The following is a 52,463-nucleotide window of genomic DNA, read 5'->3' as shown; positions in this document are numbered from 1 at the left end:
TTCCCCATGTGAGAGTAGGTCATCGTCAAGATTAAATTCCGAAACCCCTATCTGCGTATGCAGGTAGGGGTTTTGTTTTGTCCGCAGGAAAATCTGGCTCTCCGGGTTTCTATGCAACGGCCCGGGGCATGGCTATCATGCGGGCCTCATTGTGAGGCGAGACTTGCATGCTGACGTTGTTAAAGCTTCTTAAGGATGGCAAGTTCCATTCGGGTCAGGCCCTGGGCGTCGCCTTGGGCATCAGTCGTAGTGCGGTATGGAAGCAGCTACAGCATTTAGAAGCTGAGCTTGGCTTGTCTATCCACAAGGTGCGCGGACGTGGCTATCAATTGGCTACGCCACTGACGCTGCTTGATCCTGCCCGCATAAAAGAACAGGCGCCCTCGTGCGACTGGCCTATTCTGCTCTTCGACTCAATTGACTCCACTAATGCTGAAGCGTTGCGCGCAATACACCGAGGCCAGGCTGCACCATTTTTGGTGCTCTCCGAACGGCAGACTGCGGGTCGCGGCCGACGTGGGCGAAATTGGGCCAGTCCTTTCGCAGAAAACATCTATTACAGCCTCGTATTGCGCATCGAAGGTGGAATGCGTCAGCTCGAAGGGTTGAGTCTTGTGGTCGGGCTTGCTGTCATGCAAACGTTGAGAGATCTCGGTATCCCGGGCGCGGGCTTGAAGTGGCCCAACGATGTTCTGGTTGGTCAGAAAAAGATCGCCGGGATATTGCTCGAGTTGGTGGGTGATCCTGCTGATGTGTGTCACGTGGTGCTGGGTGTTGGAATTAATGTGAACATGCAGGCAACCGATGAGATTGATCAGCAATGGACATCCGTGCGGCTGGAGTCGGGCGGGGTGCTTGATCGCAATCACCTTGTCGCGCAATTAGGGTTGATGCTTCAGAAATATCTGACCCGTCATCAGATTGATGGGTTTTCCGCCATTCAGCGGGAATGGGAGCAGAACCATCTTTGGCAAGGGCGGGCAGTCTCGTTGATTGCTGGTGTCAACCAGATTGATGGTGAGGTGTTGGGTATCGACAGCCAGGGTGCCTTACGCTTGAAGGTAAATGGTGTGGAAAAAGTCTTTAGTGGTGGTGAGCTCAGCCTGAGGTTGCGTGATGATTCTTGAGCTCGACTGCGGAAACAGTTTTATAAAGTGGCGCGTTCTCTATGCGGATGCCAAGCAGGTGTTTGGAGAGGGGGTGGTGGATTCGGATCTCGCGTTGCTGGAAAGCCTGAATCGACTTGAGGGGCTGTCCCTCAAACATTGTCGGTTGGTCAGCGTGAGAACGACCGAAGAGACTGCTGCATTGACTTCTCTACTGGCACAAACGTTCTCAGTGTCCGCGATATGTGCCGCGCCGGCGCGCGAGATGGCTGGCGTTCGAAATGGATACGAAGAGTTCGAGCGGTTGGGACTTGATCGATGGCTTGCGATGCTTGGTGGATTTCATCTTTCCCCAGGAGCCTGTCTGGTGCTCGATTTCGGTACGGCAGTGACTGCAGATTTTATTGCGGGGGACGGAGAGCATCTTGGCGGGTTTATTTGCCCTGGAATGCCTCTGATGCGCAACCAGTTGCGAACTCATACCCGTAAGATTCGCTATGGCGATATCGCAGCCGAGCGTGCGCTGGAAAGCCTCGTGCCTGGTCGCACAACTGTTGAGGCGGTTGAGCGTGGATGTTCGCTGATGTTGAGGGGGTTTGTCCTGACTCAGCTGGAAATGGCGCGTAGTTATTGGGGGGAGGATTTTGCGGTATTCCTCACGGGAGGCGATGCGACGCTCGTCTCTGAAATCGTACCGGATGCCAGGCTGGTTCCAGACCTGGTGTTTGTAGGTCTGGCGATGGCATGCCCTTTGTCTTGAGGTTCTTATGCGTTGGTTGTTCCTGCTGTTGCTGGTTCTTAATGTCTTCTATTACATCTGGCATCAACAAGAGGCCCCGCTGCGTGCGAAAGATGTAACGCCTTTGAGTTTGTATCGAGGATCGCACCAGGATATCCGTTTGCTAAGCGAGGCAGCTGATGCGGGGCGTGAGAAGGTAAAGTTGGCGTCGACCGATAGTGGCTGCCTTTATTTGGGTGGTTTCACCCGTCAGGAGGTCGCCCTGGCAGCTGAGCGCCGACTGGGTAGGATGGATATCAAAGTTCAAGCCTTGCCAAAAGACTCCTCTGATCCGTCTGGCTACTGGCTCCGTGTAGCACCTGAAAGCCGGCGTTTAGTGGATGATCTTCAGATGCTAAACCTTTCCAAAGAATTCAATGAGTTAAAACATAAAATAATGCCGTGCGAGGGGGTTGCGCCTTCGGAATAGTTTGCATAGAATGGCGCCCGCTTCGCAGTGAAGACCTTTAACGGTCAGCGGTACGAAGCGGTGTCAACGCAGCTAACCTCAGGTTTTTAATGAGAAAATGCTTGACAGAAGGTCGGCATGATATAGAATGCCGGCTCGCTTAGGAGGGGTTCCCGAGCGGCCAAAGGGATCAGACTGTAAATCTGACGTCTACGACTTCGAAGGTTCGAATCCTTCCCCCTCCACCATTTTTAGCGAGAGCTGCAAGCTCCGCGGGTATAGTTTAGTGGTAGAACCTCAGCCTTCCAAGCTGATGATGCGGGTTCGATTCCCGCTACCCGCTCCAAGTTTGCAGGTCCTGCAAAGGTGTTACGCTCTTGTAGCTCAGTTGGTAGAGCACACCCTTGGTAAGGGTGAGGTCAGCGGTTCAAATCCGCTCAAGAGCTCCATATAACAAGGCAGATATGAAAATATCTGCCTTTGTTTTAATGGCTGGTATTACTGTTTAAATCTTCTGCTGGGGGTTGCTTCGATGGCTAAGGAAAAGTTCGAACGTAATAAGCCGCACGTCAACGTAGGCACCATTGGTCACGTAGACCACGGCAAAACTACCCTGACCGCTGCGCTGACCCGTGTCTGCTCCGAGGTTTTCGGTTCGGCAAAGGTTGACTTCGACAAGATCGATAGCGCCCCAGAAGAAAAAGCGCGTGGTATCACCATTAACACAGCTCACGTTGAGTACGATTCGGCTGTGCGTCACTACGCACACGTTGACTGTCCAGGTCATGCCGACTACGTAAAGAACATGATTACCGGTGCTGCTCAGATGGATGGCGCTATTCTGGTTTGCTCGGCCGCTGATGGTCCGATGCCGCAAACCCGTGAGCACATCCTGTTGTCCCGTCAGGTTGGCGTTCCGTACATCGTTGTCTTCCTGAACAAGGCTGACATGGTTGACGATGCTGAGCTGTTGGAGCTGGTTGAGATGGAAGTGCGCGATCTGTTGAGCACTTACGATTTCCCAGGCGACGACACTCCTATCATCATTGGTTCGGCGCTGATGGCGTTGAACGGTCAAGACGACAACGAGATGGGTACCACTGCCGTCAAGAAGTTGGTCGAGACGCTGGATACATATATTCCGCAGCCTGAGCGTGCTATTGATAAGCCGTTCTTGATGCCGATCGAGGATGTGTTCTCGATCTCCGGTCGCGGCACTGTTGTGACTGGTCGTGTTGAGCGTGGCATTGTCCGCATTCAGGAAGAAGTTGAGATTGTTGGTCTTCGTGACACTGTCAAAACTACTTGTACTGGTGTTGAGATGTTCCGCAAGCTGCTCGACGAAGGTCGTGCTGGCGAGAACTGCGGCGTTCTGCTGCGCGGTACCAAGCGTGATGATGTCGAGCGTGGCCAGGTACTGGTCAAGCCGGGCACAGTCAAGCCGCATACCAAGTTCACTGCTGAGGTTTACGTTCTGAGCAAGGAAGAAGGAGGGCGTCATACTCCGTTCTTCAAGGGTTATCGTCCGCAGTTCTACTTCCGTACAACTGATGTGACTGGTAACTGCGAATTGCCAGAAGGCGTTGAAATGGTGATGCCAGGTGACAACATTCAAATGACTGTCACTCTGATCAAAACCATCGCGATGGAAGATGGCTTGCGTTTCGCTATCCGTGAAGGCGGTCGTACCGTCGGCGCTGGTGTCGTAGCCAAAGTTATCGAGTAAATTGTTGTAATGTCTTTTTCGGGCCGGCATAATGGTCGGCCTGATTTTGTTTTAGGTCAGTAGCTCAATTGGCAGAGCGACGGTCTCCAAAACCGTAGGTTGGGGGTTCGATTCCCTCCTGACCTGCCAGATTCACTTGGTGTGTCTGGCTTTCTTTTCACAGGATCTTCATAGATGACTCCTAAAGCTGAAGCTCAAGGCTCTCGCTTCGATCTGCTCAAGTGGCTTGTAGTAGTCGCCTTGGTGGTTGTTGGCGTTGTTGGCAATCAGTATTACTCTGCTTCGCCGATCCTGTACCGCGTACTTGCATTGCTCGCCATTGCTGCCGTAGCTGCCTTTGTAGGCCTGCAGACAGTCAAGGGCAAGTCTTTCTTTGTACTGGTTAAGGAAGCTCGCACCGAAATTCGTAAAGTCGTGTGGCCAACTCGCCAAGAAACCACGCAGACCACGCTGATTGTTGTGGCTGTTGTTCTGGTTATGGCGTTGCTGTTGTGGGGGCTTGATTCCCTGCTCGGCTGGCTTGTTTCCTTGATTGTCGGCTAAGGGTGTCCCGTGGCTAAGCGTTGGTACGTTGTGCATGCTTACTCCGGTTACGAGAAGCATGTCATGCGCTCGTTGGTAGAGCGCGTAAAGCTGGCTGGCATGGAAGATGGCTTTGGCGAGATTCTGGTTCCCACTGAAGAAGTGGTTGAAATGCGTAATGGCCAGAAACGCAAAAGCGAGCGCAAATTCTTCCCAGGTTATGTGCTGGTTCAGATGGACATGAATGAGGGTACTTGGCACTTGGTCAAGGATACTCCTCGGGTGATGGGTTTCATCGGTGGTACAGCTGATAAACCTGCGCCGATCACTGATAAAGAGGCAGAAGCGATTCTGCGTCGTGTTGCTGATGGTAGCGACAAGCCGAAGCCGAAGACGTTGTTCGAGCCGGGCGAGTCGGTACGTGTCAATGACGGGCCGTTTGCTGATTTCACTGGAACGGTCGAAGAAGTTAACTACGAAAAGAGCCGGATCCAAGTGGCAGTGCTCATTTTCGGTCGCTCTACTCCGGTAGAGTTAGAGTTCAGTCAGGTCGAAAAGGTCTAGCTGAGCAAGCATCCCAACCCCGCAGCCCTAGGCTGTGGGGTTTTGTCGTCACTGGGATAAACGCGCAAGTAACCGGGGAGCCTTTCGAGGCGTTCGAACCCGTAATTGGAGTGCCTCATGGCCAAGAAGATTACCGCTTACATCAAGCTGCAAGTGAAGGCCGCTCAGGCTAACCCAAGCCCACCTGTTGGTCCTGCTTTGGGTCAGCACGGCGTGAACATCATGGAATTCTGCAAGGCTTTCAACGCCCGTACTCAGGGTATTGAACCAGGTCTGCCGACTCCAGTGATCATCACTGTCTACAGCGACCGTAGCTTCACTTTCGAAACCAAGTCCACCCCTGCTTCGGTTCTGCTGAAGAAGGCTGCTGGTCTGACTAGCGGTTCCGCTCGTCCGAACACCGTTAAGGTTGGCACCGTGACCCGTGCTCAGCTGGAAGAAATCGCGAAAACCAAAAACGCGGATCTGACTGCAGCTGATATGGACGCAGCCGTGCGTACTATCGCCGGTTCTGCTCGTAGCATGGGCCTTAACGTGGAGGGTGTGTAATGGCTAAGTTGACCAAGCGTCAAAAGGCTATCGCCGGCAAAATCGAAGCGGGCAAGTCCTACAACTTTGTAGATGCTGCCGCCCTGCTGGCTGAGCTGTCGACTGTCAAGTTCAGCGAGTCGTTCGACGTTGCTGTAAACCTGGGTGTTGACCCGCGTAAATCTGACCAGGTTGTTCGTAGCGCTACTGTGCTGCCACACGGCACTGGCAAGACCGTTCGCGTAGCTGTGTTCACCCAGGGTCCAGCTGCTGAGGCCGCTCTGGCTGCCGGCGCTGACCGTGTAGGTATGGACGACCTGGCTGCCGAAATGAAAGGCGGCGACCTGAACTATGACGTAGTTATCGCATCCCCGGATGCCATGCGCGTTGTTGGTCAGTTGGGTCAGATCCTGGGCCCGCGCGGCCTGATGCCTAACCCTAAAGTCGGCACCGTAACGCCAGACGTAGCTACCGCGGTTAAAAACGCCAAGGCTGGTCAGGTTCGTTATCGCACCGACAAAAACGGCATCATTCACACCTCCGTTGGCAAAGTCGGCTTTGATGCCGTCAAGCTGAAGGAAAACGTTGAAGCCCTGATCGCTGATCTGAAGCGTATCAAGCCAGCTTCCTCGAAAGGTATTTACGTCAAGCGCGTTACCCTGAGCACCACCATGGGTCCAGGTCTGGTCATCGACCAAGGCTCGCTCGACGCGTAAGACACAGATTGGCGCAAGCAATTGCGCCAATTGAAAGATTGGGGTCCCTGCCTGGCGGGGGCTATCCAAGACCGTAGGCGACGCAAGTCTTAAACCTCAAGCCTACGCAGATGGTGCTCCCGGTTCCTTACCGAATCAGACACCAAAACGACATCTGGCCTCGGTTGGATGAAACGGTAACAAGCAGGAGTTTTTCCCGTGGCAATTAAACTTGAAGACAAGAAGGCCATCGTCGCTGAAGTCAACAAGGCTGCCCAAGTTGCTCTGTCCGCTGTCGTGGCTGATGCCCGTGGCGTAACAGTAGGCGCTATGACCGGACTCCGTAAAGAGGCTCGTGAAGCTGGCGTTTACGTACGTGTTGTACGTAACACCCTGCTCAAGCGCGCCGTTGCTGGCACTCAATATGACGTGCTCAACGACGTGTTCACTGGCCCGACCTTGATTGCATTCTCCAAAGAACATCCGGGCGCTGCTGCTCGTATCTTCAAAGAGTTCGCAAAAGGTCAGGATAAGTTCGAGATCAAGGCAGCTGCGTTTGAGGGCAAGTTCCTCGCGGCTAATCAGATCGACGTACTGGCAAGCCTGCCGACCCGTGACGAAGCAATTTCTCAGCTGATGAGCGTGATTCAAGGCGCAACCAGCAAATTGGCTCGTACTCTGGCGGCTCTTCGCGACCAGAAAGAAGCCGCTGCAGCCTAAGGCTGAGCGACACCTTTCAGCGTTTATTGTTTATTTCGACGGCCGCGTAGGCTGTCACCCCAATACAGGAATTTATAGTCATGTCTCTGACTAACGACCAAATCATCGAAGCAATCGGCGAAAAATCCGTTCTGGAAATCGTTGAGCTGATCAAGGCCATGGAAGAGAAGTTCGGCGTTTCTGCTGCCGCTGCTTCCGCTGGTCCAGCTGCTGTCGCTGCTGTTGTTGAAGAACAAACTGAATTCAACGTCATGCTGCTGGAAGCTGGCGAGAAGAAAGTTAACGTGATCAAGGCAGTACGTGAACTGACCGGTCTGGGCCTGAAAGAAGCCAAGGCTGTAGTTGACGGCGCTCCTGGCATCGTTCTGGAAGCTGTTTCGAAAGACGCAGCTGACAAAGCCAAAGCCACTCTGGAAGAAGCAGGCGCTAAAGTCGAGCTGAAGTAAGCATCGACTTTGCTCCTCCAGCCCGAGCGTTAAGCGAAAGGCTGATGGCTGGTGGCTCTTGCCACCGGCCTTTTTCCGTTATTGGCAGCCGACTGGGTCGGTGCTGGTAACGAGCTGTAACCACCCGATGCGGTGGCGCAAACCATGGGGTTTGCACGATTTTCTGGCTGCTCCCGTCGGGAGGGGCCAAACAAGCAGGTGACCAAGCTGGGGAACGCTGATGGCTTACTCATATACTGAGAAAAAACGTATCCGCAAGGACTTTAGCAAGTTGCCGGACGTCATGGATGTGCCGTACCTCCTGGCCATCCAGCTGGATTCGTATCGTGAATTCTTGCAAGCGGGAGCGACTAAAGATCAGTTCCGCGACGTGGGCCTGCATGCGGCCTTCAAATCCGTTTTCCCGATCATCAGCTACTCCGGCAATGCTGCGCTGGAGTACGTCGGTTATCGCCTGGGCGAACCGGCATTTGATGTCAAAGAATGCGTATTGCGCGGTGTGACTTACGCCGTACCTTTGCGGGTAAAAGTGCGCCTGATCATTTTCGACAAAGAATCGTCGAACAAAGCGATCAAGGACATTAAAGAGCAAGAAGTCTACATGGGTGAAATCCCCCTGATGACTGAGAACGGTACCTTCGTAATCAACGGTACCGAGCGTGTAATCGTTTCCCAGCTGCACCGTTCCCCGGGCGTGTTCTTCGACCACGACCGTGGCAAGACGCACAGCTCCGGCAAACTGCTGTACTCCGCGCGCATCATTCCTTACCGCGGTTCGTGGCTGGACTTCGAGTTCGACCCGAAAGACTGCGTGTTCGTGCGTATCGACCGTCGTCGCAAGCTGCCTGCATCGGTACTGCTGCGCGCGCTCGGCTATACCACTGAAGAAGTGCTCGACGCGTTCTACACCACCAACGTTTTCCACCTGAGCGGCGAAACCCTCAGTCTGGAACTGATTGCTTCGCGTCTGCGTGGTGAAATCGCTGTTCTTGATATTCAGGATGAGAAGGGCAAGGTCATCGTTGAGGCTGGTCGCCGTATTACTGCGCGCCACATCAACCAGATCGAAAAAGCCGGTCTCAAGACCCTGGAAGTGCCTCTGGACTACGTCCTGGGCCGCACTACCGCCAAGGCCATCGTGCATCCGGCAACCGGCGAAATCCTGGCAGAGTGCAACACCGAGCTGAACACCGAGATCCTGGCGAAAATCGCCAAGGCCCAGGTTGTTCGCATCGAAACTCTGTACACCAACGATATCGACTGCGGTCCGTTCGTTTCCGACACCCTGAAGATCGACTCCACCAGCAACCAATTGGAAGCGCTGGTCGAGATCTATCGCATGATGCGTCCAGGCGAGCCGCCAACCAAAGACGCTGCCGAGACTCTGTTCAACAACCTGTTCTTCAGCCCTGAGCGCTATGACCTGTCTGCGGTCGGCCGGATGAAGTTCAACCGTCGTATCGGTCGTACCGAGATCGAAGGTTCGGGCGTGTTGTGCAAAGAAGACATCGTCGCGGTACTGAAGACTCTGGTCGACATCCGTAACGGTAAAGGCATCGTCGATGACATCGACCACCTGGGTAACCGTCGTGTTCGCTGCGTAGGCGAAATGGCCGAGAACCAGTTCCGCGTTGGCCTGGTACGTGTTGAGCGTGCGGTCAAAGAGCGTCTGTCGATGGCTGAAAGCGAAGGCCTGATGCCGCAAGACCTGATCAACGCCAAGCCAGTGGCTGCGGCGGTGAAAGAGTTCTTCGGTTCCAGCCAGCTTTCCCAGTTCATGGACCAGAACAACCCGCTGTCCGAGATCACCCACAAGCGTCGTGTGTCTGCACTCGGCCCTGGCGGTTTGACTCGTGAGCGTGCTGGCTTTGAAGTTCGTGACGTACACCCGACTCACTATGGTCGTGTATGCCCGATTGAAACGCCGGAAGGTCCGAACATCGGTCTGATCAACTCCCTGGCAGCCTATGCGCGCACCAACCAGTACGGCTTCCTCGAGAGCCCGTACCGTGTGGTGAAAGACGCTCTGGTCACCGACGAGATCGTGTTCCTGTCCGCCATCGAAGAAGCTGATCACGTGATCGCTCAGGCTTCGGCCACGATGAACGACAAGAAAGTCCTGATCGACGAGCTGGTAGCTGTTCGTCACTTGAACGAATTCACCGTCAAGGCGCCGGAAGACGTCACCTTGATGGACGTATCGCCGAAGCAGGTAGTTTCGGTTGCTGCGTCGCTGATCCCGTTCCTTGAGCACGACGACGCCAACCGTGCGTTGATGGGTTCGAACATGCAGCGTCAAGCTGTACCAACTCTGCGCGCTGACAAGCCGCTGGTCGGTACCGGCATGGAGCGTAACGTAGCCCGTGACTCCGGCGTTTGCGTCGTGGCTCGTCGTGGTGGCGTTATCGATTCCGTCGACGCCAGCCGTATCGTGGTTCGAGTTGCTGATGACGAAGTTGAAACCGGCGAAGCTGGTGTCGACATCTACAACCTGACCAAGTACACCCGCTCCAACCAGAACACCTGCATCAACCAGCGTCCGCTGGTGCGTAAAGGTGATCGGGTTCAGCGTAGCGACATCATGGCCGACGGTCCGTCCACCGATATGGGTGAGCTGGCTCTGGGTCAGAACATGCGCATCGCGTTCATGGCATGGAACGGCTTCAACTTCGAAGACTCCATCTGCCTGTCCGAGCGTGTGGTTCAGGAAGATCGCTTCACCACGATCCACATTCAGGAACTGACCTGTGTGGCGCGTGACACCAAGCTTGGGCCAGAGGAAATCACTGCAGACATCCCGAACGTGGGTGAAGCTGCACTGAACAAGCTGGACGAAGCCGGTATCGTTTACGTAGGTGCTGAAGTAGGCGCAGGCGACATCCTGGTTGGTAAGGTCACTCCGAAAGGCGAGACCCAGCTGACTCCGGAAGAAAAACTGCTGCGTGCCATCTTCGGTGAAAAAGCCAGCGACGTTAAAGACACCTCCCTGCGCGTGCCTACCGGCACCAAGGGTACCGTCATCGACGTACAGGTCTTCACCCGCGACGGCGTTGAGCGTGATGCTCGTGCACTGTCGATCGAGAAGACTCAACTCGACGAGATCCGCAAGGACCTGAACGAAGAGTTCCGTATCGTTGAAGGCGCCACTTTCGAACGTCTGCGTTCCGCTCTGGTCGGCCACAAAGCCGAAGGCGGCGCCGGCCTGAAGAAAGGTCAGGACATCACCGACGAAGTTCTCGACGGTCTTGAGCATGGTCAGTGGTTCAAACTGCGCATGGCTGAAGATGCTCTGAACGAGCAGCTTGAGAAGGCTCAGGCCTACATCGTTGATCGCCGCCGTCTGCTGGACGACAAGTTCGAAGACAAGAAGCGCAAACTGCAGCAGGGCGATGACCTGGCTCCAGGCGTGCTGAAAATCGTCAAGGTTTACCTGGCAATCCGTCGCCGCATCCAGCCGGGCGACAAGATGGCCGGTCGTCACGGTAACAAGGGTGTGGTCTCCGTGATCATGCCGGTTGAAGACATGCCGCACGATGCCAATGGCACTCCGGTCGACGTCGTCCTCAACCCGTTGGGCGTACCTTCGCGTATGAACGTTGGTCAGATCCTTGAAACCCACCTGGGCCTCGCGGCCAAAGGTCTGGGCGAGAAGATTAACCGGATGATCGAAGAGCAGCGCAAAGTCGCTGAGCTTCGTAAATTCCTCGACGAGATCTACAACCAGATCGGCGGTCGTAACGAAGATCTGGATAGCTTCTCCGACCAGGAAATCCTGGATCTGGCGAAGAACCTGCGTGGCGGCGTTCCAATGGCCACTCCAGTGTTCGACGGCGCCAAGGAAAGCGAAATCAAGGCCATGCTGAAACTGGCAGACCTGCCAGAAAGCGGCCAGATGCAGCTGACCGACGGCCGTACCGGCAACAAGTTCGAGCGCCCGGTTACTGTTGGCTACATGTACATGCTGAAGCTGAACCACTTGGTAGACGACAAGATGCACGCTCGTTCTACCGGTTCGTACAGCCTGGTTACCCAGCAGCCGCTGGGTGGTAAGGCGCAGTTCGGTGGTCAGCGTTTCGGGGAGATGGAGGTCTGGGCACTGGAAGCATACGGTGCTGCTTACACTCTGCAAGAAATGCTCACAGTGAAGTCGGACGATGTGAACGGCCGTACCAAGATGTACAAAAACATCGTGGATGGCGATCACCGTATGGAGCCGGGCATGCCCGAGTCTTTCAACGTGTTGATCAAGGAAATTCGTTCCCTCGGCATCGATATCGATCTGGAAACCGAATAACACGTGACGCGAATCGAGAGCGGGGCAGGATTGCCCGCTCTCTGCTCCGCCAGGAGGAAAGGCCTTGAAAGATCTACTGAATTTGCTGAAAAACCAGGGTCAAGTCGAAGAGTTCGACGCCATCCGTATTGGATTGGCATCGCCTGAGATGATCCGTTCGTGGTCGTTCGGTGAAGTTAAAAAGCCGGAAACCATCAACTACCGTACGTTCAAACCTGAACGTGACGGCCTGTTCTGCGCCAAGATCTTTGGCCCGGTAAAGGATTACGAGTGCCTGTGCGGTAAGTACAAGCGCTTGAAGCACCGTGGCGTAATCTGCGAGAAGTGCGGCGTTGAAGTCGCGCTGGCTAAAGTTCGTCGTGAGCGCATGGCGCACATCGAACTGGCCTCGCCAGTTGCCCACATCTGGTTCTTGAAATCGCTGCCGTCGCGTATCGGCTTGCTGATGGACATGACCCTGCGTGATATCGAACGCGTTCTCTATTTCGAGAGCTATGTCGTTATCGATCCAGGCATGACCACCCTTGAAAAAGGTCAGCTGCTCAACGACGAGCAGTACTTCGAAGCGCTGGAAGAGTTCGGCGACGATTTCGATGCCCGCATGGGTGCCGAAGCTGTCCGTGAACTGCTGCACGCTATCGACCTGGAACACGAGATTGGCCGTCTGCGCGAAGAAATTCCGCAAACCAACTCCGAAACCAAAATCAAAAAGCTGTCCAAGCGTCTGAAGTTGATGGAAGCCTTCCAGGGTTCCGGCAACCTTCCGGAATGGATGGTGCTGACCGTTCTGCCGGTTCTGCCGCCAGATCTGCGTCCACTGGTCCCGCTGGATGGCGGTCGCTTCGCGACTTCCGACCTCAACGATCTGTATCGTCGAGTGATCAACCGTAACAACCGCTTGAAGCGTCTGCTCGATCTGTCCGCTCCGGACATCATCGTGCGCAACGAAAAGCGTATGTTGCAGGAAGCTGTCGATGCACTGCTCGACAACGGTCGTCGTGGCCGCGCTATCACCGGTTCGAACAAGCGTCCTCTGAAATCCCTGGCTGACATGATCAAGGGTAAGCAAGGTCGTTTCCGTCAGAACTTGCTCGGTAAGCGTGTTGACTACTCCGGTCGTTCGGTAATTACCGTAGGTCCGACCCTGCGTCTGCACCAGTGCGGTCTGCCGAAGAAAATGGCCCTCGAGCTGTTCAAGCCGTTCATCTTCGGCAAGCTGGAAATGCGTGGTCTCGCTACCACCATCAAAGCTGCCAAGAAGATGGTCGAGCGCGAGCTGCCAGAGGTTTGGGACGTTCTCGCTGAAGTGATCCGTGAACACCCGGTTCTCCTCAACCGTGCACCGACCCTTCACCGTCTGGGTATCCAGGCGTTTGAGCCGGTACTGATCGAAGGTAAGGCTATCCAGCTGCACCCTCTGGTCTGTGCTGCGTACAACGCCGACTTCGACGGCGACCAAATGGCCGTGCACGTACCGCTGACACTGGAAGCCCAGCTGGAAGCGCGTGCGTTGATGATGTCGACCAACAACATTCTGTCGCCAGCCAACGGTGAGCCAATCATCGTTCCGTCGCAGGACGTTGTATTGGGTCTGTACTACATGACTCGTGAAGCGATCAACGCCAAAGGCGAAGGTCGTGTGTTCGCGGATCTGCAAGAAGTTGACCGTGTGTTCCGTGCCGGCGAAGCCGCGCTGCACGCCAAGGTCAAAGTGCGGATCAACGAAACCGTCAACGATCGTGATGGTGGCAGCGTCAAGAACACCCGTATCGTCGACACCACTGTCGGCCGTGCGCTGTTGTTCCAGGTTGTTCCACCTGGCCTGTCATACGACGTCGTCAACCAGCCGATGAAGAAAAAGGCGATCTCCAAGCTGATCAACCAGTGCTACCGCGTGGTTGGTTTGAAAGAGACCGTGATCTTCGCTGACCAGTTGATGTACACCGGTTTTGCTTATTCGACCATCTCCGGCGTTTCCATCGGTGTTAACGACTTCGTTATCCCGGATGAAAAAGCCCGCATCATCGGTGCTGCTACCGACGAAGTGAAAGAGATCGAAAGTCAGTACGCCTCCGGCCTGGTAACCCAGGGCGAGAAGTACAACAAAGTGATCGACCTTTGGTCCAAGGCGAACGACGAAGTTTCCAAGGCGATGATGGCCAACCTCTCGAAAGAGAAAGTCATCGACCGTCATGGCGTCGAAGTCGACCAAGAGTCCTTCAACTCGATGTACATGATGGCCGACTCGGGCGCACGGGGTTCTGCTGCGCAGATCCGTCAGCTCGCCGGTATGCGTGGCCTGATGGCCAAGCCGGACGGTTCCATCATCGAAACGCCGATTACTGCGAACTTCCGTGAAGGTTTGAGCGTACTTCAGTACTTCATCTCCACTCACGGTGCTCGTAAAGGTTTGGCGGATACCGCGTTGAAAACTGCGAACTCCGGTTACCTGACTCGTCGTCTGGTAGACGTGGCGCAGGATCTGGTTGTGACCGAGATCGATTGCGGCACCGAACATGGCCTGGTAATGACTCCGCACATTGAAGGCGGTGACGTTGTCGAGCCGTTGGGTGAGCGCGTATTGGGTCGTGTCATTGCTCGTGACGTGTTCAAGCCAGGTACCGAAGAAATCATCGTTCCTGCCGGCACGCTGGTAGACGAGAAGTGGGTCGAGTTCATCGAGCTGAACAGCATCGACGAAGTGATCGTGCGTTCGCCGATCAGCTGCGAAACCCGCTATGGCATTTGCGCCAAGTGCTACGGCCGTGACTTGGCTCGTGGTCACCAGGTGAACATCGGTGAAGCGGTCGGCGTTATCGCTGCCCAGTCCATCGGTGAGCCGGGTACCCAGCTGACCATGCGTACGTTCCACATCGGTGGTGCGGCAAGCCGGACCTCCGCAGCTGATAGCGTTCAGGTGAAGAATGGCGGTACCGTCCGTCTGCATAACCTGAAACACGTTGAGCGAGTGGATGGTTGCCTGGTTGCTGTGTCCCGTTCCGGTGAGCTGGCGATCGCTGATGACTTCGGTCGTGAGCGCGAGCGTTACAAGCTGCCGTACGGTGCTGTGATTTCGGTTAAAGAAGGTGACAAGGTCGACGCTGGCGCAATCGTGGCCAAGTGGGATCCGCACACTCACCCAATCGTTACCGAAATGAAAGGTACCGTGACCTACGTGGGCATGGAAGAAGGCATCACGATCAAGCGTCAGACTGACGAATTGACCGGTATGACCAACATTGAAGTACTCGACGCCAAAGACCGTCCAGCTGCCGGTAAAGATATCCGTCCTGCTGTGAAGATGGTTGATGACAATGGCAAGGATCTCTTGCTGCCGGGTACCGACGTAATTGCTCAGTACTTCCTGCCTGCTAACGCCCTGGTCGGTGTAGCGGACGGCGCGAAAATCGCGATCGGTGATGTTATCGCTCGTATTCCGCAAGAGACTTCGAAAACCCGTGACATCACCGGTGGTCTGCCGCGTGTTGCCGACTTGTTCGAAGCCCGTCGTCCGAAAGAAGCCTCGATTCTGGCTGAAGTCAGCGGCACCATCGCGTTCGGTAAAGAGACCAAAGGCAAGCGCCGTCTGGTCATTACCCCGAACGACGGTAGCGATCCGTATGAAGAGCTGATTCCGAAGTGGCGTCACCTGAACGTCTTCGAAGGCGAACAGGTAAACCGCGGCGAAGTTATCTCCGACGGCCCAAGCGATCCACACGACATCCTGCGTCTGCTGGGTGTGAGTGCGCTGGCCAAGTACATCGTGAACGAGATCCAGGACGTTTATCGTCTGCAAGGCGTGAAGATCAACGATAAGCACATCGAGACCATCCTGCGTCAGATGCTGCGTAAAGTTGAAATCGCTGAATCCGGCGATTCCAGTTTCATCAAGGGCGACCAGATGGAATTGACTCACGTTCTGGTAGAGAACGAGCGTCTGGCTGGCGACGAGAAATTCGTTTCCAAGTTCACTCGCGTGCTGCTGGGTATCACCAAGGCGTCGTTGTCCACCGAATCGTTCATCTCGGCGGCTTCCTTCCAGGAAACCACTCGCGTACTGACCGAAGCGGCGGTAACCGGCAAGCGCGATTACCTGCGCGGCCTGAAAGAAAACGTAGTCGTGGGTCGTCTGATCCCGGCCGGTACCGGTCTGGCTTATCACAGCGAGCGCAAGCGCCGCCGTGATGCTGACAAACCGTTGCGCGTTAGCGCCAGTGAAGTGGAAGCTGCACTGACCGAAGCACTGAACTCGAGCGGTAACTGAGTTCTGCGGTAAATGAGTGTGGGGCCCCGGTCGTTCCGTTCATCGAATCGAGACAATTTGTCGAGGTTGGATGAGCGGGGAGGTCGGGGCCTTGCCTTGACTGGGGACAAGATCCTCTTTAGACTCTTGTACCCCTAAATTTGGCGGGAATTCGTTCCTGCCATTTTGCTTTTCTTGCAAGACAATAGCGTCGCAAGACAACAGTGGAGCTAGTAGATGGCAACTATCAACCAGCTGGTACGTCAGCCGCGTAAGCGTATCGTCGAGAAATCCGACGTGCCTGCGCTGCAGAACTGCCCGCAACGTCGTGGCGTATGCACCCGTGTGTATACCACCACGCCGAAAAAACCTAACTCGGCACTGCGTAAAGTATGCCGTGTGCGTCTGACCAACGGTTTCGAGGTTTCCTCGTACATCGGCGGTGAAGGCCACAACCTGCAAGAGCACAGCGTGGTACTGATCCGCGGCGGTCGTGTAAAAGACTTGCCAGGTGTTCGTTACCACACCGTACGCGGTTCTTTGGATACTTCCGGCGTTAAAGGTCGTAACCAGGGTCGTTCGAAGTACGGTACCAAGAAGCCTAAGTAGTAGCGGCTTTTTGTAAGAACTGATTTTCTATTTTTCTGAGTCGATAAGAGTAAGGTCGGAGGCGTCCCGAAAGGGCACCGATTCCGAGCGAACCTGAAGACCGTTTGAGGGCTTATCCATGCCAAGAAGACGCGTAGCAGCCAAGCGCGAAGTGCTTGACGATCCAAAATACGGCAGCCAGATCCTGGCCAAGTTCATGAACCACGTAATGGAAAGCGGCAAGAAAGCCGTTGCCGAGCGTATCGTTTATGGCGCGCTGGAAAAGGTTAAAGAACGCAAGAACAGCGATCCCCTGGAAATCTTCGAGAAAGCTCTCGACGCCATCGCTCCGCTGGTCGAAGTAAAGTCGCGCCGTGTAGGCGGTGCTACTTACCAGGTTCCGGTCGAAGTTCGTCCGTCCCGTCGTAACGCTCTGGCAATGCGCTGGTTGGTAGACTTCGCCCGTAAGCGCGGCGAGAAGTCTATGGCTCTGCGTTTGGCTGGCGAACTGTTGGACGCTGCTGAAGGCAAAGGTGCTGCAGTTAAGAAGCGTGAAGACGTGCACCGTATGGCTGAAGCCAACAAGGCTTTCTCGCACTACCGCTTCTAATTTTAGCGTCACTAATTTTGCGAGGGCTTTATGGCTCGTACTACACCGATTAATCGCTACCGTAACATTGGTATCGTTGCTCACGTGGATGCTGGTAAAACCACCACCACCGAGCGCGTCCTTTTTTACACTGGCAAAAGTCACAAAATGGGCGAGGTGCATGACGGCGCCGCGACCACAGACTGGATGGTGCAGGAGCAGGAGCGTGGTATTACCATTACTTCTGCTGCTATTACCGCCTTCTGGCAGGGTTCCGAGAAGCAGCACAAAGACCAGTATCGCTTCAACGTCATCGACACCCCGGGCCACGTTGACTTCACTATTGAAGTTGAACGTTCCTTGCGTGTTCTCGACGGCGCGGTCGTTGTGTTCTGCGGCACCTCGGGTGTTGAGCCTCAGTCGGAAACCGTATGGCGTCAGGCCAACAAGTACGGCGTTCCACGTCTTGTTTATGTAAACAAGATGGACCGTGCTGGTGCGAACTTCCTGCGCGTGATCGGTCAGATCAAACAGCGTCTGGGTCACACCCCGGTTCCAATCCAGTTGGCTATCGGTTCCGAAGACAACTTCCAGGGTCAGATCGACCTGATGGCTATGGAAGCTGTTTACTGGAATGATTCTGACAAAGGCATGGTTCCAGTTCGCAAGCCTATCCCTGCAGAACTGCAGGAACTGGCTGACGAATGGCGCGGCAATATGGTTGAAGCTGCGGCTGAAGCCAGCGAAGAGCTGATGAACAAGTACCTCGAAGGTGAAGAACTCACCAACGCGGAAATCAAGGCCGCTCTGCGTCAGCGTACTATCGCTGGTGAGATCGTTCTGGCTGTTTGCGGTTCTTCCTTCAAGAACAAGGGTGTTCCCCTGGTTCTCGACGCCGTGATCGACTACCTGCCTGCTCCTTCCGACATTCCTGCCATCAAGGGTACAGACCCGGATGACGAGACCAAGGAAATGGAGCGTCACGCAGACGACAGCGAGCCGTTCTCGGCTCTGGCGTTCAAGATCGCTACCGACCCATTCGTGGGTACCTTGACCTTCGTTCGAGTTTACTCGGGCGTGTTGGCCTCCGGCGACGGCGTGATCAACTCGGTTAAAGGCAAGAAAGAGCGTGTGGGTCGTATGGTGCAAATGCACGCAAACGCCCGTGAAGAAATCAAGGAAGTACGCGCTGGTGACATCGCGGCCTTGATCGGCATGAAGGACGTCACCACTGGTGAGACTTTGTGCAACGCTGACAAGCCAATCATCCTGGTTCGCATGGACTTCCCGGAGCCGGTTATTTCGGTTGCCGTAGAGCCTAAGACCAAGGATGACCAGGAAAAAATGGGTATCGCTCTGGGCAAGCTCGCTCAGGAAGATCCATCTTTCCGCGTCAAGACTGATGAAGAGACTGGTCAAACGATCATCTCCGGCATGGGCGAGTTGCACCTGGACATCCTGGTTGACCGGATGCGCCGTGAGTTCAACGTCGAAGCCAACATCGGTAAGCCACAAGTTTCGTACCGTGAGCGCATCACGAAGAGCTGCGAAATTGAAGGCAAGTTCGTTCGTCAGTCCGGCGGTCGTGGCCAGTTCGGTCACTGCTGGATTCGTTTTGCTCCTGCTGACGAAGGTCAGGAAGGTCTGCAATTCCTGAACGAAGTAGTGGGTGGTGTGGTTCCTAAGGAATACATCCCGGCTATCCAGAAGGGTATCGAAGAGCAGATGAAGAACGGCGTTGTGGCCGGCTATCCGCTAATCGGCCTGAAGGCTACCGTGTTTGATGGTTCTTACCACGACGTCGACTCCAACGAGATGGCGTTTAAGGTGGCTGCTTCCATGGCAACCAAGCAACTGGCCCAGAAGGGCGGTGGTGAGTTGCTTGAGCCGATCATGGCGGTAGAGGTTGTTACACCTGAAGACTATATGGGTGACGTGATGGGCGACCTTAACCGTCGTCGCGGCATGATCCTGGGTATGGAAGACACGGTCTCCGGCAAAGTAATTCGTGCTGAGGTTCCGCTGGGCGAGATGTTCGGTTATGCAACTGACGTCCGTTCCATGTCCCAAGGTCGCGCAAGCTACTCTATGGAATTCAAAAAATACAATACGGCTCCGTCGCACATCGTCGAAACCGTTACCAAAAAACAAGGCTGATTCAGCCCCTTTAGGCTAGGAGTTAATTGTCGTGGCTAAAGAAAAATTTGACCGTACCCTCCCGCACGTCAACGTTGGCACCATCGGTCACGTCGACCACGGTAAAACCACGCTGACCGCTGCTCTGACTCGCGTCTGCTCCGAAGTTTTCGGTTCGGCCGTTGTTGCTTTCGACAAAATCGACAGCGCTCCGGAAGAAAAGGCTCGTGGTATCACCATCAACACCGCGCACGTTGAATACAACTCGCTGATCCGTCACTACGCTCACGTTGACTGCCCAGGTCACGCTGACTACGTGAAGAACATGATCACCGGTGCTGCTCAGATGGACGGCGCTATCCTGGTTTGCTCGGCCGCTGATGGTCCGATGCCACAAACCCGTGAGCACATCCTGCTGTCCCGTCAGGTTGGCGTTCCGTACATCGTTGTCTTCCTGAACAAGGCTGACATGGTTGACGACGCTGAGCTGCTGGAACTGGTTGAGATGGAAGTGCGCGACCTGCTGAGCACTTACGACTTCCCAGGTGACGACACTCCGATCATCATCGGTTCGGCTCTGATGGCTCTGAACGGCCAAGACGACAACGAAATGGGCACCACTGCCGTTCGTAAGCTGGTTGAGACTCTGGACAGCTACATTCCAGATCCAGTTCGCGTTATCGACAAGCCGTTCCTGATGCCAATCGAAGACGTATTCTCGATCTCCGGTCGCGGTACTGTTGTAACTGGCCGTATCGAGCGCGGTATCGTCAAGGTTCAGGATCCACTGGAAATCGTTGGTCTGCGTGACACTACCGTCACCACCTGCACCGGTGTTGAAATGTTCCGTAAGCTGCTCGACGAAGGTCGTGCTGGCGAGAACTGCGGCGTTCTGCTGCGTGGTACCAAGCGTGACGACGTTGAGCGTGGCCAGGTTCTGGTTAAGCCAGGTTCGGTCAAGCCGCACACCAAGTTCGAAGCTGAAGTCTACGTTCTGAGCAAAGAAGAAGGCGGTCGTCACACTCCGTTCTTCAAAGGCTATCGTCCACAGTTCTACTTCCGTACTACTGACGTGACTGGTAACTGCGAACTGCCGGAAGGCGTTGAAATGGTAATGCCGGGCGACAACATCAAAATGGTTGTCACCCTGATCAAGACCATCGCAATGGAAGACGGTCTGCGTTTCGCTATCCGTGAAGGCGGTCGTACCGTCGGCGCTGGCGTCGTAGCCAAAATCATCGAGTAAGCTCTTTTCGAGTTGGCTTTGATGAATTGAAAAAGCCCCCGCTTAGCGGGGGCTTTTTTATTGGGTTGACACCTATATGGGGCGTCTATAGAATTGCGCCTCCTTTTAACGGGCGTATTGCGCTCGGTGGGAATAGCAGCCGGAGTCTGAAATCCAATGCAAAATCAGCAAATCCGTATCAGGTTGAAGGCTTTTGACCATCGCCTGATCGACCAATCCACCCAGGAAATCGTGGAAACCGCGAAACGTACTGGTGCTCAAGTGCGTGGTCCAATTCCACTGCCTACCCGTAAAGAGCGGTTCACCGTTCTGGTCTCCCCGCACGTCAACAAAGACGCGCGTGACCAGTACGAGATCCGTACTCATAAGCGCGTACTGGACATCGTCCAGCCAACGGATAAAACCGTTGATGCTCTTATGAAGCTTGATCTGGCGGCCGGTGTGGAAGTACAGATCAGCCTCGGCTAAGACTCGGTCTTAGTCGTGTAACGCTCTGAAATGGGCGGCCATAGCGGGTGAAAGCCCCGTACACTCATGAGGTTTACAACATGACTATTGGTGTAGTCGGTCGTAAATGCGGTATGACCCGTATTTTCACCGAAGAAGGTGTCTCCATTCCGGTCACGGTCATTGAGATCGAGCCGAATCGCGTCACCCAGTTCAAAACTGAAGAGACCGATGGCTATCGTGCAGTGCAAGTCACTGTAGGCGAGCGTCGTGCTTCGCGTGTTACAGCTGCTCAAGCTGGCCACTTCGCTAAAGCGAACGTTGCCGCTGGTCGTACCGTAATGGAATTCCGCCTTGAAGAAGGCGAGTACCAGGCCGGCGATCTGATCAACGCTGAAATCTTCGCCGCTGGTCAACTGGTTGATGTAACCGGTCAGTCCAAGGGTAAAGGCTTCCAGGGTACGATCAAGCGTTGGAACTTCCGCGGGCAAGATAATACCCACGGTAACTCCGTGTCCCACCGCGTTCCAGGCTCTATCGGCCAGTGCCAGACTCCTGGTCGTGTATTCAAGGGCAAAAAAATGTCCGGTCATATGGGCGCTGAGCGCGTGACCGTGCAGTCCCTCGAAGTAGTGCGCGTGGACGCTGAACGCAATCTGTTGTTGGTCAAGGGTGCTGTTCCTGGCGCTACTGGCGGCAACTTGGTTGTACGTCCAGCAGCCAAGGCTCGCGGTTAAGGGGAAGCTGACATGCAATTAAATGTAAATGACGCTCAAGCGATCGAAGTTTCCGAACTGACATTTGGCGGCGAATTCAACGAGACGCTGGTTCACCAAGCAGTCGTGGCCTACATGGCCGGCGGCCGTCAAGGTAGCAAGCAGCAAAAGACCCGTTCCGACGTTCGTGGTGGCGGTAAGCGCCCATGGCGTCAGAAAGGTACTGGCCGTGCTCGTGCCGGTACTATCCGTAGCCCAATCTGGCGTGGCGGCGGTACCACTTTCGCAGCTCGTCCTCAGGATCACACCCAGAAGCTGAACAAGAAGATGTATCGCGCAGCAATGCGTTCCATCCTTGCTGAGCTGGTGCGTACTGATCGTCTGGTTGTGGTTCAGGACTTCGCTGTTGATGCACCGAAGACCAAAGATCTGCTGAACAAACTGACCGGCATGGGCCTGACTGACGTCTTGATCGTGTCTGAAGTAGTTGATCAGAACCTGTACCTGGCTGCTCGTAACCTGCCACACGTTGATGTACGTGACGTGCAGGGTTCCGATCCAGTTAGTCTGATCGCATACGACAAGGTGTTGATCACCGTGTCGGCCGTGAAGAAATTCGAGGAGCTGCTGGGATGAACCAGGAACGCGTATTTAAAGTTCTGCTTGGCCCGCACGTTTCCGAGAAGGCTACGGTTCTGGCTGACAAGAAAGGCCAGTTCGTTTTCAAGGTTGCAACTGACGCAACCAAGCTGGAAATCAAGAAGGCCGTCGAAAGCCTGTTCAGCGTGAAAGTAGAGCGTGTTACTACCCTGAATGTTCTGGGTAAGAGCAAGCGCACTGCTCGCGGTCTGGGCAAGCGTAATGACTGGAAGAAGGCAGTTATCTCCCTTCAGCCAGGCCAAGATCTCGATTTCAGCAGCAGTGCTGAGTAAGGAAGGGGTGCATCATGGCAATCGTTAAATGCAAACCGACTTCCCCTGGCCGCCGTTTTGTGGTCAAGGTGGTCAACCAGGAGCTGCATAAAGGCGCTCCTCACGCACCGCTGCTCGAGAAAAAATCGAAGACTGGTGGTCGTAACAACAATGGTCGCATTACCACTCGTCACATCGGTGGTGGCCATAAGCAGCATTATCGTCTGGTCGATTTCCGTCGCAACGACAAAGATGGCATCTCTGCCACTGTCGAGCGTATCGAATACGATCCAAACCGTACTGCTCACATCGCTCTGCTGCTGTACGCAGATGGCGAGCGTCGCTACATCATCGCCCCTAAAGGCGTGAGTGCTGGCGACCAGCTGATCGCAGGTGCTTTGGCGCCGATCAAGCCGGGCAACGCTCTGCAACTGCGTAACATTCCAGTTGGTAGCACCGTACACGGCATCGAATTGAAGCCAGGTAAAGGCGCGCAAATCGCTCGTTCCGCTGGTGCTTCGGCTCAGCTGATCGCTCGTGAAGGTGTCTACGTGACCCTGCGTCTGCGTTCTGGTGAGATGCGTAAAGTGCTGGCTGAATGCCGCGCGACCCTGGGTGAAGTCTCGAACTCCGAGCACAGCCTGCGTTCGCTGGGTAAAGCTGGTGCCAAACGCTGGCGTGGCGTTCGCCCAACCGTTCGTGGTGTTGCCATGAACCCGGTTGACCACCCACATGGTGGTGGTGAAGGTCGTACCTCTGGTGGTCGTCATCCGGTATCGCCATGGGGCTTCCCGACTAAGGGCGCGAAGACTCGTGGTAATAAGCGTACCGACAAAATGATCGTCCGTCGTCGCAAGTAAATAGAGGGATACGACAGTGCCACGTTCTCTGAAAAAAGGTCCTTTTATTGATCTTCACCTACTGAAGAAGATCGAAGTGGCGGCGGAAAAGAACGATCGCAAACCAGTTAAAACCTGGTCGCGTCGTTCGATGATCCTGCCACAAATGGTCGGTCTGACCATTGCAGTTCATAACGGTCGTCAACATGTTCCAGTTCTCGTGAACGAAGACATGGTCGGCCACAAACTAGGCGAGTTTGCCGGTACCCGCACATATCGTGGGCACGTGGCAGACAAGAAAGCCAAGCGTTAAGGGGTAAGGAACGATGGAAGTAGCCGCTAAGTTGTCGGGCGCTCGAATCTCCGCCCAGAAAGCCCGCTTGGTCGCCGACCAGATCCGCGGGAAGAAGGTGGGCGAAGCGCTCAACCTGTTGGCTTTCAGCAGTAAGAAAGCCGCCGAGATCATGAAGAAAGTGCTGGAGTCGGCCGTAGCCAACGCCGAGCATAACGAAGGCGCAGACGTTGATGACCTCAAGGTCAGCACCGTTTTCGTCAACGAAGGGCGTTCGCTGAAGCGAATCATGCCACGTGCCAAAGGCCGTGCTGATCGCATCGTCAAGCGGTCTTGCCATATCACTGTCAAGGTTGCTGACAAGTAACGGAGTCGAAGAGATGGGTCAGAAAGTACATCCCATTGGCATTCGCCTGGGAATCGTCAAGGAACACACCTCCGTCTGGTACGCAGACGGTCGGACTTATGCGGACTATTTGTTCGCTGATCTGAAGGTGCGTGAGTATCTCCAAGACAAACTAAAAAGCGCGTCCGTAAGCCGTATCGATATCCATCGTCCGGCTCAAACTGCACGTATCACCATCCACACCGCTCGTCCAGGTATCGTTATCGGGAAGAAAGGTGAAGATGTTGAGAAACTGCGTCAGGACCTGACCAAACAAATGGGTGTGCCTGTGCACATCAATATCGAAGAAATCCGCAAGCCGGAACTCGACGGTATGTTGGTTGCGCAGAGCGTAGCTCAGCAGCTGGAGCGTCGCGTAATGTTCCGTCGCGCTATGAAGCGCGCTGTACAAAACGCCATGCGCATTGGTGCCAAAGGCATCAAAATCCAAGTGAGCGGTCGTCTCGGCGGTGCTGAAATCGCACGTACTGAATGGTATCGCGAAGGTCGTGTGCCACTGCACACCCTGCGTGCCGACATCGACTATGCCAACTACGAAGCTCACACCACTTACGGTGTGATCGGTGTAAAGGTTTGGATCTTCAAAGGCGAAGTAATTGGTGGTCGCCAAGAAGAACTGAAACCACAAGCACCAGCGCCTCGTAAAAAAGCTGCTAAGTAAGGGGTACGCCAAATGTTGCAACCAAAGCGTACGAAGTTCCGCAAGCAGATGACAGGCCACAACCGTGGTCTGGCTCAGCGCGGTAGCAAAGTCAGCTTCGGCGAGTTCGCGCTGAAGTCTGTAGCTCGTGGTCGTCTCACCGCTCGTCAGATCGAGTCAGCGCGTCGTGCTCTGACCCGTCACGTTAAACGTGGCGGCAAGATCTGGATCCGTGTATTCCCGGACAAGCCTATTTCCAAAAAGCCACTCGAAGTTCGGATGGGTAAAGGTAAGGGTAGTGTGGAGTACTGGGTTGCCCAGATTCAGCCAGGCAAAGTCCTGTATGAAATCGAGGGTGTTTCTGAAGAGCTGGCGCGTGAGGCTTTTGCCCTGGCTGCTGCAAAGCTGCCGCTCGCCACCGCCTTTGTTAAACGGACGGTGATGTGATGAAAGCGAATGAACTTCGTGAAAAATCCGCACAGCAGCTGAACGAGCAACTGCTCGGCTTGCTGCGCGACCAGTTCAATCTGCGTATGCAGAAAGCAACTGGCCAGTTGGGGCAGTCTCATCTGCTCTCGCAAGTTAAGCGTGACATCGCTCGCGTGAAGACTGTGCTCAACCAGCAGGCAGGTAAGTAATCATGGCTGAAGCCGAAAAAACTGTCCGTACGCTGACTGGCCGTGTTGTCAGCGACAAGATGGACAAAACCATCACCGTTCTGATCGAGCGTCGCGTTAAGCACCCGATCTACGGTAAATACGTTAAGCGTTCGACTAAGCTGCACGCGCACGACGAAACCAATCAGTGCCACATCGGCGACAAAGTCACTATTCGTGAAACTCGTCCTTTGGCCAAGACCAAGTCTTGGGCGCTGGTTGATGTTCTCGAACGCGCTGTGGAAGTCTAAGGACTAGGGGTCGGAGAAATTATATGATTCAGACTCAATCCATGCTCGATGTGGCCGATAACAGCGGCGCTCGCCGTGTTATGTGCATCAAGGTGCTGGGTGGCTCCCATCGTCGTTACGCTGGTATCGGTGACATCATCAAAGTTACCGTCAAGGAAGCAATTCCTCGCGGTAAAGTGAAAAAAGGCCAAGTGATGACTGCTGTTGTAGTCCGCACTCGTCACGGTGTACGCCGTGCTGATGGCTCCATTATCCGCTTTGATGGCAACGCTGCTGTTCTTCTGAACAACAAGCAAGAGCCGATCGGCACCCGTATCTTTGGGCCAGTGACCCGTGAACTTCGTACTGAGAAGTTCATGAAGATCGTCTCGCTCGCCCCAGAAGTGCTGTAAGGAGATCCGACATGCAAAAGATTCGTCGTGACGACGAGATCATCGTGATCGCCGGCAAAGACAAAGGTAAGCGCGGTAAGGTGCTTAAGGTTCTCGCTAATAACCGTCTGGTTATTGGTGGTCTGAACCTGGTTAAGCGTCATACCAAGCCTAACCCGATGTCGGGCGTACAAGGCGGTATCGTCGAAAAAGAAGCTCCACTGGACGCTTCTAACGTCGCCATTTTCAACGGCGAAACCAACAAGGCTGACCGCGTTGGTTTCAAAGTAGAAGATGGCAAGAAAATTCGTGTCTTCAAGTCGACCCAAAAAGCGGTTGATGCTTGAACACTGCTAGGTAGAAGACCATGGCACGACTAAAAGAGATTTACTGGAAGGAAATCGCACCGAAGCTTAAGGAAGAACTTAAGCTTTCGAACGTGATGGAAGTTCCACGCGTTACCAAAATCACCCTGAACATGGGTCTGGGCGAAGCTGTCGGTGACAAAAAAGTCATCGAGCACGCTGTTGCCGACCTGGAAAAGATCACCGGTCAGAAAGTCGTTGTGACTTACGCTCGGAAATCCATCGCTGGCTTTAAAGTCCGTGAAGGTTGGCCGATCGGCGTCAAAGTGACTCTGCGCCGTGAGCGTATGTACGAGTTTCTGGATCGTCTGCTGTCGATCTCCCTGCCTCGGGTTCGCGACTTCCGCGGCCTGAATGCCAAGTCCTTCGATGGTCGTGGTAACTACAGCATGGGCGTTAAAGAGCAGATCATCTTCCCGGAAATCGACTACGACAAGATCGATGCTCTCCGCGGTCTGGACATTACCCTGACCACCACTGCCAAGAACGATGATGAAGGTCGCGCCCTGTTGCGTGCTTTCAAATTCCCGTTCCGCAACTGATTGGAGTAGGAAAATGGCCAAGATGAGCATGAAAAACCGCGAGCTGAAGCGTCAGCTCACGGTTGCCAAGTACGCCAAAAAGCGTGCAGCACTGAAAGCTATCATCGTTGATCTGAACGCAAGTCCAGAAGCACGTTGGGAAGCTACAGTAGCTCTGCAGAAGCAGCCACGTGACGCAAGCGCCTCGCGCATGCGTAACCGCTGCCGCCTGACCGGTCGTCCACACGGCGTTTACCGCAAGTTCGGCCTCGGCCGTAACAAACTGCGTGAAGCTGCAATGCGTGGTGACGTACCTGGTCTGGTTAAAGCCAGCTGGTAAGCACTATCAAAGTCTCGGTGTTCGGGATCGCAAGATCCTGACCACCGGTGACCTTGAACTTGAATCAAGCCCCTTTTGGGGCTTGATTCATTTGTGGGGTGTGTCTAGAATACCCGGCTCGCCTGAGCCCGTGCTTTTTCCGCATGGATGAGCTCGGCGACAAGTAGTAGCCGCAAGGCTAATTTTTTTGTATTAGGAGCGTCTAGCCCATGAGTATGCAGGACCCGTTAGCGGACATGCTAACTCGAATCCGTAATGCCCAGATGGCTGAAAAGTCCGTCGTAAGCATGCCATCTTCTACTTTGAAGGTAGCTGTTGCCAAAGTCCTGAAGGACGAAGGTTACATTGCGGGTTATCAGATCAGCAGCGAAATCAAGCCACTGCTGTCCATCGAGCTGAAGTACTTCGAAGGCCGTCCGGTCATCGAGGAAGTGAAGCGCGTTAGCCGTCCAGGCCTGCGTCAGTACAAGTCCGTCGATGATCTGCCAAAAGTTCGTGGCGGTCTCGGTGTGTCTATCGTCTCCACCAACAAAGGTGTGATGACGGATCGTGCTGCGCGCGCTGCCGGTGTCGGCGGCGAAGTTCTTTGCACTGTGTTCTAAGGGGGGATAAGCATGTCACGCGTCGCTAAGAACCCCGTTAAGCTGCCAGCCGGTGTCGAAGTAAAATTCGCAGGCCAACAGCTTTCGGTGAAGGGTGCCAAGGGCACTCTCGAACTGAACATCCATTCGTCCGTTGAGATCGTTGAAGAAGCTGGTGAGCTGCGTTTCGCTGCTCGCAATGGCGATCAACAAACTCGCGCAATGGCTGGTACCACTCGTGCGTTGGTAAACAACATGGTCCAAGGCGTAAGCCAAGGCTTCGAGCGTAAGCTCCAGCTGGTCGGTGTTGGTTACAAAGCGCAAGCAAAAGGCACAGTGCTGAACCTGGCTCTTGGCTTCTCGCACCCAGTGGATTATGAACTGCCGGAAGGCATCACCGCTGAGACTCCTAGCCAGACCGATATCCTGATCAAGGGCATCGATAAGCAGCTGGTAGGTCAAGTGGCCGCCGAGATCCGCGACTTCCGTCCACCAGAGCCGTACAAAGGCAAAGGTGTGCGCTACGCGGACGAAGTCGTCCGTCGTAAAGAAGCCAAGAAGAAGTAGGGCATAGCAAATGACCGACAAAAAAGTTACTCGACTGCGTCGCGCTCGCAAAGCACGCCTGAAAATGCACGAACTCGAAGTCGTGCGTCTCTGCGTGTTCCGCTCGTCGCAGCACATCTACGCCCAGGTCATTTCGGCCGACGGCAACAAAGTCCTGGCATCTGCCTCGACTTTGGATAAAGAACTGCGTGATGGCGCCACTGGCAACATCGACGCGGCCACTAAGGTTGGCCAGCTGGTCGCTACGCGTGCAAAAGCCGCTGGCGTCTCGCAGGTGGCTTTCGACCGCTCTGGCTTCAAGTACCACGGCCGCGTCAAGGCGCTGGCTGATGCTGCTCGTGAAGCTGGGCTGGAGTTCTAAGTTATGTCAAATAACGACCAAAAGCGCGACGAAGGCTACATTGAGAAGCTGGTTCAAGTTAACCGCGTAGCCAAAACCGTTAAAGGCGGCCGTATCTTCACTTTCACCGCGTTGACCGTGGTAGGTGATGGTAAAGGGCGTGTTGGCTTCGGCCGTGGCAAGTCACGTGAAGTGCCTGCTGCGATCCAGAAGGCAATGGAAGCTGCTCGTCGCAACATGATCCAAGTTGATCTGAACGGCACCACTCTGCAGTACGCAATGAAGTCCGGTCACGGCGCTTCGAAGGTGTACATGCAGCCTGCTTCTGAAGGTACCGGTATCATCGCTGGCGGCGCTATGCGTGCTGTCCTCGAAGTTGCTGGCGTTCAGAACGTTCTGGCCAAGTGCTACGGCTCGACTAACCCGGTAAACGTGGTTCACGCCACTTTCAAAGGTTTGAAAGCTATGCAATCTCCTGAATCCATTGCCGCCAAGCGTGGCAAAAGCGTCAAGGAGATCTTCTGATCATGGCTACCGTTAAAGTTACGCTGATCAAAAGCATGACCGGCCGCATCCCTAACCACAAACTGTGCGTTAAGGGTCTGGGTCTGCGTCGCATCGGTCACACTGTAGAAGTACTTGATACTCCCGAGAATCGCGGGATGATCAACAAGGCTTACTACATGCTGCGTGTCGAGGGTTAATCGATGAAACTCAATGATCTGAGTCCAGCGCCGGGTTCCCGTCGCGAAAAGCATCGTCCGGGCCGTGGTATCGGTAGTGGTTTGGGCAAGACCGGTGGCCGTGGCCACAAAGGTCAGTCCTCCCGCTCCGGTGGCACCATTGCTCCAGGCTTTGAAGGCGGTCAACAGCCGCTGCATCGTCGCCTGCCTAAGTTCGGTTTCGTTTCCCTGAAGGCCATGGACCGCGCAGAAGTGCGTCTGTCCGAGCTGGCTAAAGTGGAAGGCGACATCGTCACTGTGCAGTCCCTGAAAGATGCCAACGTGATCAACGTCAACGTACAGCGTGTGAAAATCATGCTGTCCGGCGAAGTTACTCGCGCTGTTACCATCGGAAAGGGAATCGGCGCCACCAAAGGTGCGCGTTCGGCTATCGAAGCAGCTGGCGGCAAGTTCGAGGAATAAATGGCTAAGCAAGGTGCTCTCTCTGCGCTCGGCAAAGGCGGTATGTCTGAACTCTGGGCTCGTCTGCGTTTTCTGTTCCTGGCGATTATCGTCTACCGAATAGGCGCACACATCCCGGTTCCAGGTATCAACCCGGACCGACTCGCGGACCTGTTTCGACAGAATGAGGGGACCATTCTTAGCTTGTTCAACATGTTTTCCGGCGGCGCGCTGGAGCGGATGAGTATCTTTGCACTGGGGATCATGCCGTACATTTCGGCATCGATCATCATGCAACTGATGACAGCCGTCAGCCCGCAGCTGGAGCAGTTGAAGAAGGAAGGTGAAGCTGGGCGTCGCAAGATTGCCCAGTACACCCGCTACGGCACTGTCGTCCTCGCTCTCGTTCAGGCAATTGGCATGTCCATTGGTCTGGCGGGGCAGGGCGTTGCGTTCACTGGTGACTTTGGCTTCCATTTCGTCGCGGTATCCACGTTTGTGGCTGGTGCGATGTTCATGATGTGGCTGGGTGAGCAGATTACTGAGCGTGGTGTTGGCAACGGTATCTCGATGTTGATTTTCGCAGGTATCGTCGCCGGTCTTCCGAGAGCGATCGGGCAGTCTTTCGAGTCTGCGCGTCAGGGTGATATCAACATTTTTGCCTTGGTTGCCATCGGTTTGCTGGCAGTAGCGATTATCGGTTTTGTGGTGTTCATTGAGCGTGGTCAGCGTCGTATTGCTGTTCATTACGCCAAGCGTCAGCAGGGTCGTAAGGTCTTTGCTGCGCAGACTAGCCACTTGCCGTTGAAGGTGAACATGGCCGGTGTTATTCCGGCCATTTTCGCGAGCAGCATTTTGCTGTTCCCGGCTTCGTTGGGTACCTGGTTCGGTCAGTCTGAAGGTATGGGCTGGCTGCAGGACATCTCGCAGTCGATCGCTCCTGGTCAGCCGTTGAATATTCTGCTGTTTAGTGCAGGGATTATTTTCTTCTGCTTCTTCTATACGGCGTTGATGTTCAATCCGAAAGACGTAGCGGAAAACCTGAAGAAGTCCGGTGCCTTTATTCCGGGCATCCGTCCAGGTGAGCAGTCTGCGCGCTACATTGATGGCGTTCTGACTCGTTTGACCCTGTTCGGTGCTCTATATATGACGGCCGTATGCCTGTTGCCCCAGTTCCTGGTGGTTGCAGCAAACGTTCCGTTCTACCTTGGCGGGACCTCGTTGCTGATCGTCGTCGTGGTTGTGATGGACTTCATGTCCCAAGTACAATCGCACCTCGTTTCGCACCAGTACGAATCCCTGATGAAGAAAGCCAACCTGAAGGGTTACGGCAGCGGCATGTTGCGCTGAGTACCCATAAGGTTCGAGGAGTTGGTGATGAAAGTTCGTGCATCGGTGAAAAAGCTGTGCCGCAACTGCAAGATTATTCGCCGCGAAGGTGTTGTTCGAGTAATTTGCAGCGCGGAACCGCGTCACAAACAGCGCCAAGGCTGAGTGTGATTGTGCTTCAAGCCCGGTAGCTAGTGCGCTACCGGGTTGATTATTTGTTATTACAGCGATATTATCTCGCGCCCTATTTCTTGGCTTCCGGGGCGTAGGTAGCTGTCAATTGGAGTCCCACTGAATGGCCCGTATTGCAGGCGTTAACATTCCAGATAACAAGCATACTGTTATCTCGCTGACCTACATCTATGGTGTTGGTCGCACTACTGCGCAGAAGATCTGTGCAGTGACTGGGGTAAACCCAGCCGCAAAGATCAAGGATCTGAGCGACGAGCAGATTGAACAGCTGCGTGGCGAAGTGGCGAAGTTCACCACTGAAGGTGACCTGCGTCGCGAAATCAACATGAAAATCAAGCGTTTGATGGACCTCGGTTGCTATCGCGGTCTGCGTCATCGTCGTGGTCTTCCAGTGCGCGGTCAGCGTACCAAGACTAACGCGCGTACCCGTAAAGGTCCGCGTAAGCCGATCCGCAAGTAATCGCCCCAGCGAATCGACAGGAAATTAATCATGGCTAAACCTGCTGCTCGTCCTCGTAAAAAAGTTAAAAAGACAGTGGTTGATGGCATCGCCCACATCCATGCATCTTTTAACAACACAATCGTGACCATCACCGACCGTCAAGGCAACGCTCTTTCCTGGGCTACCTCCGGTGGTTCGGGTTTCCGCGGTTCCCGCAAGTCCACCCCGTTTGCTGCTCAAGTAGCTGCTGAACGTGCTGGTCAAGCTGCGCTGGAATACGGTCTGAAAAACCTCGACGTTAACGTCAAAGGTCCAGGCCCAGGTCGTGAATCTGCAGTCCGCGCTTTGAACGGCTGTGGCTACAAGATCGCCAGCATCACCGACGTGACGCCAATCCCGCACAACGGGTGCCGTCCGCCGAAGAAGCGCCGCGTGTAATCCAGGAGATTGTAAAGAATGGCTCGTTACATTGGTCCAAAATGCAAACTCGCTCGTCGCGAAGGCACCGATCTCTTTCTGAAGAGCGGCGTGCGCGCGATCGAATCGAAGTGCAACATCGAAGCAGCACCTGGTATCCACGGCCAACGCCGCGGTCGCCAGTCCGATTACGGCACCCAACTGCGTGAAAAGCAGAAGGTCCGTCGTATCTACGGCGTTCTCGAGCGTCAATTCAGCGGCTACTACAAAGAAGCTGCTGGCAAGAAAGGTGCAACCGGTGAAAACCTGCTGCAACTGCTCGAATGCCGTCTGGACAACGTTGTATACCGTATGGGTTTTGGCTCTACTCGTGCCGAATCCCGTCAGCTGGTATCGCACAAATCCGTCAGCGTTAACGGTCAGACCGTAAACGTACCGTCCTACCAGGTTCGTGCTGGTGACGTGGTCGCGATTCGCGAGAAAGCAAAGAACCAACTTCGCATTGTCCAAGCTCTCGATCTGTGTGCCCAACGTGGCCGCGTAGAATGGGTAGAAGTAGACACTGAGAAGAAGTCGGGCGTTTTCAAGAACGTTCCTGCTCGCAGTGATCTGTCCGCCGACATCAACGAAAGCCTGATTGTCGAGCTCTACTCCAAGTAAGGGCTAGAAAATAGGTGCATCCATGCAGATTTCGGTAAATGAGTTCCTGACACCCCGCCATATTGATGTGCAGGTTGTCAGTCCAACCCGCGCCAAGATCACTCTCGAGCCTCTCGAGCGTGGTTTCGGCCACACCCTGGGCAACGCGCTGCGACGCATCCTGTTGTCCTCAATGCCCGGCTGTGCAGTAGTCGAGGCCGAGATTGACGGTGTGCTCCATGAGTACAGCGCCATCGAAGGCGTACAGGAAGACGTAATTGAAATCCTGTTGAACCTTAAAGGTCTGGCTATCAAGCTGCACGGTCGTGACGAAGTTACGCTGACCTTGTCGAAGAAGGGTTCGGGGGTGGTTACCGCTGCCGATATTCAGCTGGATCATGATGTCGAGATCGTTAACCCCGATCACGTAATCGCTAACCTGGCGTCTAACGGCGCCCTGAACATGAAGCTCACCGTAGCTCGTGGTCGTGGTTATGAACCGGCAGACTCGCGTCAGAGCGATGAAGACGAAAGCCGCAGCATCGGTCGCTTGCAGCTTGACTCTTCGTTCAGCCCGGTTCGCCGTATCGCATACGTGGTGGAAAACGCCCGTGTCGAGCAGCGTACTAACCTGGACAAGCTGGTTATTGATCTGGAAACCAACGGTACCCTGGATCCTGAAGAGGCTATCCGCCGCGCTGCAACCATTCTGCAACAGCAGCTGGCTGCGTTCGTCGACCTCAAAGGTGACAGTGAGCCAGTGGTTATCGAGCAGGAAGACGAGATCGATCCGATCCTGCTTCGCCCGGTTGACGATCTGGAACTGACTGTACGTTCGGCTAACTGCCTTAAGGCGGAAAACATCTACTACATCGGTGACCTGATTCAGCGTACCGAAGTAGAGCTGTTGAAGACTCCGAACCTTGGCAAGAAATCCTTGACTGAAATCAAGGACGTTCTGGCCTCCCGCGGTCTGTCCCTCGGCATGCGCCTCGACAACTGGCCGCCTGCAAGTCTTAAGAAGGACGACAAGGCGACTGCCTGATCGTCGTAATCACCGAACGTTGTGTTTGGTAAGGAATGAACCATGCGTCATCGTAAAAGTGGTCGTCACCTGAGCCGCACCAGCTCGCACCGCAAGGCCATGTTTCAAAACATGGCGGTGTCGCTGTTCGAGCACGAGCTGATCAAAACTACACTGCCAAAAGCTAAAGAACTGCGTCGCGTTGCTGAGCCGCTGATCACTTTGGCCAAGACAGACAGCCTGGCTAACCGCCGTCTGGCTTTCGACCGTACTCGTTCGAAGGCTATCGTTGGTAAGCTCTTCAACGACCTGGGCAAGCGTTACGCTACCCGTGAGGGTGGCTACCTGCGCATCCTCAAGTGCGGTTTCCGCACTGGCGACAACGCGCCTATGGCGTATGTCGAGTTGGTTGATCGTCCTGCCGGTGGTGAAGCTGTATCCGCTGAGTAAGACGTCAGTCTGAAACGAAGAACCGGGCCTAGTGCCCGGTTTTTTGTGCGCGCTCGAAAAGCATTGCCATCAATGCATGAATAGAAAGGTAATTAGTAATTTTCTATCGATAGTCGCAACGCAATGAATTTGTAGCTGTAACGTTCCTGATCAATACTCCCCCTCAGCCGATAGCCGGCAGTTAAAGACTGACAGAGGAAGAGATCGCATGAGTCAAAATAAAACGCTGACCACCGCCAGTGGCGCTCCTGTCGCCGACAACCAGAATTCCCGTTCCGCCGGCCCTCGTGGTCCGCTGCTGCTCGACGACTTTCACCTGATCGAAAAGCTTGCCCACTTCAATCGCGAGAACATCCCTGAGCGCCGTGTACACGCAAAGGGCTCGGGTGCTTACGGCACGTTTACTGTCACTCGCGACATCACCCCGTACACCAGCGCTAAACTGTTTGAATCGGTCGGCAAGCAAACTCCGACGTTCTTGCGCTTTTCTACGGTTGGCGGCGAACGGGGTTCGGCCGATACCGAGCGCGATCCGCGTGGCTTTGCCCTGAAGTTCTACACCGAGGAAGGTAACTGGGACATCGTCGGCAACAACACGCCCGTGTTCTTCATCCGTGATCCGTTGAAATTTCCGGACTTTATCCACACCCAAAAGCGTCTGCCGCAGAGCAATCTGAAAAGCGCGCAGATGATGTGGGACTTCTGGTCGCACTCGCCTGAGGCGCTGCACCAGGTCACTATTCTGTTCTCCGACCGTGGCATTCCTGACGGCTATCGTCACATGCACGGCTTTGGTAGCCACACCTACAGCTTGATCAACGCCAATGGCGAGCGGCACTGGGTGAAGTGGCACTACAAGACTCAGCAAGGCATCAAAAACCTGGCGCCTGCAGAAGCGGCACGTTTGGCCGGTACCGATCCGGATTACGCGCAGCGTGACCTGTTCGGGGCGATTGAGCGCGGTGACTTCCCGAAATGGCGTGTGTGCATTCAGATCATGACCGAGGCTCAGGCCGCGGCGCACTATGAGAACCCGTTCGATGTGACCAAAACCTGGTCGCAGAAAGAGTTTCCGTTGATCGAAGTCGGCGAGCTGGAGCTCAATCGCAATCCGCAAAACTACTTTGCCGAAGTCGAGCAAGCGGCATTCGGCCCGAGCAACATGGTCCCGGGCGTTGGTCTTTCTCCGGACCGCATGCTCCAGGGCCGCGTGTTCGCTTATGCCGACGCGCACCGCTACCGCATTGGCACCAATCATCAGCAACTACCGGTGAATGCGCCCCGCAGCCCGGTGAATAGCTATCAGCGTGATGGTTCGATGGCATTCGGCAGCAATGGCGGTGCAGCACCTAACTATGAGCCGAACAGCTACGTCGATTCGCCGAAACAAGCGCCTCGCTACGCTGAGCCACCGTTGGCATTGAGCGGTGCCGCTGATCGTTACGATCATCGTGAAGACTCCGACTACTACAGCCATGCCGGTGCTCTGTTCCGACTCATGAGTGACGAGCAGAAAGCGCTGCTGACCAACAACATTGCCGGAGCCATGGCCGGCGTTTCCGGTGATGTGATTGATCGTCAATTGCAGCACTTCTTCAAGGCCGATCCGGCGTATGGAGAAGCAATTGCAAGGGCGTTGGGTGTACAGCTTAACGAAGTCTAAACGAGAAGCAGAACCGCCCTCATTTGGGCGGTTTTTGCGTTATTTGAACCACTTTTCTCAGAATATCTTCGCTTTTATCGCGTAAACGGAGTGACCAAACAGTCGCCTTGGTTCAAACTACAGACTTTCATGCAGGGAGATGTAGGGCGATGCAAGGGCACCCAGACGTAATCGATTACCTCAACACGTTGCTGACCGGCGAACTGGCGGCGCGTGATCAGTATTTCGTCCATTCGCGGATGTATGAGGACTGGGGTTTCACCAAGCTCTACGAACGCATCAACCACGAGATGGAAGAAGAGGCCGGGCACGCTGATGCCCTGATGCGTCGGATTCTGATGCTCGAAGGCACGCCGCGCATGCGTCCGGACGATCTTGATGTTGGCACCACTGTGCCGGACATGCTCGCCGCTGACCTGCGACTTGAATATAAAGTCCGCGCCGCGCTCTGCAAGGGCATCAAACTCTGCGAGCAACACCAGGACTATGTCAGCCGCGAGATGCTGCGGGTTCAATTGCATGACACTGAAGAAGACCACACCTACTGGCTTGAAAAGCAGATGGGTCTGATCAAGTTGATCGGTCTTGAGAACTACCTGCAATCTCACGCCTGATTGCTCCCTATACAAAAAAGCCCCTGTCACCGACAAAGTGACAGGGGCTTTTTCGTGGGCCCGATTCAGGCCTTGTCGCGAGCCAGCAGCGGCTTGAGGTAGAAGCCGGTGTGAGATTGCTTCATCTCGGACACTTCCTCCGGGGTACCAACCGCAATGATCTGGCCGCCCTTGGAGCCGCCTTCCGGCCCCAGGTCCACCAACCAGTCGGCGGTCTTGATCACGTCCAGGTTGTGCTCGATCACCACCACAGTGTTGCCGTGGTCGCGCAGTCGATGCAGTACGTCGAGCAATTGCTGAATATCCGCGAAGTGCAAGCCGGTGGTTGGTTCATCGAGGATGTACAGCGTCTTGCCGGTATCGCGCTTGGACAGTTCACGGGAGAGCTTCACCCTTTGGGCTTCACCGCCGGACAACGTCGTCGCCGATTGCCCCAGCTTGATGTAGGACAGACCTACGTCCATCAATGTCTGAAGCTTGCGCGCTAGCGCAGGAACCGCGTCAAAGAACACCCGCGCTTCCTCGATGGTCATCTCGAGGGTTTCGTGGATGCTCTTGCCCTTGTACTTGATTTCCAGTGTCTCGCGGTTGTAACGCTTGCTCTTGCAGACGTCGCACGGGACATAGATGTCCGGCAGGAAGTGCATTTCCACCTTGATCAGGCCATCGCCCTGACACGCTTCGCAGCGTCCGCCCTTCACGTTGAAGGAGAAGCGTCCCGGACCATAACCGCGTGAGCGTGATTCCGGTACGCCGGCGAACAGTTCGCGAATCGGCGTGAACAGCCCGGTGTAGGTCGCCGGATTAGAGCGCGGCGTTCGGCCGATAGGGCTCTGGTCGATATCGACGACCTTATCCAGATGCTCCAGTCCCTTGATGCTGTCGTGAGCGGCCGCCTCAAGCGTCGTTGCACCGTTGAGTGCCGTAGCGCTCAAGGGAAACAGCGTATTGTTGATCAGCGTCGATTTGCCCGAGCCGGACACACCGGTCACGCACGTCAACAGACCTATCGGAATGTCCAGGTCGACATTGCGCAAGTTGTTACCGCGAGCGCCCTTGAGCGACAGTGACAACTTCTTGTTACGCGGTGTGCGTTTGGCTGGAACGGCAATCTTTACTCGGCCCGACAGGTACTTGCCGGTCAAAGAATCAGGATGCGCCATCACTTCGGCCGGCGTCCCTTCGGCAACAATATGCCCACCGTGGACCCCCGCGCCCGGCCCGATGTCCACCACGTAGTCGGCCAGGCGAATAGCGTCTTCGTCATGCTCGACCACGATCACCGTGTTGCCGATGTCGCGCAGGTGCTTGAGTGTGCCGAGCAACCGATCGTTATCACGTTGATGCAGACCGATCGACGGCTCATCGAGGATGTACAGAACCCCCACCAGGCCGGCGCCAATCTGGCTGGCCAGGCGAATCCGCTGAGCTTCACCGCCGGACAACGTGTCGGCACTGCGATCCAGCGAAAGATAGTCGAGGCCTACGTTGACCAGGAACTGCAGGCGCTCGCGGATCTCCTTGAGAATCTTGTCGGCAATTTCACCGCGACGGCCCGTGAGCTTCAGTATGCCGAAATACTCGCAAGCATCGCCAATCGGCAGATTGGTCACCGCCGGCAGCGTCTTCTCGCCCACCCAGACGTGCCGCGCCTCACGACGCAAGCGCGTGCCACGGCAATCCGGGCAGGGCTGGGTGCTGAGGAACTTGGCCAGCTCTTCACGCACTGAAGCCGACTCGGTTTCGCGATAGCGGCGTTCCAGGTTCGGCACGATGCCTTCGAACGGGTGCGAGCGTTTGACGATATCGCCGCGGTCGTTCAGGTATTTGAAGTCGACGTTTTGCGAACCGCTGCCATGCAGAATGAATTTCTGCTGATCCGCCGAAAGGTCGTTGAACGGCACTTCCAGGCTGAACTTGTAGTGCGAAGCCAGCGACCCGAGCATCTGGAAGTAATAGACGTTGCGCCTGTCCCAGCCGCGAATAGCGCCCTCGGCCAGCGTCAACTCGCCGTTCACCAGACGCTTGATGTCGAAGAACTGCTTGACCCCCAGACCATCGCAGGTCGGGCAAGCGCCGGCGGGGTTGTTGAAGGAGAACAGCTTGGGTTCCAGCTCGCTGATCGCATGGCCGCAAATCGGGCAGGCGAAGCGCGCGGAGAAGATGATCTCTTCGCCGGGCTCGTCGTCCATCGGCGCGACCAGTGCGATCCCGTCTGCCAGTTTCAGCGCGGTTTCGAACGACTCGGCCAGGCGCTGCTGCAGATCGGCGCGGACCTTGAAGCGGTCGACTATTACATCAATCGAGTGCTTCTTTTGCTTATCCAGCTTCGGCAGCTCATCCAGTTCGCAGATCCTGCCGTTGACCCGGGCCCGGACAAAGCCCTGGGCGCGCAGTTCTTCGAAGACCGAAAGGTGTTCGCCTTTGCGCTCGCGAATCACCGGGGCCAGCAGCATCAGCTTGCTGCCCTCCGGTTGCGCGAGGACCAGGTCGACCATCTGGCTGACGGTTTGCGCTTCCAGCGGAATGTCGTGATCCGGGCAACGTGGAATACCCACGCGTGCGTACAGCAGGCGCAGGTAGTCGTAGATTTCGGTGATGGTGCCGACCGTCGAGCGCGGGTTATGCGAGGTCGATTTCTGTTCGATGGAAATGGCTGGCGACAAACCTTCGATGGTGTCGACGTCAGGCTTTTCCATCATCGACAAAAACTGCCGGGCATAGGCCGACAGTGATTCGACATAGCGGCGTTGGCCTTCGGCATACAGCGTGTCAAACGCCAGGGACGATTTGCCGGATCCGGACAGGCCGGTGATGACGATCAGTTTGTCCCGTGGCAGGGTCAGGTCGATGTTCTTCAGGTTGTGGGTTCGGGCCCCACGAATCAGGATCTTGTCCAAAGTGGCCTCGCTTGGCGGGCGTCGAAAACGTAGGAGTATACGGCCAAATACTGGATGGATGCACACTATCAAACGAGCGGAGTTGTGTCTTACATGAAGAGTCTGTCAGCGGAGCGCGTCAAAGCGTCGCGATATACCCCGTCAATCGATGGGACTGGTAGAATCGCCGCCGGTTCACATGAGGTTTTTCCATGCACGATCCCCACAGCGAACGCATGAGTGGCAGTGAGACCCGCGCAGCAAGCGGGCTGGCCCTTGTGTTCGCCTTCCGTATGCTTGGCATGTTCATGGTGTTGCCGGTACTGGCGACCTATGGGATGGATCTGGCAGGAGCGACCCCGGCCCTCATCGGACTGGCGATTGGCGCTTACGGCCTGACCCAGGCAATCTTTCAGATTCCTTTCGGCTTTATTTCCGACCGCATCGGCCGTCGTCCGGTGATTTACCTCGGGCTGATCATCTTCGCCCTCGGTAGCGTGCTGGCAGCCAATGCCGATTCGATCTGGGGCGTCATCGCCGGACGCATCCTGCAAGGCGCCGGGGCTATTTCCGCCGCAGTGATGGCGTTGCTTTCAGACCTGACCCGCGAGCAGCACCGGACCAAAGCCATGGCCATGATCGGCATGACGATTGGTCTGTCCTTCGCAGTGGCCATGGTTGTCGGGCCGCTGTTGACCCGCGCCTTCGGCCTGTCGGGGTTGTTCCTCGCCACGGGCGGCATGGCGCTGTTCGGCATCGTGATCGTCATGTTCATGGTGCCGCGTTCCACCGGACCGTTGCAGCACCGTGAGTCCGGCGTCGCCCGTTCGGCGCTGATGCCGACGCTAAAGCACCCGGACCTGCTGCGCCTGGACCTTGGCATTTTTGTGTTGCACGCGATGTTGATGTCGAGCTTCGTTGCATTGCCCCTGGCTCTGGTGCAAAAAGCCGGGCTGCCCAAAGAGCAGCACTGGTGGGTCTACCTCACCGCGCTGCTGATCTCCTTCTTCGCCATGATCCCGTTCATTATCTACGGCGAGAAGAAACGCAAAATGAAACGAGTTTTATTGGGCGCAGTGCTGACGCTGATGCTCACTGAGCTATTCTTCTGGCAGTTCGGCGACAGCCTGCGGGCTCTGGTGATCGGGACGGTGGTGTTCTTTACCGCGTTCAACTTGCTGGAAGCTTCGTTGCCATCGCTGATCAGCAAGGTTTCACCGGCGGGCGGCAAAGGCACGGCGATGGGGGTTTATTCCACCAGCCAGTTCCTCGGTTCGGCGCTGGGGGGGATCCTCGGCGGCTGGATGTTCCAGCACGGCGGTTTGTCGGTTGTATTCCTCGGATGCGCCGGCCTGGCTGCACTTTGGCTGGCCTTTGCTGTTACCATGCGCGAACCTCCCTACGTGACGAGTCTGCGCTTGCCGCTGTCGCCCGAGGCGATCCGCGAAGCGGGGTTGGTTGACCGCCTGAAGGCCGTCGTAGGGGTAACAGATGCGGTAATCGTTGCTGATGAAGCGGCGATTTACATCAAATTGGACACAGAACTATTGGATCGCACCACCCTTGAGCGCCTGGTGAACAACCCGGCCGGGGCAGCGTGCGTAGCCTAGGAGAACGTTATGGCCCGTGGGGTTAACAAAGTCATATTGGTCGGCACTTGCGGCCAGGATCCCGAAGTTCGATACTTGCCTAACGGTAACGCCGTGACCAACCTGAGTCTGGCGACCAGCGAACAGTGGACCGACAAGCAAACCGGTCAGAAGGTCGAGAAGACTGAATGGCACCGTGTTTCGATGTTCGGCAAGGTGGCCGAGATCGCCGGTGAATACCTGCGTAAAGGTTCGCAGGTCTACATCGAAGGCAAGCTGCAGACCCGCGAGTGGGAAAAAGACGGTATCAAGCGTTACACCACCGAAATCGTGGTCGACATGCAAGGCACCATGCAACTGCTCGGCGGCCGTCCACAGCAGGGCGACCAACAAGGCGGGGGCAATAACTACCAGCAGTCCGCCCCGGCTCCACGCCAGCAGGCTCCGCGCCCGCAGCAGTCAGCACCGCAGCAGTCGCGTCAGGCTCCGCCTCCACAGCAGGCAGCGCCACAACCGGCTCCGGATTTCGACAGCTTTGATGACGATATCCCGTTCTGATCCGCAGTTTTTCAGAACCGTAGACAAAAAAAGCGAAGCCATATGGCTTCGCTTTTTTGTTGCCGCTGTTAACCGGCCAACGTGGTCACATTGGCCCGTGCCGAGTGCAGCTTCTTGTAGCTTTCGATCAACCGCAGGTGTCTGTCGAGCCCCTCCAGTTTGGTGCTGGTCGGCGTCAAACCATGGAAGCGTACACTGCCGTCCACCGAGCCGATCACTGCATCCATCCGTTCGTTACCAAACATCCGACGGAAATTGGCCTCGTAGTCTTCCAACTCCAGGTCTTCGTCCAGCTTCATCTCCAGCACCGCGTTGACAGCTTGGTAGAACAAGCCGCGCTCAACCGTGTTGTCGTTGTACTGCAGAAACATCTCCACCGCCTCTTTGGCCTCTTCAAATTGCTGCAAGGCGAGATAAATCAGCAGTTTCAACTCCAGGATTGTCAGCTGACCCCAAACGGTATTGTCGTCAAACTCGATGCCGATCAGGGAGGTGATGTCGGTGTAGTCGTCCAGCTCACTTTCCACCAGACGCTCAGCCAGCGCTTGCAGTTCTTCGTCGTCCAGGCGATGCAGGTTCAGGATATCGGCGCGGAAGAACAGCGCTTTGTTGGTGTTATCCCAAATCAGGTCGTCCACGGGATAGATTTCCGAATAGTCCGGGACCAGGATGCGGCATGCCGTCGCGCCGATATGCTCGTAGACCGCCATGTACACTTCCTTGCCCATGCCTTCGAGAATGCCGAACAAGGTCGCGGCTTCCTCGGCATTCGAGTTTTCACCCTGGCCGGAGAAGTCCCACTCCACGAATTCGTAGTCCGACTTGGAACTGAAGAAGCGCCACGACACCACGCCGCTGGAATCGATGAAGTGCTCGACGAAGTTATTCGGCTCGGTCACCGCATGACCTTCAAACGTCGGCTGGGGCAAGTCGTTGAGGCCTTCGAAGCTTCGGCCCTGGAGCAATTCGGTCAGGCTGCGTTCCAGCGCCACTTCCAGGCTCGGGTGCGCGCCGAACGAGGCGAACACGCCGCCGGTACGCGGGTTCATCAACGTGACGCACATCACCGGGAATTCCCCCCCCAGGGACGCATCCTTCACCAATACGGGGAACCCTTGCTCCTCCAGCGCCTGAATACCGGCCTGTATTCCCGGGTACTTCGCCAGCACATCGGCGGGCACATCCGGCAGGGCAAATTCACCTTCGATGATTTCGCGTTTTACCGCGCGCTCGAAGATCTCCGACAGGCACTGCACCTGGGCTTCGGCCAGCGTGTTACCGGCACTCATGCCGTTGCTCAGGAACAGGTTTTCAATCAGGTTGGACGGGAAATACACCACTTCGCCGTCCGATTGGCGCACGTAGGGCAGCGCGCAGATGCCGCGTTCTTCATTGCCCGAGTTGGTGTCGATCAGGTGGGAGCCACGCAACTCGCCGTCGCGGTTGTAAATCTTCAGGCAGTGCGCGTCGAGTATTTCGCTCGGCAGTTCATCTTTACGGCCAGGCTTGAACCAGCGTTCGTCCGGGTAATGCACAAACGGCGCGTTGGCGATCTCTTCGCCCCAGAACTGGTCGTTGTAGAAGAAGTTGCAGTTGAGTCGCTCGATAAACTCGCCCAACGCCGACGCCAGCGCGCCTTCCTTGGTTGCGCCCTTGCCGTTGGTAAAACACATCGGCGAGTGCGCATCGCGGATATGCAGCGACCACACGTTGGGCACGATATTGCGCCACGAGGCGATTTCAATCTTCATGCCCAGGTCCGCCAGAATGGCCGACATATTGGCGATGGTCTGCTCCAGCGGCAGATCCTTGCCCGCGATATAGGTGCTCGCCTCTGAGGTAGAAGCAGGCATCAGCAACGCCTGGGCATCGGCGTCGAGGTTTTCCACCTCTTCGATCACAAACTCAGGCCCGGCTTGCACCACTTTTTTCACGGTGCAACGGTCGATGGAACGCAGGATGCCCTGGCGGTCCTTGTCGGAGATGTCCGCGGGCAACTCGACCTGGATCTTGAAAATCTGGTTGTAGCGGTTTTCCGGGTCAACAATGTTGTTCTGCGACAGGCGGATGTTTTCGGTGGGAATACTGCGAGTGTCGCAGTACAACTTCACGAAATACGCCGCACATAACGCCGACGACGCCAGGAAGTAGTCGAACGGACCCGGCGCCGAGCCATCGCCCTTGTAGCGGATAGGTTGATCGGCCACCACCGTGAAGTCGTCGAACTTGGCTTCAAGTCGAAGGTTGTCGAGAAAGTTGACCTTGATTTCCATGGGGGATTACCAGAATAACGGCTAAACGAATGGCCGCCATTATCCGGCATTTCAGCCATAAGTCTTGCGGGCGTCTGTCGATATGTCCTCACCGGGCCTTTTTAGTGGGCGATGGAGCGGTCAGTCGAGTATCAGATGCGGCAAGAACCGGCTCGAATCCTTGGTGATCAAGCTGTTGTCCTCACGTACACCGATCCCCGCCGCCTGATCGCCGATTACCCAGGAGCCAATCAACGTAAAGCTGTCGCCGAACTGCGGAAGCGGCGCGAACTCCTGAAGGATAAACGGCGCATCGGTGTAGGGGCCGTCCTCTTTCACGATCAGGCCGTCAGCAGTTTGCAGCTCGATATTGGCACCTTCCCGGGAGAAGAACGGCTTGCGCACCCAGCCTTTTGGTACGGCTTTGCCCGGCTCGGTATCCAGGTGCGCCGCGAGCAGGTTCGGGTGACCTTTGTTGAATTCCCACAACAGCGGCAGGATGCCTTTGTTGGAGATGATGGATTTCCAGGCCGGTTCGAAAAATTGCGTATCACTCTGGGCAATCGCTGCACCGAAGGGCTCGTGGAAGATGAACTCCCAGGCGTGCAGCTTGAACAGGTGAGGGATCCAGCGATCTTCGAGGTCGACGAAACGTCCGTCACTGGTCAGGCCGATGTCTTCGATATCGATGTGGCGTGATTCGATGCCGACCTTTTCCGCCACCAGCCGCAGGTAGTCGGTGGTGCCCTTGTCTTCGACCGAGTCTTTCATCGAGGCAAAATAGAAGGGTTGCTTGAGCTGCAATTGAGCGAAGGCCTGATGCAGTTTTGTGTCGATGCTGTTGAACTGGTCGGCATGCTTGGGCAGCAAGCCGCGTTCGATGCATTGCTCCAGCCAGCCCCACTGAAACGCCGCCGCCTCATACAGACTGGTCGGCGTGTCGTAATTGAGTTCCAGCAACTTGGCGGGCCCGGTGCCGTTGTAGGAGAAATCCATGCGCCCGTACAGGTGCGGGTGACCTTCGAGCCATGAGGTGCGCACCATGTCGAAGAATGGCGCGGGAATGCTCAGGCGCTCCAGCAACTCCTCGCTCTGAACCACGCGGGCCACCAGGTCCATGCACATCCCATGGATCTCGGTGGTCGGGTCTTCGAGATCGTTCTCGATCTGCTTGAGCGAGAACTGGTAATACGCGCTCTCATCCCAGTAGGGTTCGTTGTCGATGGTGTGGAACAGAAAGCCGAGATTCTCGGCGGTCTGTTTCCAGTCAGGACGCTCTGCGCAATGGATCTTCTTCATGGCCCGGTTTCCTTAACTGCTCGATCCGCCGCCGCCCCAGCCGCTGCGTGCGCTGGCCTTGCTGCCGAAGCCGCCACGGGAGGTGGACGAGGCAACGGAGACCGGCTTGCTGGTAGAAGAGCGAACCGAGTCGGCGTAGTTGCTGCTGCCGTACCTTGCCTGATTGGACTTGGTGAACGTCGAGCCCTTGGCAATCCGCTGGCTGAGCGTCGAGTTCGAGTAGCTGCCGCGGTCATCGCGATAGCGGTAGACCGGCTCGGAGTAGTAACTGTTGCGGTTGCTGCTCAGCATGTTGCCGATCAGCAGGCCGGTCAGCAGGCTGCTGGTGGAGAAGCCCGAGCCACCCGTGTTTGCCGCTTCCGAGGCGGGTAATTGAGCCTTGGCCGCGTCCACCTGGGATTGCGTCACCTGGCCATCAGCGGTCAGTTCGAAGCCGCCGAGCTTGGGGATGAACTTGCCGGCGGAATCCTGTTGGCACCAGTCGGCGACGAAGTCGGCATCGCAATCGGCCTGGCTGTCGTACACCGGCGCAATGCGGCGATGCTCGGCCATGGCCGTCATGTAGGCGTCCGAGCACACGTCCACCGGGAGCTTTTCATCGGCACACTGCTGAACGGACTGGAAGTTGTACTTCTTCTGCACCGCGTAGGTTTTTTCCGTCGGCCCGCAGCCTGATATCGCCATGGCGACCGACGCTGCCAGCGAAAGCTGAACGTACTTGCTTCGTTTCATCGGGATCTCCGGGCGCAATCAGTTCTGGGAAGGAGTCATGCACGCGGCGTTCAACATGCCGACGCTGATGGCCACGGCTGCCACGTAGATGCCCGCCGCGATTTCACCTTTCTTGATGCGCTCGGAGGTGCCTTTGAGCACCAGGCTGGTCACCAGAAATGCCAGCAATTGAACGAGGGCTGCGATGACCGCCCAGACCACGAAGTCGAGGATGCTGATCGAGTACGCAATCACGTTGCTGGCCGGAATGGCGAAACCGATGATGGCCCCGCCCAGGGCGATCGCAGCGGCTACGTTGCCGGAACGGATCAGTTCGAATTCCTTGTGCGGGGTGATGCGGGTGTAGATGAACTGGAACAGTGCGAACAATACCGCGGCGCCGAGGATGTACGAAACAAACCCGAACACGGCGGCTTTGTTCAAGGAGATAGAGAGTGCTTCTAGCATGGACTGCTTCCTTTTTTAGAACGTATTCAGGTCGGTTGTGTACAGCGAAATGCCCAGCGACGTGCTCAAGCTGATGGTGCCTTCTGCGTCTTCCTCAACGGAAAACAGCAGGAATTCCCGGCGGTCGGTCAGGCCGGTTTCGCGGGCGTACAGCATCGAACGGTGCTCGATGCCGTAGGACTCCTCCGGGTTTTTCAGCTGCTCGCTCAACGCCACCAATTCTGTCTGGCCATCCTCGGTGCCCCATTCGCGGGTGTATTCGACGCCGTTGTGGGTGTAGGTCGGCAGCCCGATCAGACTTTGCGGACCGGCCAATCGGCGCAACTCCGCTTCACTGCTGATGGTGATGTAACTGAGGTAATTGAACAGGATGACCGACTCAACCTGCCCGGCGATTTCGCCGGTGGTATGCACCTGCAGCCAGTAGTCTTCCTCGTTCATGTAGTAGCGTGACAGCCAGGTCGACTGCCCGAGATCGACGGTGCCGTTGCTCCAGATCTGCTGCGAGCCCGGGATGGTCACCGTGGTGTTGCCGTCGAGCAACAATTTCAGGGTGGTGTCGAACATCACGCCTTTGCCCAATGCCAGGTCCAGCGGACCGGTGACGGGCAGGGATTCGCTGGCGGTCCATTTCGACTCTGTCGTCGCGTTCGGGGCCTCAAGCCCCATCAACTGTTTAAACCATCCCATTGGAGATTTCCTTGAGGCGAGTGGAGGCGATGTAGAAGAGCTCGCCGCCCTCAACGCGTGTGGCGCCGGGCGGGTTGATCGACGGTTGTCGGGCGCCTTTGGCGCGATAGCCGATGAGCGTGGCGTTGTGATGTTCTTTCATCCGTGTGTACAGATCGCCAAACGTCGCTTCAAAGGCCTCGGGCAGTTTCATCAGGTATTGAGTGGCGCCCTGGCCCACGCACAGCAGTTCATTGATGACCACTGACGAGCCCGGATCCTGCGAGGCGCGCACCAACATCTCGATGGCCATGCTGGAAGTGCATTCCAGGCTGGGCGCGTAGGCGCTGGCGAGCGCAGCGATTTCACTGTCATTGAAGTGGGCGACCACATGCCCGACAGGCTGCAGTTGATTGACCGCCAGCACGGTGGCCAGGGTCAGGTCGTCTGAATGGGTTCGCACCAGAACGCGCTCGGCACCGGGAACGCCCGCGCGCAGCAACAAGGCCACGGAGGACAGGCTTTCACCTTTGATGAAGCTCGCTTTGCCCGGCATCGGGTTTTCTTCAAGGGTGCAATCGCAAATGACGATCAGGTTGTCGTTCGAGGTTTCGTCCTGGAGCAACAACTCAATGACCCGTTCGCTGGACGCGCCTTCCCAGCCGATGAGAACCGTATGGCCGACCTTGCCGGTGAAATCGCCTTTGCCCTTCATGCCTTTTCTCCATGCATCGATGACGCTGCTGGTGGTTTTGCCGATGGCTGCCGTCAGCAGCGCAATGCCCCCGAGCATGACCCAGGTGGCCACGAATATCCGTCCCGCCGCTGTCTGCGGCGCGAGATCGCCATAACCGACGGTGAGTGTGGTGGTCAGATAGAAGTAAGTAAACGTGGCGGGCGCGGTGAGGTGTTGTTCGCCCAGTAACACCAGGCCCAGATACGCCGTGGTCAGGTGTACGCCCAAGGCAATGACCAGGCCTGCCCAGCCGAAACGGTGGAAGAGGGACGAGGCATACATGCGCAATAAAAGGAAAATCGACATTTCGTCCCTGACTCCGTGGGTACTTGTTCCTGGCGACGTCATCGCCTCGGCGTCTGACTGCGCAAGTGCGTTCAACCGGCGGCATTAAACCTGTTGCGCGGCGCCGAGAAAAGTACCTTGGCTGCAATAAATCCGGCGAGTGCACCAAACAGATGGCCTTCGAAGGAAACACCCTGGCGAGGCAGGAAGCCAAAAATCAGACCGCCGTAGAGCAGGGCCACGACGCCGGCTGTTATCAGGTTGCCCCAGCTCCTGTGGAACCAGGCGCGGGACAAGAGGTATGCCCACAGTCCGAACACCCAGCCGCTGGCGCCGATGTGTACGCCTGCAAAGCCGAACAGCCAGACCAGCGCGCCGCCCAGCAGAATAATGATCGCGCTGACCGCAATGAACCGGTTGAGTCCTTCGATGATGACCAGGGTACCCAGAATCAAAAAGGCAATCAGGTTCGCGCTCAGGTGCGCAAAGGAAGCGTGCAGGAATGGCGAGGTGATGATGCCGAGCAGACCGTGCACGGTTCTCGGGATCAAACCGAAGGCCATGAGGCTGTAGCCGGTCGCGACGTTGAACAGTTGCAACGCGACCATGAAGAGCGCCAGGCCTGCGATTGTCTTGAAACCCTTCAGGGCATCCATCCTTGACCTCGACAGTTGAATGTCTGTCAGTTCAGCACATTCCATGTAGAAGCGAGCCTGCTCGCGAAGGGGGAGTGTCAGTCGACATCAATGTTTTCTGACAAACCGCAATCGCTAGCAGGCTAGCTCCCACAGGTTATGCGTTCGACTCGAGAGTCGGTTATTCGGCCGATTTTTGCTTCAGGCGCTCCAGGATCGCATTGGCGCTGCCTGCGTCCGGGGTGATGCCGGCATCGCGCAGTTTGCGTTCCAGGTCAGTGCCCGTCGACGCATCGGCCAATTGGTCCTGGGCTTCCAGTTCAGCGGCGCGTTGCTGCTGCTTGGCCTGCAAACGGTTCAGCGTACCGACGGCGGTTTCCAGCTTGCCGTTGGCGCCGCCACTGGCAATCGAAGCGCTGACCTGGGCTTTCTGTACGCTTTCGCGCGCCTTGGCCATGTCCACTTGCTGGCGCAGGCTTTTGATGCGGCTTTCAGCCTTGGTGATGTCTTTGCGCATGTTTTCAGCGTAACCACCAAACTCGGTGGCCTGCTTTTGCTCGACGTCCAGCTCGTTGGTCAGGGTCGAAATGGCTTCGGCCACTTCCAGGGCCAGGTCTTCACGGTTGGCCTGGATGGCGGCCAGAGCCTTGGATTCCAGGTCCTTGATCTTGGCGTTGTACTCGCTGACGCGGTCAGCCGACAGTTTGTGCTTGGCCATGATGGTGACGAGCTCACGCTTGGCGTTGGCCAGGGCGCTGTCCGCATCGCGAATTTCCTGATCGAGGATGCGCAGGGCCTGTTGGTCGACGATCGATTCGCCGACTTCGTTGGCACCGCCACGCAGCGCGGTGAACAATTTGCTCCAGATGGACTGAGTCATTGGATATTTCCTGTTCCCGAATAATTAATTGAAGAAACGTTCGAAGGCTTCGCTGGCGCGCTGGACGTTGTCGACCAGGGTTTTGACCTCGGTCACGATGTTCGTCAGGCTGGAGTCGGAGCTCAGAGCGCCGAACATGTTGTAGACAATCTGCCCGTTCGGCATGGACTCGATACCGATCGAGGACAGCGGGAACATCTCCCGGCTGCGCAGCACGGCGTCATTGAAGGCCGGTACGTCATTGATGGACTCGATGTCGACCAGAACGGTGTCGACGATGATCTGTTCGCCCACCACCGCGATGTAAATCGGCAAGCCACCGAAGTCGTTCATTTCCAGCTTGATGCTGGACTCGGAGCCTTGAACGAGAGAAAGCGTGATGTCGTTTGAAACCACTTCGTCCAGGGCTTGAAGGGCGCTGAAGAGGCGGTCGATGTTCCAGTTTGTACCTGCGCTCATGTAATTCTCCGACATGAATGAGCCAGCCAGAATCGGTTGGCGAAGCTGTTTCTCCATCTGCTTGAGCAGGCTTCGGTTTTCGGGAAGCACCCAAGTCTCGTGTTTCACATAACCGGCGGCACCCAGGCCCGCGCGCATCTGCTTCATGTAAAAGCTCGATGGTTTTTTCGCGGACGGTTTGGAGCGCTCTCCCTTGCGGCTTGCCGAATCGGTATCGGGCCCTGTGGGAGGACTCGATGGAGAGCTGCTTTTCATGGGGCTGACCTCGTTGTGAAAAACTCACGCGTGAGAAACACTACAGGCAATTTTTGTCACGCTCAATAGCTCACGCGTGAGATTTTTTGTCATACATTTTCCGCTCCATGAAAAAGGCCCGAAGCGCTAAAACGCGGCGGGCCCTTTTTTGGAATTTGATCAATACGTTATGTGGTTAGTGGTTAGCCGCCAGGAATTCATCAGTGGAAATCACGCTCGCATAGGCGAAACCCAGGGCCGACATGAACGCGGCGTGAACGTGGGAGGCGGGCACCGTAACGCCGTTGAATTCCAGATCGCGTGAGGCGCAGGCGTCGTGGATCACCGTGACGGTGTAGCCAAAGTCCGCGGCGGCGCGGGTGATGCCGTCCACACACATGTGGCTCATGCTGCCAACAACCACCAATTCCTTGATGCCTTGCTCGTCGAGGATCGATTTCAGTTCGGTTTCACGAAACGAGTTGACGAAGTGCTTGAGCACCACCGGCTCATCGGCACGGTTCAGAACTTTGGGGTGCAGCTTCGCGCCTTCGGAACCCGGGGTGAAGAAGGGGGCTTCTTCGGAGGTGAATTCGTGGCGGATGTGCACCACCGAATCACCCGCGTCGCGAAACGCTTTGAGCAGACGGGCGGCGTTGTCGGCGGCGTTGTCAGCGCCGACCAGCGGCCACTTGCCTTGAGGGAAGTAGTCGTTTTGGATATCGACTACGATGAGTGCTTGCTTGGCCATGCCTGATTCCTCGAGATGTGTGGGTTGGGCGTGGAAAGAAGTATTGTCTGTGGCAGGCCTTCCGAGGATTGGCCGCACCGACAATAGAAGGGGGAAAACTGACAATGGACGCAGAAAGGGCAATCGTCGAACTCGGCGTGCTGATTTATCCCGGCGCGCAGATGGCGGCGGTGCACGGGTTGACGGACCTGTTCGGGGTGGCGAACCGGATTGCCGCCGAGCATCAGGCTGCGCAATTGCCGCTGCTGCGGGTCAGCCATTGGCAAGTTGATGGCGAGCAGGCGCCCGAGCGGGTGTACGACAGTCATCCCGGGCCCGAGCGCGCCTTGGTGGCGGTGTTGATTCCGCCATCGATTGCCGGATTTTCCGAAGGCCAGGCACCGCAGGCGTTGATCCACTGGATGCGTCAGCAACACGCCCGGGGCGCGACCCTCGGCGGCGTCTGCGTGGGCTCGATTCTACTGGCGGAAAGCGGCTTGCTCGACGGCCGCAGCGCCACTACCCACTGGACCTCGGCCAAAACCTTCGCCGAGCGTTACCCGGCCATCAAGCTCAAGGCCGATACCCCTATCGTCGACGACGGCGACCTGATCACCACCGCCGGGTTGATGGCCTGGTCCGAGTTGGGGTTGCGGCTGGTCGACCGCCTGCTCGGCCCGAGCATTGCCACCGGCACCGCGCGTTTTCTGGTGGTGGAACACAGCGACAGCGCGAGTGAGTGCGGCAGCAATTTTTCACCGATTCTCAGCCACGGCGATGCGTCGATTCTCAAGGTTCAGCACTGGCTGCAAAGCACCGGGGCCACCGATGTATCGCTGACGGCGATGGCCGAGCGGGCGGGGCTGGAAGAGCGCACGTTCCTGCGCCGTTTCCGCGCAGCGACCGGGTTGAAACCCACCGAGTACTGCCAGCATCTGCGGGTTGGCAAGGCTCGGGAAATGCTTGAATTCACCAACGGCACCATCGATCACATTGCGTGGACCGTGGGTTATCAAGACCCCAGTGCGTTTCGCGCGACCTTCAAGAAAATCACCGGGCTGGCGCCAAGTGATTACCGGGCGCGGTTTGGCGTGACGCCGGGTGCAGCTGTCGCGCGGTAGCCAGATCACCGCCAAGCCAAATGTGGGAGCGAGCCTGCTCGCGAAGGCGCAATGTCAGTGACTTAGATGCAGGCTGACCCACGCCGAATTCGCGAGCAGGCTCTCTCCCGCATTGGCTCAGTGCAAGGCCTGGATCGTGCAAAATGCAGGGGTAGAGAAACCCTTCGTGCAGAATAAAACAGGCTCAGTGCCATCACCTTCGCAGCAACTGCATGATTTGAAACCCGTTTC

The 52,463-nt window shown here is 56.0% G+C and carries 60 protein-coding genes and 4 tRNA genes; 53 read left to right on the top strand and 11 right to left on the bottom strand.

Annotation, left to right across the window (positions count from 1 at the left end):
- Nucleotides 1-167 precede the first annotated feature (167 nt).
- The 50 genes from birA to bfr all read left to right on the top strand — a co-directional run bounded on the left by birA (nt 168) and on the right by bfr (nt 36,727).
- Entirely contained in the window at nt 168-1,127 is a 960-nt protein-coding gene (gene birA, locus FHL16_RS21935) for a bifunctional biotin--[acetyl-CoA-carboxylase] ligase/biotin operon repressor BirA (RefSeq protein WP_077749258.1), read from the top strand.
- Nucleotides 1,117-1,866: a pantothenate kinase gene (locus FHL16_RS21930; protein ID WP_010467247.1), complete on the top strand. Its 750-nt coding sequence runs from the start codon at nt 1,117-1,119 to the stop codon at nt 1,864-1,866. The genes birA and FHL16_RS21930 overlap by 11 nt, the downstream gene beginning before the upstream one ends.
- Before the next feature lie 7 nt (nt 1,867-1,873).
- Nucleotides 1,874-2,314, top strand: a complete 441-nt coding sequence (locus FHL16_RS21925) for a hypothetical protein (RefSeq protein WP_077749257.1) — start codon at nt 1,874-1,876, stop codon at nt 2,312-2,314.
- A gap of 142 nt (nt 2,315-2,456) precedes the next feature.
- Nucleotides 2,457-2,541, top strand: a tRNA-Tyr gene (locus FHL16_RS21920).
- 24 nt (nt 2,542-2,565) lie between these two features.
- A tRNA-Gly gene (locus tag FHL16_RS21915) sits at nt 2,566-2,639 on the top strand.
- Nucleotides 2,640-2,666: 27 nt separating this feature from the next.
- Nucleotides 2,667-2,742: transfer RNA gene (locus tag FHL16_RS21910), tRNA-Thr, on the top strand.
- 83 nt (nt 2,743-2,825) lie between these two features.
- Nucleotides 2,826-4,019: an elongation factor Tu gene (gene tuf, locus FHL16_RS21905; protein ID WP_010467251.1), complete on the top strand. Its 1,194-nt coding sequence runs from the start codon at nt 2,826-2,828 to the stop codon at nt 4,017-4,019.
- A gap of 53 nt (nt 4,020-4,072) precedes the next feature.
- Nucleotides 4,073-4,148 (top strand) — tRNA-Trp (locus FHL16_RS21900).
- Nucleotides 4,149-4,193: 45 nt separating this feature from the next.
- Entirely contained in the window at nt 4,194-4,562 is a 369-nt protein-coding gene (gene secE / locus FHL16_RS21895) for a preprotein translocase subunit SecE (protein ID WP_008145488.1), read from the top strand.
- Nucleotides 4,563-4,571: 9 nt separating this feature from the next.
- Nucleotides 4,572-5,105, top strand: coding sequence for a transcription termination/antitermination protein NusG (gene nusG, locus FHL16_RS21890; protein WP_007896622.1), 534 nt, complete (start codon nt 4,572-4,574; stop codon nt 5,103-5,105).
- 117 nt (nt 5,106-5,222) lie between these two features.
- On the top strand, nt 5,223-5,654 hold the full coding sequence (gene rplK / locus FHL16_RS21885) for a 50S ribosomal protein L11 (protein ID WP_003210097.1): 432 nt from the start codon (nt 5,223-5,225) through the stop codon (nt 5,652-5,654).
- On the top strand, nt 5,654-6,349 hold the full coding sequence (gene rplA, locus FHL16_RS21880) for a 50S ribosomal protein L1 (protein WP_007896626.1): 696 nt from the start codon (nt 5,654-5,656) through the stop codon (nt 6,347-6,349). Before rplK ends, rplA begins: the two co-directional genes overlap by 1 nt.
- A gap of 198 nt (nt 6,350-6,547) precedes the next feature.
- Nucleotides 6,548-7,048 (top strand): 50S ribosomal protein L10, encoded by a 501-nt coding sequence (gene rplJ / locus FHL16_RS21875; protein ID WP_010467255.1) that lies wholly within the window; start codon nt 6,548-6,550, stop codon nt 7,046-7,048.
- 80 nt (nt 7,049-7,128) lie between these two features.
- The gene (rplL, locus tag FHL16_RS21870; RefSeq protein WP_077749256.1) at nt 7,129-7,494 is read left to right on the top strand and encodes a 50S ribosomal protein L7/L12; all 366 of its coding nucleotides are present in this window, start codon (nt 7,129-7,131) and stop codon (nt 7,492-7,494) included.
- A 220-nt stretch (nt 7,495-7,714) separates the two neighbouring features.
- Nucleotides 7,715-11,788, top strand: coding sequence for a DNA-directed RNA polymerase subunit beta (rpoB, locus tag FHL16_RS21865; protein WP_010467260.1), 4,074 nt, complete (start codon nt 7,715-7,717; stop codon nt 11,786-11,788).
- Nucleotides 11,789-11,852: 64 nt separating this feature from the next.
- Nucleotides 11,853-16,052 (top strand): DNA-directed RNA polymerase subunit beta', encoded by a 4,200-nt coding sequence (gene rpoC, locus FHL16_RS21860; RefSeq protein ID WP_007896632.1) that lies wholly within the window; start codon nt 11,853-11,855, stop codon nt 16,050-16,052.
- A 216-nt stretch (nt 16,053-16,268) separates the two neighbouring features.
- Nucleotides 16,269-16,640 carry a 30S ribosomal protein S12 gene (rpsL, locus tag FHL16_RS21855; RefSeq protein ID WP_002555494.1) on the top strand — a complete coding sequence of 124 codons (372 nt, stop codon included), beginning with the start codon at nt 16,269-16,271 and terminating at the stop codon, nt 16,638-16,640.
- 118 nt (nt 16,641-16,758) lie between these two features.
- Nucleotides 16,759-17,229, top strand: coding sequence for a 30S ribosomal protein S7 (gene rpsG, locus FHL16_RS21850; protein ID WP_002555493.1), 471 nt, complete (start codon nt 16,759-16,761; stop codon nt 17,227-17,229).
- A 30-nt stretch (nt 17,230-17,259) separates the two neighbouring features.
- Entirely contained in the window at nt 17,260-19,365 is a 2,106-nt protein-coding gene (gene fusA / locus FHL16_RS21845) for an elongation factor G (protein ID WP_010467261.1), read from the top strand.
- 31 nt (nt 19,366-19,396) lie between these two features.
- Nucleotides 19,397-20,590, top strand: a complete 1,194-nt coding sequence (gene tuf, locus FHL16_RS21840) for an elongation factor Tu (protein ID WP_007896660.1) — start codon at nt 19,397-19,399, stop codon at nt 20,588-20,590.
- A gap of 156 nt (nt 20,591-20,746) precedes the next feature.
- On the top strand, nt 20,747-21,058 hold the full coding sequence (rpsJ, locus tag FHL16_RS21835; protein ID WP_003186070.1) for a 30S ribosomal protein S10: 312 nt from the start codon (nt 20,747-20,749) through the stop codon (nt 21,056-21,058).
- Between the two features lie 80 nt (nt 21,059-21,138).
- Nucleotides 21,139-21,774 (top strand): 50S ribosomal protein L3, encoded by a 636-nt coding sequence (gene rplC / locus FHL16_RS21830; RefSeq protein ID WP_003186059.1) that lies wholly within the window; start codon nt 21,139-21,141, stop codon nt 21,772-21,774.
- 12 nt (nt 21,775-21,786) lie between these two features.
- Nucleotides 21,787-22,389, top strand: coding sequence for a 50S ribosomal protein L4 (rplD, locus tag FHL16_RS21825; RefSeq protein WP_007896707.1), 603 nt, complete (start codon nt 21,787-21,789; stop codon nt 22,387-22,389).
- Nucleotides 22,386-22,685: a 50S ribosomal protein L23 gene (gene rplW / locus FHL16_RS21820; RefSeq protein ID WP_002555488.1), complete on the top strand. Its 300-nt coding sequence runs from the start codon at nt 22,386-22,388 to the stop codon at nt 22,683-22,685. The genes rplD and rplW overlap by 4 nt, the downstream gene beginning before the upstream one ends.
- A gap of 14 nt (nt 22,686-22,699) precedes the next feature.
- Nucleotides 22,700-23,524 carry a 50S ribosomal protein L2 gene (gene rplB / locus FHL16_RS21815; RefSeq protein WP_003176423.1) on the top strand — a complete coding sequence of 275 codons (825 nt, stop codon included), beginning with the start codon at nt 22,700-22,702 and terminating at the stop codon, nt 23,522-23,524.
- Between the two features lie 16 nt (nt 23,525-23,540).
- Nucleotides 23,541-23,816 (top strand): 30S ribosomal protein S19, encoded by a 276-nt coding sequence (rpsS, locus tag FHL16_RS21810; protein WP_002555486.1) that lies wholly within the window; start codon nt 23,541-23,543, stop codon nt 23,814-23,816.
- Nucleotides 23,817-23,829: 13 nt separating this feature from the next.
- Nucleotides 23,830-24,162 carry a 50S ribosomal protein L22 gene (gene rplV, locus FHL16_RS21805; RefSeq protein ID WP_003103908.1) on the top strand — a complete coding sequence of 111 codons (333 nt, stop codon included), beginning with the start codon at nt 23,830-23,832 and terminating at the stop codon, nt 24,160-24,162.
- 13 nt (nt 24,163-24,175) lie between these two features.
- Complete coding sequence (rpsC, locus tag FHL16_RS21800) at nt 24,176-24,862, top strand: 30S ribosomal protein S3 (protein ID WP_003176422.1); 687 nt, start codon at nt 24,176-24,178, stop codon at nt 24,860-24,862.
- Nucleotides 24,863-24,874: 12 nt separating this feature from the next.
- Nucleotides 24,875-25,288: a 50S ribosomal protein L16 gene (rplP, locus tag FHL16_RS21795; RefSeq protein WP_007896757.1), complete on the top strand. Its 414-nt coding sequence runs from the start codon at nt 24,875-24,877 to the stop codon at nt 25,286-25,288.
- A complete protein-coding gene (gene rpmC / locus FHL16_RS21790; RefSeq protein WP_002555481.1) occupies nt 25,288-25,479 on the top strand; it encodes a 50S ribosomal protein L29 in 192 nt (63 codons plus the stop codon). The genes rplP and rpmC overlap by 1 nt, the downstream gene beginning before the upstream one ends.
- A 2-nt stretch (nt 25,480-25,481) precedes the next feature.
- Nucleotides 25,482-25,748 (top strand): 30S ribosomal protein S17, encoded by a 267-nt coding sequence (gene rpsQ / locus FHL16_RS21785; RefSeq protein WP_003176419.1) that lies wholly within the window; start codon nt 25,482-25,484, stop codon nt 25,746-25,748.
- Between the two features lie 23 nt (nt 25,749-25,771).
- A complete protein-coding gene (gene rplN, locus FHL16_RS21780) occupies nt 25,772-26,140 on the top strand; it encodes a 50S ribosomal protein L14 (RefSeq protein WP_002555479.1) in 369 nt (122 codons plus the stop codon).
- An 11-nt stretch (nt 26,141-26,151) separates the two neighbouring features.
- The gene (gene rplX, locus FHL16_RS21775; RefSeq protein ID WP_003176416.1) at nt 26,152-26,466 is read left to right on the top strand and encodes a 50S ribosomal protein L24; all 315 of its coding nucleotides are present in this window, start codon (nt 26,152-26,154) and stop codon (nt 26,464-26,466) included.
- A gap of 20 nt (nt 26,467-26,486) precedes the next feature.
- Nucleotides 26,487-27,026, top strand: a complete 540-nt coding sequence (gene rplE / locus FHL16_RS21770) for a 50S ribosomal protein L5 (RefSeq protein WP_003176415.1) — start codon at nt 26,487-26,489, stop codon at nt 27,024-27,026.
- Nucleotides 27,027-27,039: 13 nt separating this feature from the next.
- Complete coding sequence (rpsN, locus tag FHL16_RS21765) at nt 27,040-27,345, top strand: 30S ribosomal protein S14 (RefSeq protein ID WP_003176414.1); 306 nt, start codon at nt 27,040-27,042, stop codon at nt 27,343-27,345.
- 209 nt (nt 27,346-27,554) lie between these two features.
- A complete protein-coding gene (gene rpsH, locus FHL16_RS21760) occupies nt 27,555-27,947 on the top strand; it encodes a 30S ribosomal protein S8 (protein WP_003186040.1) in 393 nt (130 codons plus the stop codon).
- Between the two features lie 12 nt (nt 27,948-27,959).
- A complete protein-coding gene (rplF, locus tag FHL16_RS21755; protein WP_003176412.1) occupies nt 27,960-28,493 on the top strand; it encodes a 50S ribosomal protein L6 in 534 nt (177 codons plus the stop codon).
- A 10-nt stretch (nt 28,494-28,503) separates the two neighbouring features.
- Nucleotides 28,504-28,854: a 50S ribosomal protein L18 gene (gene rplR, locus FHL16_RS21750; RefSeq protein WP_003186037.1), complete on the top strand. Its 351-nt coding sequence runs from the start codon at nt 28,504-28,506 to the stop codon at nt 28,852-28,854.
- 3 nt (nt 28,855-28,857) lie between these two features.
- Nucleotides 28,858-29,358 (top strand): 30S ribosomal protein S5, encoded by a 501-nt coding sequence (gene rpsE / locus FHL16_RS21745; protein WP_007943782.1) that lies wholly within the window; start codon nt 28,858-28,860, stop codon nt 29,356-29,358.
- 2 nt (nt 29,359-29,360) lie between these two features.
- Nucleotides 29,361-29,537, top strand: coding sequence for a 50S ribosomal protein L30 (gene rpmD / locus FHL16_RS21740; protein WP_003186033.1), 177 nt, complete (start codon nt 29,361-29,363; stop codon nt 29,535-29,537).
- 3 nt (nt 29,538-29,540) lie between these two features.
- Nucleotides 29,541-29,978 carry a 50S ribosomal protein L15 gene (rplO, locus tag FHL16_RS21735; protein ID WP_010467269.1) on the top strand — a complete coding sequence of 146 codons (438 nt, stop codon included), beginning with the start codon at nt 29,541-29,543 and terminating at the stop codon, nt 29,976-29,978.
- Nucleotides 29,979-31,307: a preprotein translocase subunit SecY gene (gene secY, locus FHL16_RS21730; RefSeq protein WP_007896784.1), complete on the top strand. Its 1,329-nt coding sequence runs from the start codon at nt 29,979-29,981 to the stop codon at nt 31,305-31,307.
- Nucleotides 31,308-31,334: 27 nt separating this feature from the next.
- Nucleotides 31,335-31,451 (top strand): 50S ribosomal protein L36, encoded by a 117-nt coding sequence (gene rpmJ / locus FHL16_RS21725; RefSeq protein WP_002555468.1) that lies wholly within the window; start codon nt 31,335-31,337, stop codon nt 31,449-31,451.
- A 130-nt stretch (nt 31,452-31,581) separates the two neighbouring features.
- Nucleotides 31,582-31,938 (top strand): 30S ribosomal protein S13, encoded by a 357-nt coding sequence (gene rpsM / locus FHL16_RS21720; protein ID WP_003186020.1) that lies wholly within the window; start codon nt 31,582-31,584, stop codon nt 31,936-31,938.
- Nucleotides 31,939-31,968: 30 nt separating this feature from the next.
- Nucleotides 31,969-32,358, top strand: a complete 390-nt coding sequence (gene rpsK, locus FHL16_RS21715) for a 30S ribosomal protein S11 (RefSeq protein ID WP_002555466.1) — start codon at nt 31,969-31,971, stop codon at nt 32,356-32,358.
- 18 nt (nt 32,359-32,376) lie between these two features.
- Nucleotides 32,377-32,997 (top strand): 30S ribosomal protein S4, encoded by a 621-nt coding sequence (rpsD, locus tag FHL16_RS21710; RefSeq protein WP_003210056.1) that lies wholly within the window; start codon nt 32,377-32,379, stop codon nt 32,995-32,997.
- 22 nt (nt 32,998-33,019) lie between these two features.
- Nucleotides 33,020-34,021 carry a DNA-directed RNA polymerase subunit alpha gene (locus tag FHL16_RS21705; RefSeq protein WP_003176403.1) on the top strand — a complete coding sequence of 334 codons (1,002 nt, stop codon included), beginning with the start codon at nt 33,020-33,022 and terminating at the stop codon, nt 34,019-34,021.
- 42 nt (nt 34,022-34,063) lie between these two features.
- The gene (gene rplQ / locus FHL16_RS21700; protein ID WP_008145500.1) at nt 34,064-34,450 is read left to right on the top strand and encodes a 50S ribosomal protein L17; all 387 of its coding nucleotides are present in this window, start codon (nt 34,064-34,066) and stop codon (nt 34,448-34,450) included.
- A gap of 208 nt (nt 34,451-34,658) precedes the next feature.
- On the top strand, nt 34,659-36,113 hold the full coding sequence (locus tag FHL16_RS21695) for a catalase (RefSeq protein WP_010467275.1): 1,455 nt from the start codon (nt 34,659-34,661) through the stop codon (nt 36,111-36,113).
- Between the two features lie 149 nt (nt 36,114-36,262).
- Nucleotides 36,263-36,727, top strand: coding sequence for a bacterioferritin (gene bfr, locus FHL16_RS21690; protein WP_010467276.1), 465 nt, complete (start codon nt 36,263-36,265; stop codon nt 36,725-36,727).
- A gap of 65 nt (nt 36,728-36,792) precedes the next feature.
- On the opposite strand, the gene uvrA is transcribed toward bfr, so the two are convergent.
- Complete coding sequence (gene uvrA, locus FHL16_RS21685; RefSeq protein ID WP_010467278.1) at nt 36,793-39,627, bottom strand: excinuclease ABC subunit UvrA; 2,835 nt, start codon at nt 39,625-39,627, stop codon at nt 36,793-36,795.
- Between the two features lie 191 nt (nt 39,628-39,818).
- Here uvrA and FHL16_RS21680 point away from each other — a divergent pair, with 191 nt between their 5' ends.
- Together FHL16_RS21680 and FHL16_RS21675 are read left to right on the top strand one after the other, a co-directional pair.
- Complete coding sequence (locus FHL16_RS21680) at nt 39,819-41,216, top strand: MFS transporter (RefSeq protein ID WP_010467280.1); 1,398 nt, start codon at nt 39,819-39,821, stop codon at nt 41,214-41,216.
- Between the two features lie 9 nt (nt 41,217-41,225).
- On the top strand, nt 41,226-41,753 hold the full coding sequence (locus tag FHL16_RS21675; protein WP_010467282.1) for a single-stranded DNA-binding protein: 528 nt from the start codon (nt 41,226-41,228) through the stop codon (nt 41,751-41,753).
- Nucleotides 41,754-41,821: 68 nt separating this feature from the next.
- Here FHL16_RS21675 and FHL16_RS21670 read toward each other — a convergent pair whose 3' ends face one another.
- From FHL16_RS21670 to FHL16_RS21625, 10 genes are all read right to left on the bottom strand, one after another.
- Nucleotides 41,822-44,026 (bottom strand): OsmC domain/YcaO domain-containing protein, encoded by a 2,205-nt coding sequence (locus FHL16_RS21670; protein WP_077749255.1) that lies wholly within the window; start codon nt 44,024-44,026, stop codon nt 41,822-41,824.
- Between the two features lie 120 nt (nt 44,027-44,146).
- Nucleotides 44,147-45,304, bottom strand: coding sequence for a glutathionylspermidine synthase family protein (locus FHL16_RS21665; protein ID WP_010467286.1), 1,158 nt, complete (start codon nt 45,302-45,304; stop codon nt 44,147-44,149).
- A gap of 12 nt (nt 45,305-45,316) precedes the next feature.
- Entirely contained in the window at nt 45,317-46,036 is a 720-nt protein-coding gene (locus FHL16_RS21660) for a DUF1190 domain-containing protein (protein ID WP_010467288.1), read from the bottom strand.
- Nucleotides 46,037-46,054: 18 nt separating this feature from the next.
- Nucleotides 46,055-46,483 carry a DUF350 domain-containing protein gene (locus FHL16_RS21655; RefSeq protein ID WP_010467290.1) on the bottom strand — a complete coding sequence of 143 codons (429 nt, stop codon included), beginning with the start codon at nt 46,481-46,483 and terminating at the stop codon, nt 46,055-46,057.
- Between the two features lie 15 nt (nt 46,484-46,498).
- Nucleotides 46,499-47,173, bottom strand: coding sequence for a DUF2491 family protein (locus FHL16_RS21650; RefSeq protein ID WP_077749254.1), 675 nt, complete (start codon nt 47,171-47,173; stop codon nt 46,499-46,501).
- Nucleotides 47,160-48,194: an ion channel gene (locus FHL16_RS21645; RefSeq protein ID WP_077749253.1), complete on the bottom strand. Its 1,035-nt coding sequence runs from the start codon at nt 48,192-48,194 to the stop codon at nt 47,160-47,162. The genes FHL16_RS21650 and FHL16_RS21645 overlap by 14 nt, the downstream gene beginning before the upstream one ends.
- A gap of 71 nt (nt 48,195-48,265) precedes the next feature.
- On the bottom strand, nt 48,266-48,829 hold the full coding sequence (locus tag FHL16_RS21640; RefSeq protein WP_077749252.1) for a rhomboid family intramembrane serine protease: 564 nt from the start codon (nt 48,827-48,829) through the stop codon (nt 48,266-48,268).
- Between the two features lie 160 nt (nt 48,830-48,989).
- Complete coding sequence (locus FHL16_RS21635; RefSeq protein ID WP_010467296.1) at nt 48,990-49,688, bottom strand: PspA/IM30 family protein; 699 nt, start codon at nt 49,686-49,688, stop codon at nt 48,990-48,992.
- A gap of 24 nt (nt 49,689-49,712) precedes the next feature.
- Nucleotides 49,713-50,294: a YjfI family protein gene (locus FHL16_RS21630; protein ID WP_010467297.1), complete on the bottom strand. Its 582-nt coding sequence runs from the start codon at nt 50,292-50,294 to the stop codon at nt 49,713-49,715.
- A 283-nt stretch (nt 50,295-50,577) separates the two neighbouring features.
- The gene (locus tag FHL16_RS21625; protein WP_077749250.1) at nt 50,578-51,132 is read right to left on the bottom strand and encodes a cysteine hydrolase family protein; all 555 of its coding nucleotides are present in this window, start codon (nt 51,130-51,132) and stop codon (nt 50,578-50,580) included.
- 104 nt (nt 51,133-51,236) lie between these two features.
- Here FHL16_RS21625 and FHL16_RS21620 point away from each other — a divergent pair, with 104 nt between their 5' ends.
- A complete protein-coding gene (locus tag FHL16_RS21620) occupies nt 51,237-52,232 on the top strand; it encodes a GlxA family transcriptional regulator (RefSeq protein WP_077749249.1) in 996 nt (331 codons plus the stop codon).
- The last annotated feature ends 231 nt before the right edge of the window (nt 52,233-52,463 follow it).

The sequence above is a fragment of the Pseudomonas sp. FSL W5-0299 genome (genome assembly GCF_005930655.1).
GTDB classification, from domain to species: Bacteria; Pseudomonadota; Gammaproteobacteria; order Pseudomonadales; family Pseudomonadaceae; genus Aquipseudomonas; species Aquipseudomonas mandelii.
The sequence above is the reverse complement of the archived record's forward strand: the minus strand, read 5'-3'. Positions and strand labels throughout refer to the sequence as shown.

Excerpts from the sequence above, each read along its gene's own strand:
- birA (WP_077749258.1), top strand. The coding sequence starts at position 168 with ATGCTGACGTTGTTAAAGCTTCTTAAGGATGGCAAGTTCCATTCGGGT.
- FHL16_RS21930 (WP_010467247.1), top strand. The coding sequence starts at position 1,117 with ATGATTCTTGAGCTCGACTGCGGAAACAGTTTTATAAAGTGGCGCGTT.
- FHL16_RS21925 (WP_077749257.1), top strand. The coding sequence starts at position 1,874 with ATGCGTTGGTTGTTCCTGCTGTTGCTGGTTCTTAATGTCTTCTATTAC.
- tuf (WP_010467251.1), top strand. The coding sequence starts at position 2,826 with ATGGCTAAGGAAAAGTTCGAACGTAATAAGCCGCACGTCAACGTAGGC.
- secE (WP_008145488.1), top strand. The coding sequence starts at position 4,194 with ATGACTCCTAAAGCTGAAGCTCAAGGCTCTCGCTTCGATCTGCTCAAG.
- rplK (WP_003210097.1), top strand. The coding sequence starts at position 5,223 with ATGGCCAAGAAGATTACCGCTTACATCAAGCTGCAAGTGAAGGCCGCT.
- rplA (WP_007896626.1), top strand. The coding sequence starts at position 5,654 with ATGGCTAAGTTGACCAAGCGTCAAAAGGCTATCGCCGGCAAAATCGAA.
- rplL (WP_077749256.1), top strand. The coding sequence starts at position 7,129 with ATGTCTCTGACTAACGACCAAATCATCGAAGCAATCGGCGAAAAATCC.
- rpoB (WP_010467260.1), top strand. The coding sequence starts at position 7,715 with ATGGCTTACTCATATACTGAGAAAAAACGTATCCGCAAGGACTTTAGC.
- rpsL (WP_002555494.1), top strand. The coding sequence starts at position 16,269 with ATGGCAACTATCAACCAGCTGGTACGTCAGCCGCGTAAGCGTATCGTC.
- rpsG (WP_002555493.1), top strand. The coding sequence starts at position 16,759 with ATGCCAAGAAGACGCGTAGCAGCCAAGCGCGAAGTGCTTGACGATCCA.
- fusA (WP_010467261.1), top strand. The coding sequence starts at position 17,260 with ATGGCTCGTACTACACCGATTAATCGCTACCGTAACATTGGTATCGTT.
- rpsJ (WP_003186070.1), top strand. The coding sequence starts at position 20,747 with ATGCAAAATCAGCAAATCCGTATCAGGTTGAAGGCTTTTGACCATCGC.
- rplC (WP_003186059.1), top strand. The coding sequence starts at position 21,139 with ATGACTATTGGTGTAGTCGGTCGTAAATGCGGTATGACCCGTATTTTC.
- rplD (WP_007896707.1), top strand. The coding sequence starts at position 21,787 with ATGCAATTAAATGTAAATGACGCTCAAGCGATCGAAGTTTCCGAACTG.
- rplW (WP_002555488.1), top strand. The coding sequence starts at position 22,386 with ATGAACCAGGAACGCGTATTTAAAGTTCTGCTTGGCCCGCACGTTTCC.
- rplB (WP_003176423.1), top strand. The coding sequence starts at position 22,700 with ATGGCAATCGTTAAATGCAAACCGACTTCCCCTGGCCGCCGTTTTGTG.
- rplV (WP_003103908.1), top strand. The coding sequence starts at position 23,830 with ATGGAAGTAGCCGCTAAGTTGTCGGGCGCTCGAATCTCCGCCCAGAAA.
- rpsC (WP_003176422.1), top strand. The coding sequence starts at position 24,176 with ATGGGTCAGAAAGTACATCCCATTGGCATTCGCCTGGGAATCGTCAAG.
- rplP (WP_007896757.1), top strand. The coding sequence starts at position 24,875 with ATGTTGCAACCAAAGCGTACGAAGTTCCGCAAGCAGATGACAGGCCAC.
- rpmC (WP_002555481.1), top strand. The coding sequence starts at position 25,288 with ATGAAAGCGAATGAACTTCGTGAAAAATCCGCACAGCAGCTGAACGAG.
- rpsQ (WP_003176419.1), top strand. The coding sequence starts at position 25,482 with ATGGCTGAAGCCGAAAAAACTGTCCGTACGCTGACTGGCCGTGTTGTC.
- rplN (WP_002555479.1), top strand. The coding sequence starts at position 25,772 with ATGATTCAGACTCAATCCATGCTCGATGTGGCCGATAACAGCGGCGCT.
- rplX (WP_003176416.1), top strand. The coding sequence starts at position 26,152 with ATGCAAAAGATTCGTCGTGACGACGAGATCATCGTGATCGCCGGCAAA.
- rplE (WP_003176415.1), top strand. The coding sequence starts at position 26,487 with ATGGCACGACTAAAAGAGATTTACTGGAAGGAAATCGCACCGAAGCTT.
- rpsN (WP_003176414.1), top strand. The coding sequence starts at position 27,040 with ATGGCCAAGATGAGCATGAAAAACCGCGAGCTGAAGCGTCAGCTCACG.
- rpsH (WP_003186040.1), top strand. The coding sequence starts at position 27,555 with ATGAGTATGCAGGACCCGTTAGCGGACATGCTAACTCGAATCCGTAAT.
- rplF (WP_003176412.1), top strand. The coding sequence starts at position 27,960 with ATGTCACGCGTCGCTAAGAACCCCGTTAAGCTGCCAGCCGGTGTCGAA.
- rplR (WP_003186037.1), top strand. The coding sequence starts at position 28,504 with ATGACCGACAAAAAAGTTACTCGACTGCGTCGCGCTCGCAAAGCACGC.
- rpsE (WP_007943782.1), top strand. The coding sequence starts at position 28,858 with ATGTCAAATAACGACCAAAAGCGCGACGAAGGCTACATTGAGAAGCTG.
- rpmD (WP_003186033.1), top strand. The coding sequence starts at position 29,361 with ATGGCTACCGTTAAAGTTACGCTGATCAAAAGCATGACCGGCCGCATC.
- rplO (WP_010467269.1), top strand. The coding sequence starts at position 29,541 with ATGAAACTCAATGATCTGAGTCCAGCGCCGGGTTCCCGTCGCGAAAAG.
- secY (WP_007896784.1), top strand. The coding sequence starts at position 29,979 with ATGGCTAAGCAAGGTGCTCTCTCTGCGCTCGGCAAAGGCGGTATGTCT.
- rpmJ (WP_002555468.1), top strand. The coding sequence starts at position 31,335 with ATGAAAGTTCGTGCATCGGTGAAAAAGCTGTGCCGCAACTGCAAGATT.
- rpsM (WP_003186020.1), top strand. The coding sequence starts at position 31,582 with ATGGCCCGTATTGCAGGCGTTAACATTCCAGATAACAAGCATACTGTT.
- rpsK (WP_002555466.1), top strand. The coding sequence starts at position 31,969 with ATGGCTAAACCTGCTGCTCGTCCTCGTAAAAAAGTTAAAAAGACAGTG.
- rpsD (WP_003210056.1), top strand. The coding sequence starts at position 32,377 with ATGGCTCGTTACATTGGTCCAAAATGCAAACTCGCTCGTCGCGAAGGC.
- FHL16_RS21705 (WP_003176403.1), top strand. The coding sequence starts at position 33,020 with ATGCAGATTTCGGTAAATGAGTTCCTGACACCCCGCCATATTGATGTG.
- rplQ (WP_008145500.1), top strand. The coding sequence starts at position 34,064 with ATGCGTCATCGTAAAAGTGGTCGTCACCTGAGCCGCACCAGCTCGCAC.
- FHL16_RS21695 (WP_010467275.1), top strand. The coding sequence starts at position 34,659 with ATGAGTCAAAATAAAACGCTGACCACCGCCAGTGGCGCTCCTGTCGCC.
- bfr (WP_010467276.1), top strand. The coding sequence starts at position 36,263 with ATGCAAGGGCACCCAGACGTAATCGATTACCTCAACACGTTGCTGACC.
- FHL16_RS21680 (WP_010467280.1), top strand. The coding sequence starts at position 39,819 with ATGCACGATCCCCACAGCGAACGCATGAGTGGCAGTGAGACCCGCGCA.
- FHL16_RS21675 (WP_010467282.1), top strand. The coding sequence starts at position 41,226 with ATGGCCCGTGGGGTTAACAAAGTCATATTGGTCGGCACTTGCGGCCAG.
- FHL16_RS21670 (WP_077749255.1), bottom strand. The coding sequence starts at position 44,026 with ATGGAAATCAAGGTCAACTTTCTCGACAACCTTCGACTTGAAGCCAAG.
- FHL16_RS21665 (WP_010467286.1), bottom strand. The coding sequence starts at position 45,304 with ATGAAGAAGATCCATTGCGCAGAGCGTCCTGACTGGAAACAGACCGCC.
- FHL16_RS21660 (WP_010467288.1), bottom strand. The coding sequence starts at position 46,036 with ATGAAACGAAGCAAGTACGTTCAGCTTTCGCTGGCAGCGTCGGTCGCC.
- FHL16_RS21655 (WP_010467290.1), bottom strand. The coding sequence starts at position 46,483 with ATGCTAGAAGCACTCTCTATCTCCTTGAACAAAGCCGCCGTGTTCGGG.
- FHL16_RS21650 (WP_077749254.1), bottom strand. The coding sequence starts at position 47,173 with ATGGGATGGTTTAAACAGTTGATGGGGCTTGAGGCCCCGAACGCGACG.
- FHL16_RS21645 (WP_077749253.1), bottom strand. The coding sequence starts at position 48,194 with ATGTCGATTTTCCTTTTATTGCGCATGTATGCCTCGTCCCTCTTCCAC.
- FHL16_RS21640 (WP_077749252.1), bottom strand. The coding sequence starts at position 48,829 with ATGGATGCCCTGAAGGGTTTCAAGACAATCGCAGGCCTGGCGCTCTTC.
- FHL16_RS21635 (WP_010467296.1), bottom strand. The coding sequence starts at position 49,688 with ATGACTCAGTCCATCTGGAGCAAATTGTTCACCGCGCTGCGTGGCGGT.
- FHL16_RS21630 (WP_010467297.1), bottom strand. The coding sequence starts at position 50,294 with ATGAAGCAGATGCGCGCGGGCCTGGGTGCCGCCGGTTATGTGAAACAC.
- FHL16_RS21625 (WP_077749250.1), bottom strand. The coding sequence starts at position 51,132 with ATGGCCAAGCAAGCACTCATCGTAGTCGATATCCAAAACGACTACTTC.
- FHL16_RS21620 (WP_077749249.1), top strand. The coding sequence starts at position 51,237 with ATGGACGCAGAAAGGGCAATCGTCGAACTCGGCGTGCTGATTTATCCC.